The organism is Bartonella rattimassiliensis 15908 (assembly GCF_000278215.1).
GTDB lineage: Bacteria > Pseudomonadota > Alphaproteobacteria > Rhizobiales > Rhizobiaceae > Bartonella > Bartonella rattimassiliensis.
The window spans coordinates 137,712-182,711 of record NZ_JH725067.1; the positions used below are offsets into that span (position 1 = coordinate 137,712).

The 45,000-nt window shown below is 36.2% G+C and carries 27 protein-coding genes, 3 pseudogenes and 2 riboswitches (1 of these 32 cut by a window edge); of the genes and pseudogenes, 13 read left to right on the plus strand and 17 right to left on the minus strand.

Going from position 1 to position 45,000, the window contains the following annotated elements; genetic code table 11:
• Positions 1 to 948: 948 nt before the first annotated feature.
• The 4 genes from MCY_RS06335 to MCY_RS06350 form a co-directional block, all read right to left on the minus strand.
• Positions 949 to 1,920 carry a WD40 repeat domain-containing protein gene (locus MCY_RS06335; RefSeq protein WP_007347546.1) on the minus strand — a complete coding sequence of 324 codons (972 nt, stop codon included), beginning with the start codon at positions 1,918 to 1,920 and terminating at the stop codon, positions 949 to 951.
• Positions 1,921 to 1,931: 11 nt separating this feature from the next.
• Positions 1,932 to 2,981, minus strand: coding sequence for a CobW family GTP-binding protein (locus tag MCY_RS06340; protein WP_007347547.1), 1,050 nt, complete (start codon positions 2,979 to 2,981; stop codon positions 1,932 to 1,934).
• A 12-nt stretch (positions 2,982 to 2,993) separates the two neighbouring features.
• Positions 2,994 to 3,737, minus strand: coding sequence for a creatininase family protein (locus MCY_RS06345; RefSeq protein ID WP_007347548.1), 744 nt, complete (start codon positions 3,735 to 3,737; stop codon positions 2,994 to 2,996).
• Between the two features lie 1,019 nt (positions 3,738 to 4,756).
• The gene (locus tag MCY_RS06350; protein ID WP_007347549.1) at positions 4,757 to 6,088 is read right to left on the minus strand and encodes an NAD(P)H-dependent oxidoreductase; all 1,332 of its coding nucleotides are present in this window, start codon (positions 6,086 to 6,088) and stop codon (positions 4,757 to 4,759) included.
• A gap of 164 nt (positions 6,089 to 6,252) precedes the next feature.
• Here MCY_RS06350 and MCY_RS06355 point away from each other — a divergent pair, with 164 nt between their 5' ends.
• The 4 genes from MCY_RS06355 (at position 6,253) to MCY_RS06370 (ending at position 11,988) form a co-directional block, all read left to right on the plus strand.
• Complete coding sequence (locus MCY_RS06355) at positions 6,253 to 6,732, plus strand: MaoC family dehydratase (protein WP_007347550.1); 480 nt, start codon at positions 6,253 to 6,255, stop codon at positions 6,730 to 6,732.
• Between the two features lie 1,191 nt (positions 6,733 to 7,923).
• Positions 7,924 to 8,988: an NAD(P)H-dependent flavin oxidoreductase gene (locus MCY_RS06360; RefSeq protein WP_007347551.1), complete on the plus strand. Its 1,065-nt coding sequence runs from the start codon at positions 7,924 to 7,926 to the stop codon at positions 8,986 to 8,988.
• Between the two features lie 29 nt (positions 8,989 to 9,017).
• Positions 9,018 to 10,181 carry a YbfB/YjiJ family MFS transporter gene (locus tag MCY_RS06365; protein ID WP_244427365.1) on the plus strand — a complete coding sequence of 388 codons (1,164 nt, stop codon included), beginning with the start codon at positions 9,018 to 9,020 and terminating at the stop codon, positions 10,179 to 10,181.
• The gene (locus tag MCY_RS06370) at positions 10,153 to 11,988 is read left to right on the plus strand and encodes an FAD/NAD(P)-binding protein (protein WP_007347553.1); all 1,836 of its coding nucleotides are present in this window, start codon (positions 10,153 to 10,155) and stop codon (positions 11,986 to 11,988) included. The genes MCY_RS06365 and MCY_RS06370 overlap by 29 nt, the downstream gene beginning before the upstream one ends.
• 1,022 nt (positions 11,989 to 13,010) lie before the next feature.
• Here MCY_RS06370 and MCY_RS09155 read toward each other — a convergent pair.
• The 7 genes and pseudogenes from MCY_RS09155 to MCY_RS06410 form a co-directional block, all read right to left on the minus strand.
• Positions 13,011 to 13,440, minus strand: a pseudogene (locus tag MCY_RS09155) (restriction endonuclease); the annotation flags it as partial.
• Between the two features lie 710 nt (positions 13,441 to 14,150).
• The gene (locus MCY_RS06380) at positions 14,151 to 15,722 is read right to left on the minus strand and encodes a YfjI family protein (RefSeq protein WP_007347555.1); all 1,572 of its coding nucleotides are present in this window, start codon (positions 15,720 to 15,722) and stop codon (positions 14,151 to 14,153) included.
• A pseudogene (locus tag MCY_RS10075) lies at positions 15,719 to 16,434 on the minus strand (DUF7146 domain-containing protein); the annotation flags it as partial. The pseudogene MCY_RS10075 and the gene MCY_RS06380, both read right to left, overlap by 4 nt.
• A 273-nt stretch (positions 16,435 to 16,707) precedes the next feature.
• Positions 16,708 to 17,058: a hypothetical protein gene (locus tag MCY_RS06395; RefSeq protein WP_007347557.1), complete on the minus strand. Its 351-nt coding sequence runs from the start codon at positions 17,056 to 17,058 to the stop codon at positions 16,708 to 16,710.
• 2,410 nt (positions 17,059 to 19,468) lie between these two features.
• On the minus strand, positions 19,469 to 20,128 hold the full coding sequence (locus MCY_RS06400) for a methionine ABC transporter permease (protein ID WP_007347558.1): 660 nt from the start codon (positions 20,126 to 20,128) through the stop codon (positions 19,469 to 19,471).
• Positions 20,121 to 21,155: a methionine ABC transporter ATP-binding protein gene (locus MCY_RS06405; RefSeq protein WP_007347559.1), complete on the minus strand. Its 1,035-nt coding sequence runs from the start codon at positions 21,153 to 21,155 to the stop codon at positions 20,121 to 20,123. Before MCY_RS06405 ends, MCY_RS06400 begins: the two co-directional genes overlap by 8 nt.
• A gap of 48 nt (positions 21,156 to 21,203) precedes the next feature.
• Positions 21,204 to 22,022 carry a MetQ/NlpA family ABC transporter substrate-binding protein gene (locus tag MCY_RS06410; protein ID WP_007347560.1) on the minus strand — a complete coding sequence of 273 codons (819 nt, stop codon included), beginning with the start codon at positions 22,020 to 22,022 and terminating at the stop codon, positions 21,204 to 21,206.
• Between the two features lie 498 nt (positions 22,023 to 22,520).
• Between MCY_RS06410 and MCY_RS06415 the strand changes: the two genes are divergently transcribed.
• The gene (locus MCY_RS06415) at positions 22,521 to 23,159 is read left to right on the plus strand and encodes an SH3 domain-containing protein (protein WP_007347561.1); all 639 of its coding nucleotides are present in this window, start codon (positions 22,521 to 22,523) and stop codon (positions 23,157 to 23,159) included.
• Positions 23,160 to 23,199: 40 nt separating this feature from the next.
• Complete coding sequence (locus tag MCY_RS06420; RefSeq protein ID WP_007347562.1) at positions 23,200 to 23,409, plus strand: hypothetical protein; 210 nt, start codon at positions 23,200 to 23,202, stop codon at positions 23,407 to 23,409.
• Positions 23,410 to 23,490: 81 nt separating this feature from the next.
• Here the strand turns inward: MCY_RS06420 and MCY_RS06425 are convergent, their stop codons facing one another.
• The 3 genes from MCY_RS06425 to MCY_RS06440 all read right to left on the minus strand — a co-directional run bounded on the left by MCY_RS06425 (position 23,491) and on the right by MCY_RS06440 (position 27,295).
• Entirely contained in the window at positions 23,491 to 24,522 is a 1,032-nt protein-coding gene (locus MCY_RS06425; RefSeq protein WP_007347563.1) for an aspartate-semialdehyde dehydrogenase, read from the minus strand.
• A 1,905-nt stretch (positions 24,523 to 26,427) separates the two neighbouring features.
• Complete coding sequence (locus MCY_RS06435) at positions 26,428 to 26,619, minus strand: Trm112 family protein (RefSeq protein WP_007347564.1); 192 nt, start codon at positions 26,617 to 26,619, stop codon at positions 26,428 to 26,430.
• A gap of 13 nt (positions 26,620 to 26,632) precedes the next feature.
• Positions 26,633 to 27,295 carry an LON peptidase substrate-binding domain-containing protein gene (locus tag MCY_RS06440; protein WP_007347565.1) on the minus strand — a complete coding sequence of 221 codons (663 nt, stop codon included), beginning with the start codon at positions 27,293 to 27,295 and terminating at the stop codon, positions 26,633 to 26,635.
• 462 nt (positions 27,296 to 27,757) lie between these two features.
• Positions 27,758 to 27,855: riboswitch (glycine riboswitch) on the plus strand.
• Between the two features lies 1 nt (position 27,856).
• Positions 27,857 to 27,948, plus strand: a riboswitch (glycine riboswitch).
• 44 nt (positions 27,949 to 27,992) lie between these two features.
• Between MCY_RS06440 and gcvT the strand changes: the two genes are divergently transcribed.
• Genes gcvT through gcvP form a run of 3 tightly spaced genes read left to right on the plus strand, consistent with a single transcriptional unit; the run spans position 27,993 to position 32,282 of the window.
• Entirely contained in the window at positions 27,993 to 29,105 is a 1,113-nt protein-coding gene (gene gcvT, locus MCY_RS06445) for a glycine cleavage system aminomethyltransferase GcvT (protein ID WP_007347566.1), read from the plus strand.
• Between the two features lie 7 nt (positions 29,106 to 29,112).
• The gene (gene gcvH, locus MCY_RS06450; RefSeq protein ID WP_007347567.1) at positions 29,113 to 29,481 is read left to right on the plus strand and encodes a glycine cleavage system protein GcvH; all 369 of its coding nucleotides are present in this window, start codon (positions 29,113 to 29,115) and stop codon (positions 29,479 to 29,481) included.
• 5 nt (positions 29,482 to 29,486) lie between these two features.
• Entirely contained in the window at positions 29,487 to 32,282 is a 2,796-nt protein-coding gene (gene gcvP, locus MCY_RS06455) for an aminomethyl-transferring glycine dehydrogenase (RefSeq protein WP_007347568.1), read from the plus strand.
• A gap of 975 nt (positions 32,283 to 33,257) precedes the next feature.
• Here the strand turns inward: gcvP and alr are convergent.
• A complete protein-coding gene (gene alr / locus MCY_RS06460) occupies positions 33,258 to 34,373 on the minus strand; it encodes an alanine racemase (protein WP_007347569.1) in 1,116 nt (371 codons plus the stop codon).
• A gap of 1,074 nt (positions 34,374 to 35,447) precedes the next feature.
• Here alr and MCY_RS06465 point away from each other — a divergent pair.
• Complete coding sequence (locus MCY_RS06465) at positions 35,448 to 36,275, plus strand: ferredoxin--NADP reductase (protein WP_019224564.1); 828 nt, start codon at positions 35,448 to 35,450, stop codon at positions 36,273 to 36,275.
• A 267-nt stretch (positions 36,276 to 36,542) separates the two neighbouring features.
• On the opposite strand, the pseudogene MCY_RS10345 reads toward MCY_RS06465, so the two are convergent.
• Positions 36,543 to 37,011, minus strand: a pseudogene (locus MCY_RS10345) (beta/alpha barrel domain-containing protein); the annotation flags it as partial.
• A gap of 115 nt (positions 37,012 to 37,126) precedes the next feature.
• Here MCY_RS10345 and trhO point away from each other — a divergent pair.
• The 3 genes from trhO to MCY_RS06495 all read left to right on the plus strand — a co-directional run bounded on the left by trhO (position 37,127) and on the right by MCY_RS06495 (position 42,107).
• The gene (gene trhO / locus MCY_RS06480) at positions 37,127 to 38,044 is read left to right on the plus strand and encodes an oxygen-dependent tRNA uridine(34) hydroxylase TrhO (RefSeq protein ID WP_035008740.1); all 918 of its coding nucleotides are present in this window, start codon (positions 37,127 to 37,129) and stop codon (positions 38,042 to 38,044) included.
• Positions 38,045 to 40,314: 2,270 nt separating this feature from the next.
• Complete coding sequence (locus MCY_RS06490) at positions 40,315 to 41,448, plus strand: type III PLP-dependent enzyme (protein ID WP_007347575.1); 1,134 nt, start codon at positions 40,315 to 40,317, stop codon at positions 41,446 to 41,448.
• A gap of 74 nt (positions 41,449 to 41,522) precedes the next feature.
• Positions 41,523 to 42,107, plus strand: coding sequence for a GNAT family N-acetyltransferase (locus MCY_RS06495; RefSeq protein ID WP_007347576.1), 585 nt, complete (start codon positions 41,523 to 41,525; stop codon positions 42,105 to 42,107).
• 1,619 nt (positions 42,108 to 43,726) lie between these two features.
• Here MCY_RS06495 and MCY_RS06505 read toward each other — a convergent pair.
• Positions 43,727 to 45,000, minus strand: partial view of a DHA2 family efflux MFS transporter permease subunit gene (locus tag MCY_RS06505; RefSeq protein ID WP_007347577.1) — the 3' portion only. 298 nt of this gene lie beyond the right edge of the window; 1,274 of the gene's 1,572 nt are visible here — the last part of the coding sequence; its start codon lies off the right edge, out of view; it ends in the stop codon at positions 43,727 to 43,729.

Sequence of the window (45,000 nt, forward strand, 5' to 3'; positions counted from 1 at the left end):
TGCGCGTCTTTCTTCAAAACTTTTCCTTCATGGAGATGTTATTTATCAGCGTAGGTTGAAGAAAGCTGGTTTTTCTGGAACGAGTTTCTCTGCTGGATTGCGTCATCTTTTTTGAAATACACATAGTGTTTTTATATGAAAGGCAGAGGATTTTTCATCTTTTAATGTGTAAAATTTATTTTGCTTCATCAATATGGTTATTTTTTTGATCTAAAAGGTTATAATAAGTGATTTTCTAGATTTATGATTAAAGATGCTCATTCATATCCTTTCTTCCTTGTATGCGATGAGGAATTTTTCTTAAATTTTTGATGTTATGAGATGGAGAAGGATTTTATTGTGAATGGGAGAAGCTTGAATGTCTTGGGTTTCATCTTTCAAAAGAGGTGCTATTGATGGTTCTTGTTGGTCGTTTTTTTTCTTTATTAATTTTTGTAGATCACAAATTTTAAATCTTATGATCTTTATGCATTGTTTTGAATGTTTTTTTAGGATGTTGATTTGGGTATTTTGGTTAAATACTTTTCTTTTTAGAAAAGACAGGAGGTTACAGGTCAAATTATAATAAAAAGGCAAAGTATATTTTACTGTGTTTTTACAGTTGTTTTTTCTTTTTTGCAAATGATAGAAATGATAAGTGCCAAGAGCATTTTTGATAAAGTACAGCATATTATCTTTATTGCTATAATGAGTGGACATCTTTCTCCTCTTTTCCAGCTTTCCATACTGCGCAGAATTTAATATTCAAAAGGGCTCATAAGAAGCATTTTTACTTTTTCTAATAGTTCTTCTTGATATGCCAACTGCGTTTATAACGGCAAGGGTTTCATCATTTGATATAAATAGGTTTGAAATAAAAAAAATCGTAATATTCAGTTTGTTATTCAACATATAGAATGATTTGTGGGTATTTTTTATTGGGGAGGGTTATGCTTGTTGGTGTTTGGCTTAATCAGTGATATTAATTACACCGCATTCACCGTTTTCGCTGCCAAAGATGAGATTATGCCCCGTTTGATTCCAGTTGAGTGCTGAGATAGCACTTTTCCCGTAACCTTTCAGAAGAATTTCTTTCCCATCATGAAAATGTGCTGCTAAAATTATTCCATCATTAAAGCCGATTGCTACAATTTCTTTGCTTGGGTGGCATGAGACGGTGTTAACAAGCGCATTGGCTCGTGTTCCTAGTTCTAGTGGTGTTTTTCCTATGGGGCCGTCTTTTGTATGAAAGGGCCAAACAATTGCGGCAGAGGCACCTGATGTTGCTAGCCATTTTCCTTTTGCACTCCAAGACCAGCTTTTTACTTTGTTGGGATAGCCACTCATGCGTAAATGTTGATGATCGGTAAGGCGCCAGCCATGGAGGGCATTTTCTTGCATCGTGGAAATGATATAGCGGTTGTCTGGTGAGAAGGTGACACCACAATGGGCTCCTTTCCATACTAATGTAGTTGGGGGGATTTGCGTTGAGAGCCAATGAAGGGTAACCCCATTGTAATGGGCAACGGCAAGCCGCAAACCTTTGGGAGCAAAAGCAAGACCTTCTACACTGTGTTCATGAAGTAGCTCTTGCTGCTCTTTTTCGACATGTGCCCATGCGATACGTGAGGAAGAAAAGGCAAAAACTTTTTGTGGTCCAAAAGTAACGTTGTTGATCCACTTACGGTCTCTTTGTTCGAGTAATTCTGTACACCCATCTGCTGTTGTTTGACAAATTTTGCCATCTTCTCCACCAGTGATGATGGCTGTGTTATCAGGGGAAAAATGGCTTGAAATTATTCCTTGGTGTACATCAAGAATTTCGGCAGCGGGGGTTAAAATAACAATGAAGCCTTCTGCGGAAACAAAGGCTGGTTTGTTGCCTATAAAACCGCAGGAAAGGCAGTAGCTTTGGAGATCGTAATCGGTAATATTTGGCATTGTTACTCGCTTTATGCACAATTTTCAAAACCCGTTTTCAGTTTTTCACCATCAAGCGTGCGGCCGATAAAAACAAGTCGACTTTCACGTTTTTCATCTGCACGCCATGGACGTTGATGTTGTCCATCAAGAATCATATGGATGCCTTGGATGACATAACGATCATCATCTCCTTGAAAGGCGATAATACCCTTTAATCGCAAAATATCAGGACCTTGTTGTTGCGTAACATATTGAATCCATGGAAAAAACTTTTCTGGTTGAAGAACACCTGTTTTTAAACTCACAGAAGTAATGGTCAGGTCATGCATGGTGGATACAGGGTGATGTTCATGATCATGTGTGCAGTCAGGACTACAGACATGATCTGAATGGTGATGGTTGTTGTCTGAGTGCTGATGGTCGAGAAAATGAGGATCATTTTCTAAAATGCGTTGGAGATCAAAAGAACCACGATTGAGGAGCTTTTCAAGAGGGATATTGGCACGCTCTGTTTCATAAAGAATGGCATGAGGATTAATGGCAAGAATGAGTGATCGGACATGGGCGTGTTCCTGGGTATTGACAAGATCAATCTTATTTAAAAGAATGATATCAGAGAAAGCAATTTGCTCTTCAGCTTCATGGCTCTTTTTCAGTTGGGATGGCAAATGTTGTGCATCAACAACTGCTATAATGCTGTCGAGAGTCGTTTTTTCTTGAACAGTGTTATCCATGAAAAAAGTTTGTGCAACGGGAATGGGATCTGCAAGTCCTGTTGTTTCTATAATGATAGCATCAAATCGGTGAGAGCGTTGCATCAGGCTTTCCATAATACGAATAAGATCACCGCGCACAGTGCAGCAAACACAGCCATTATTCATTTCGTAAATTTCTTCATCTGATTCAATAATGAGGTCATTATCAATACCAATTTCGCCAAATTCATTGACGATGACGGCATAGCGCTTGCCATGGTTTTCGCTAAGAATGCGATTGAGAAGGGTGGTTTTTCCTGAACCAAGATAACCGGTAAGAACTGTAACAGGAAGTTTTGTGGGGTTATTTTGTGTCTTTTCCATAAGGGCTACCTTTTATTGTAATGCATTTATTTTAAATCGATTGATATCATCAAGTAAATCACGAAGCTGAGATAGAACATGAGCAAAAATTGCTTCACCGGCTTGTGATGTTGCTTGGCTTGCATTGCCTGCTGCCCCTTGTTTGTTCAAATCACGCATTTTCCATCCAAAGGCGTGAGGACCATAAGCGCGTAAATACCGATAATGAGCAATCATATCAGCTTGCTTATTATGAAAATTTTTAGCTTTTTCCATATGGACTTTTTCTGGTGCTAAATAGAGCATGAGGGAGGTTTCTATAAAGCCTCCATGAATATCAAGATGTTGTTGAGGTGGCTCTATAAAACCTTGTGGGAGACCAAAACGACTCCAGCTTGTTGCAACCGCAAGCATTGAAAAACGTTTCCGTAATTCGGTAATAACAATGCTCATTAAAGGTGAGTTTCCTCCATGAGCATTAAGAAGAAGAAAACGTTTTATCCCTTTATGATAGCAGTTTTCACCAATCTTTATCCATCGTTCGATAGCATCAGAAAAGTTGAGGGTTTTAGTGCCCGTAATATCCATATGTTCAACAGAATAACCAATCTTTTCAACTGGTAAAAGTGCGATAGAGAATTGTTCTTTCGTTTGTAAGGTGAGGGCTTTTGCAAAAGCTTCGGCAATAATCCAGTCGGTTTCAAAAGGAAGGTGCTCTCCGTGATATTCGTGTGCACCCAAAGGTAGAAGAGCGAGAAAAGGCGTGTTAGATACCATAAATTATTGCCCAAAAGAGAAGTTAATACAGACAAAGTGATTAAAGGTGCTGTCACTTTAATCTATCTATAAGAGAAACGCAAATAGGCGGATTTTTATAGCACAGAGAGATGTTATAAAAAATGAGAGCTTTCTTAAAAATAGTGAAGGTTTTATTGAGATAAGCTAATATAGTCTTTGATATAAGGTGTAGTGATCAATTCTAAAGATAGTTCTCTTTTGTAAGAATTTTTGATGCGTCTTTTTGTTTTTTATCAGTAAATATTTAGGAAGATTAAATAGTTTACATTATGACATCATCGAATGAAAAATAATTCTTTTTATTATATCTAAAAAAGTAAGTTTAGATGAAGTTTAATAGTCTTTTTTCTGTTATAAAGCTAGGATAATCAAAGAATTTCTGTTGTAGCGAAGGTTACGAGGGCACAGATTTGGATTTCAGTCAGGATTTTTGCATTCTTAATTCAAGTTCACGTAGACAGCTTATAAAAAAAATAGAAATGTTTGTAACAAAAGGATAAAAATATTTGTTCACTCATTTTACTTTGAACAGTGTCTTAACAGGTTTTAGTGTTCATGAAAGAAATGAATGTAATGAAAGGAATTTATATGAGATGAAATCGCGTAATGACAATATATTTTAGAGTATTTATTTTTTCATGTTGAACGAGGGTCTCGAATATCGTAATATTTCCTTATTCCAAATTTTCTTCATGTTGAGTCAATAAAAATCATGTCTTTTGCACATCATAAACGGATTAGCTGCGTGGAGTGGAGTTGTAAAAGAAAGACATGCTAAATTATCTCAAGTGCTAAGGTTGGTTTGCAACATTGAACTTTAGCGAAGTGTATAATGGTGCAGGATTGCTCTTTTATTAAGTTTAAAAATGGGAGCTTCTATAAATTTTATATTATTCATAAGGATAAAGTATCTTTGTATCTAGGGCTTTCACACAATAAGAAAAATGATAAATTATATATAAAAATCAACAAAATAAATTTAAAACAATAGAGGGGAGTTATGCATGAATGGGAAGAGTCTTAAGTAAAAGGTCTTGTTTAGCGCGAAGGCGTGCAATCCACTGATCTTCACGAATAGCAGTATTATGTATTGTAATGAGTTCATTTTTTTTAATTTTAGCTGTCACCGTTGCTTTTTCCAAAAGTCCACAAGGTATAGCTTGGTGTTCGCAAGCCTCTGTACGGCTCATTAACCAAGAACGATAAGTATAGAGACCGATAAAATCTAACTGATCGCCTGGTTGTAAATCTTTTTTCGCAACAGCACAGACTTCTGCTACGGGACGGTTAAGGGGAACCATATCTTTTTTGCCATAAAGCATAATGCGTGCGCAAGTGAGAGGCACTTCCATTGCTGTTAAATGATAGGGGCGATGAAAGGTGAAATAAGGTCCCTGACCAATTTTTAAATCTTCCATACGTTCGCGTAAACGTGGATGTGCTATTTCTGCAATGACAAAGACACCTGGGGACACACCTTTACCTATTGAATAATCCACAACACCATATTTCTGCAAAATTCCCCCATACTGTTTCGGGATAAGCACTTTGTTTAAATCTTGCAGCGTCGCTTGCGGTCCATGCATTCCTGGGCAATCAGGGAGAAGGCCAGTAGCATTGGCAATTGCTGCCATTTCAACCATCGTTTTGGAACCATCAATAAATTCAACCAACATACGCACATTCATATTACGACGGCGTGCTTCCTCTTCGTAAGCATCAGGTGTAGCATCAAAGAGTAGAGGATTATTTTTCCCTTTACCCGCTGCAACAATTTTATGTCCAAGAGCTGAAACAAATTCAATGAGCTCCATGCAAGAAGTGGGTTCATCACCGGCACCAAGAGTATAAATAAGCCCTCGTTTTTCTGCTTCATGTTTCAAATAAACACCAATCGTAACATCTGCTTCAACATTCATCATGACAAGATGTTTGTTATTCTCAAGCGCTTTTAAGCCAATTTCTGCTCCCACTTCAGGATAGCCTGTTGCATCAATAATGATATCAATTTGTTCATGGCGCAAAACAAGGTCAATATCATCTGTTGCTGCAATCAAACCTTTTTCAATACTTTGTGTGAGAGCATGAGTATTTTCAACTTCACAGACATGTCCATCTTCGCCATAAGCTAGCATAGCAGCATCAAAAATACGTGATGGCGTTCTAGTGGCTACTGCAGCGACCCTTATACCATTCATCTGTGCGGTACTTGATAATAAATCTGTACCCATCTCACCACAACCAATCAATCCAATACGGATGGGGGGATGGTTTTCTGCACGCTGCTTCAAATCATGCGCTAAACCTGTTAGGTTCACATTGCTTGCCATTCTTTTTTCCCATTTGAAAATTATTCTGCTAGAAAAGTTTTCTTATTCATAAAACGTATTTGTTTTTAAGACAATTAATCTTTTATTCTTGATGCTCTAATCAATGGCTTTTATAAAAGCAAGCGCAATGCTTTGCTTTTATAAAATAAAATGGGAATAGCGTTATGCAGCAGAAAATAGCAGTACAGGATGTCACCAGTTTTATTGGTAAAGAAGTGGGATTATCGGAATGGCGTCTTATTACACAAGATATGATTAATCAGTTTGCATGCGCTACAGATGATCATCAATGGATACATGTTGATGAGGAAAGGGCTAAAAAGACGCCTTTTGGTGGCACGATTGCGCATGGTTTTTTAACATTATCGCTTTTATCTACACTTGCTTATGAAGCTCTTCCAGAGTTGGAAGGGACAAAAATGAAAATTAATTATGGATTCAATAAAGTGCGTTTTATGAGTCCTGTGAAAACAGGAATACGGGTCCGTGCGCGTTTTGTGTTAGATGATGCAGAAATTCGCCCTTCTGGTCGCGTAGTTTTCCATTATGGAGCTACAATGGAAATTGAACAGTGTAAAAAACCTGCTCTTACTGCTCAATGGCTTATTGTTGCTATGGTGGAAGAGAAATCTCCCGATATCTAGCTTATTTGAGTGCTTTATTTTATAAAATTTTTGTACAATTTTTCAAGAGTTTCTTCGATGATAACATTGAGAATGATTAATGGGAGGATGGTTATGGTAGAGGTATTACAACGTTGATAATCGTAGCAGGTTTCTTTATCTTCTAAATCATTTTGATGGAGGCGAGGGCTGAAGAAAATCCTGATCAATATATTAATTGATCATTTCCATGTTGACACAGAACCTCGAATATTGCAAGCTTTCTATTTCATCCTTTTTATATTAAAGCAATTCAAACTATTGGTTTACCTGTTACAAACAGGGCTTATATGGGTAAAGCCATTTAAGAAAAGAAGAAAGATGCTTGGCACTATTTGTGGAATCTCTGAAATAGGAAAACAACCTAATTGGGAGAGAATGTAAAGTTGAAAACCAATCCCCAGTATTGCCATCATGCTTTAATGGTATCCATATCCCTCATGCAAAATAGAATGCTTCAAATGGAGTATACTTGTGTTGCTAATTTACGCGCTTGTTTTAAAGAAATATTTCTCAAGCTTCTCAAACAACCCATTTGGCCACAGTGTTTGTGAAGGGTATAACGATAAAGTCCACTAGTATTCCTATAACTTTCAGATTCTTGCTGCTGTACTCAAAAGCTTTCTGTATGCAATCAAGGTTGTCCTCAAACTCCAGCTTATCTCAATACCAATAATGGTGGAAAATGTTTAAACTTTATCGGTGTTAGCATACAGGTTGATTGGTGTTAATACTAGAAGGTTTTGCAGGTTAAGATGAGATACAAAATATCGTTGACAGAACTTAAGGGCGGAGTAGTCTTTACAGTGATTTGGTTCTCTTTGTTTCTCTTGAAATTATAATGCTTTCATCAAAAAAATTGCTCACAGTTTTTCACCTCCTGTGTTGAACAAATAAGATATATCACGACAAGCATAATGAAGTAGATTTAAGGTTATAGAAAAACTGTATATATCATAATTTATCAGGATAATGGATTGTTGCAATCGTACGTTTTTTTATATATATCGCCGCTGGATATGAAAATGAACGAAGCTTTAATTTTCTTGCTGCTAACTTGATGCTAAGTGGTGGGGAGCAAGAATAAGCGGTGTTATTATTCGTATTTCCCATCTATAGTTTCAAAAGCATTATAGATGATGAATTTCCAAACCACCAATTTTGAGGGCTACTGTGTTAGCTACATTACCTAAAGATATACGCTCTTTAATAATACAAGCGCCTATGGCTGGTGTATCGACGCCTGAGATGGCGGCTGCCGTATCTAATTCTGGTGCGGTTGGTTCGATAGCTATTGGCGGGTTGGGGCCGGATGAAGCAGTTTTGTTAATTCAAAAAACGAAAACACTAACTGATCGGCCATTTAATATTAATCTTTTTTGTCATGATCCTTTTTTGTCTGTGGATACAGCAAAGGATACTCATTGGCGAACTAAGCTAAACGATCATTTTTTAGGTGGGGAATCGATACTAAATACTCCTCTTAAAAATATATACGCTTCTATTAAAAATAATAAGGCTTTAGCTATGGCTGTCGCTGCACAAGCCCCTGATATTATTAGCTTTCATTTTGGTGTCCCTGATGATGATATCATTGACATCTTTCGACAGACCGGTGCTAAACTGATGGCTACTGCAACTTGTCTTGAGGAGGGGAAAGAAATTGCAGTCAGGGGTTTGGATGCGATAATTGCTCAAGGCTTTGAGGCAGGGGGACACCGAGGGCAATTTAATCTTTCACAATTCGACGAGAAGTTATCAACGCACGTCTTGACTCGGCTTTTGGCCCAGCACTTGTCACTTCCGATAATTGCTGCGGGTGGTATAATGACTGGGGCTGATATAGCGAGCGTTATGCTCATGGGTGCTCAGGGAGTACAATTAGGGAGTGCCTTTATAGGCTGTAGCGAAAGCGGTGCGAGTCATTGTCATAAAAATCTTTTGCAGTCTGATAAATCCATACCAACCGTTTTGACGCGAGCTATTTCCGGGCGGCCTGCGCGGTCAATAATGACGCCGTTTGTCCAATGGGCGATGAGTATTACTGATAAGGATATTCCGGAGTATCCTTACGGTTATGATGCCTTCAAGCAGCTGCAAAAAAGTATGCTCTTACGAGAAGATCTTGATATAGGCCCTTTTTGGGCGGGGCAAAGTGCTTTCTTGACGCGTTTTATTCCGGCAGGACAAATTATCGTAGAGTTAGAAAATGAGTATACTCGCTATATACAGGGCTAAGAAAAAATGAGTCTAAAGCTGATATGACAATGAGTAAAACGATTAAGTACGTATTGAGTGGATTTGCAGCATCCTTAGTTGGCATAGGTTTATCGCGCTTTGCTTATACGCCTGCAACACCTTATCTTATAAACCAAGGTTGGCTTGATGAAAATCATATTTTTTGGGTTGGTTCTGCAAATTTTTTAGGTTACTTCATCGGTGCTTTTTCATCCCCTTATATTTTACGCCTTACTTCTCCAAGATATGCATTGAGATTAGCGTTCTTCATGAGTGGGCTGTCTTTTTTATGCTGTTGTTATCCATATGGAAACTTGTGGTTCATGATATGGCGTTTTATTGTAGGTTTGTCGGGTGGAATCTTAACAGCTGTGGCTGCTCCGACTTTGTTATCGGCTATGGATCCAAAAGATCGTGCTCGTGCTGGTGGCATAATGTTTTCAGGAGTGGGATTAGGCTTGCTATTATCTGCTTTGTTTACTCCGATGATAGCTAGTATTAAAGTATATTATTATTGGGGGGCACTTTTTTTAATCACTCTTATATTTTTTATAATAACCTATCGGTTTATACCCAACACGAATTTTGAGCATATTAAAAAGTCGTATAAGTCTAAGCGAATAGATTATTTTATATATCTAACATATGGTATCAACGCTGCAGCGTTGATGCCATATATATTGTTTCTTGTGAATTTTGTTTTGCTTCGCACAATACCATCAACATATTTTGCTTCTATCATTTGGCTAGTTTATGCCTTTGGTGCGTTTTTAGGAGCTATAATATTGGGTATAGCAGCTAAGAAAACATCGTATTGCTCTGTGATCTTTTTGATGAATTTTGTGCAATTATTTGCTTCGTTTCTATTGCTATTGTTCCCTGATTTGAAGATCGCGTTGTTACTATCGGCCCTTATTATGGGTGCTGCTACCCCTGGCATTGTGCCTTTATATCTTGGTTTGATAGGAGAATTGTCTTCCTCTGATCCACAAATTCAGCAGATTATCTGGAGTAAAGCAGTGTCCGCATTCGCCTTATCACAAGCAATAGCTGCGTATATATTTACTTGGCTTTTCTATATAATAGAGAATTATATCCTGATATTTTCTATTTCGTCATTTCTTCTTTTTATTCTATGTGTGTGGTTTATACAGGAAGGACACTATGGCTACAAACAGAAAAAAAACCATTAATTGTGCTATCATCGGTTTTGGGGCGCGTGGCATTAGTTTTTATGAGAGGATAAATGCCTATGCTCGTCGTTATATAAGTCGTGTGCATATAAACCTGACAATATTTGATCCAAACGAACATGGTTGTGGATCTCATTCGCCAAGACAAGCAGATTATCTATTAGTCAATACAGTTGCATCGCAAATGACTATGTTCTTAGATAAAACTTGTGAAGTTTCCGGCCCATATACCAATGGACCATCATTTGCTCAATGGGCTAAAGATGCAGGTATCCGTAAAATAGGTTCTAATTTCTATCATATGGCTGAAGACTCAGATGTTGGAGCGCCTATAGATGATAATGACTATTTATCACGTGCTGAATTAGGGAATTATTTACAATTCGTTGTAGATTTATTGACAGCAAACAGACCGCGTAATGTAGATGTGTCCATTATCAGATCTCATGTGATTGATATTAAGCCATTATCAGAGTGTGAATTTATTGTTGTGGTAGATGGGGATTATAAGCAGTCCTTTGAATTTATATTTATGACTACTGGGCATGGTACTAATATACTCACAGAAAATGAGCAACAAAAAATAGATTTTGTTTCTTCAAATAAGCATAAAAATCCTAACTTAGGATTTATAAGATCTCCTTATCCTTTATCTATGATAGAAAGTGTTAGCCCTGACGCTCGAGTGCTGGTGCAGGGTATGGGACTAACGGCGCATGATGTTATAGCCGAGCTAACTGTTGGAAGAGGAGGCCGATATAAAGAGAACAGAGGCCGTTTGGAATATATACCATCAGGGCGAGAGCCTGTCATCAGTCTTTTCTCAAGACAAGGACTTCCATTTTCTTCTAGAGCTATAAATGAGAAAGGGGTCTCTGAGGCTTATACAGCTGAATTCTTTACATTAGATTACTTCAAATCTCTGCGACAGGAAAAAAAGAAATTTGATTTTTTTGAAGATGTTCTTCCAGTCTTGAAAAAGGAAATGTTGAGGGCATACTATCATGCTGTGGGTAAGACTGCGTGCATTGACTATGAAGATTTTAGGAAAATTGACGAAATATTATATCCTTTACAAGGTATTGTATTCAAAAACGCTGTTGATTACAAACGCTATATCTATGAATTTTTGGAAGATGATCTCAAAAATGCTTACGCAGGAAATGTTTCTGGTAGTGTCAAAGCAGCAGCTGATGTCTTAAGAGATGTGCGTGATACCATGCGCTATTGCGTTGAATGGGGTGGTTTGACACCAGAGTCGCATGCTCGTTTTGTCAGCGACTTTGTTCCTATTATGAATCGTATAGCTGTCGGTCCGCCTTTAGTGCGAAACAGGCAGTTACTTGCTTTAATTGATAGTGGTTTACTTCGCATAGATCTTGGTCCTTCACCTATTTTAGAAATTGACGAGAAAAATTCTGTTTTCCGTATTGTTGGTACTTTCTTAGAAGAAATAACGACTCAGGTTGCAGATGTTGTTATCCAAGCAAGGATAGATCCATTTGACATAAATCTCGAGCGCTCACCATTAATCAGAAACCTCTTTAGGAAGGGTTTTCTCACAGAATATGTAAATGGAGACTATCATACTGGTGGCTTGAATATTGATAGAAATTATAACATTATTGATCTCAATGGAGGTGTGAGAAAAAATGTGTGGTCTTTAGGTAATCCCGTTGAAGGTCCTTGTTTTTTTACCTTTGTTTTGCCACGACCAGGTGTGAACTCCCGCTTTCTATTGGATTCGGATAAATGTATCCAGCAGATGTTTAATGAAATAGACGTGAATTATGTCACATCTAGGTAAATTTAATCTCTTAAAAAGTGTTTGGGGGCCGCTAAGTAAATAGTTTAAGCGTGATAAGGGTATTTGGCAGCGTATTTTGGGTAATTCTCATGTTGATGATCGGTGAAAAGAAGTAAATTGTCGATAAATTTAAGAAACCGTTACAAGAACGGGTAACTGTTTGTGTATGGGGATATCCCGATTGAGGCGAAAAGGATAGAAGTTTCGCTCCTGTATTCAGGCTTATGGATATGGGAGCAATTCTTGAAGTAAAACTGCATGTGAGAGGTGCGCTGAACGTTGGTTAAACTAAGGGGAACTATGTGAGGCTAATATTCAGGTAATAAATTAATTTATAATGATAAGTCATCGCTGTACACCTTGAATCATAACTCCGAATATTGTAAAATACTCTTATTTAAAGTCTCTTGATGTTGAATTAATTTTATTCGCTTTTGTGTCCCACAAGGGGGTAGTGTATGGAAGGCTAGAGAAGAGAGGTGAAAAAATACCTCTCATAAATTGCCTTGGGATTGTCGCAACATTATAAGTCTCACTCTTAATTTGAATAGAATGCACGCCATTGCTAAGCATTTTTGGTTTATTCTGTTGCAGTAATGGGAAAATTTATTCAAAGAGTTTTCTGGATTTTCTCACAATCTCTCATCCACGCTTAAGAGGGCTTAAAACCTCAAAAAGAGTAAACTGAGTAAATTTAGCTTCATGGGATAAAATATCTCTATGTATCAGAAGATATCTCGCTAATTCAATTCCTCGTACAGTTTACCTCTCCGCTTTCACCATATCTTTGTTCATATCTAAATTTGCTGTTGTTTCTGTGATGTTTTTATTTTCAACAGGAGCCATGGAACATAATTTTCTGGTGGAATGGCAATAAAATGGACTTTATTTATTTACACGTGGGATATGGTGAAGAGACGTAGATGACAGAGTATATTTATCGGTGAGATATCGAGGCTATTGAAATAGACCATTCCCTTAATTCTATTCATAAAATGCTTTTTCAGCTCTTTTCAAAATCAAAAAAGGTTCATGCGTTGAATAGAAGCCTTTTGCCTCTCACAAGTTAGTTCAACATTGTCACTCTAATCCATTTCGGTGCTATTAATCAGAAGAGGAAGCAATAAAACTATCAATATCTTCTTTTTTAATTGAATGAAAAGTATTATATTCTTTACATTGAATAGCCACATAGCAACTTTCATCACGGATTGTAGCCACTAGATCAATCCCAATATCAGTTCCATTTTCCTTATGCTCTTGCGCTCATTCGCAATAGGTTTGAACCTTTTTGTATTCTTGCTTTTGTAGAGGGCCTTGTGTCAAATAAACCTTCATAAGGTTTTCAAATATGGTTCCTAATTCACGGGGTGATTTAGCTCGTTGACGATAATATTCTAAGAGCGAGCGTAAAGTGATGTGTTCATTATCAGACTTAATAGATTGCAGCATATTGTAATAAAAATTCCTTGTCTTATGAGATGATTAATAACCATTAAAAGAATCAAAACGAATTCAATTAAATGTATTTAAAGAAAATATCGATAAAAATGGGAAAAACTGCTAAAAAATCCGATAGTTTTTTCAAAAGAGGTCTTTAAAAGCTCTGCTTATCAACGATCCATGACACGGGGTAAGATCAGCAAAATAGTGAAATTTTCTATTCGTTTCACGGGTTAATCAAGATAAATGCACTATGTGCTTATAATATATCAGAATAAGTATTTTGATAAGTTTTATTACGAATTTTGCTTATAGGTTTTGAAGGTGTAAAAATCGTCAATCCCCTCTCAAAACGTATATTATTGATTGAATTTAGAGGTTGTATTATCAATATTAGTTGTTTTTCTAAGGTTTGTAAAATATTAATATATTGAAAAAATAATGTTTTTACTTTTTATCGTTTTTTTATCTAAAAGGGGCAACCGTCAAAACTCAAAACCCTTTCAAAGACTTATATAGGTTGTATTTTGGATATCTTTGACACAAGATTTAAAAGGACCACTGTATATCTCTTCTTTAAAAAATTATGAAACAAAAAACTCTCAAAGATACTTTGTAAACTCTCTGTTGGGAACAAGAAGATCTTTGAAGGTTTTTAAGGACAACAAAAAATTACAATGGCTTTATTGTTTTATGCTGTTGTTTTTGACGCAAGGATGTCATTCATACCGTCTATCGGGACACCGACCTAATTCATTCCTCTCTATGGGAAATTCACGAATATAATTACAACGGCATAAAAGCTCTAAAGCTTGCTTTACGGCTTGATTGTCTTTTAAAGAACGCCAACATCGTCTATAGATATCTCTTGCTGTAAAAACATCGGGTAAATGATCACAACGCTCGACAATCAATTTTGCACTTTCTACTGTTAATGTATCATGGGCCGCATAAAGACGTTTTGCATGACTTAACAGATAACTTGTCCAACGCAAGGCTGTTGTGATGGCATAGGGTCCGATTTCTAAACGACCACCGTCAAGAAGTTCAAAAATCAAGGCAAGGCTTGCTATGGTCTTAGGCATTTTTAAAAGATGCGCTTGTAAGCTTTCTGAGTGCGTACCTCCTTTTGCTTCTCTATGAAGATGCTCTAACCATTCATAAAATTGCATTTGTGCTTTAGCAGAAAAACGCATGATCAGCGGCTGTTCAGGAGACCCTAAGCGTTTATCACGAAAAGAGCGAAACACCCCTTCATACTTTTGCCATGCCTCTTTATTGGGCGGTCTATCAATCACTTGCCATTCTTTATTGTCATCGGGCCAGACAATCATTTGAAAGCGTTGCAATAAACCATCATCATTTATTCCACGGTTTATTGCTTGAATGAGGGGAATAATGCGTGAAGGTTGAATGCCTCCAATCATGGATAAAGTGACATGAGGGATAAAAATGGTTCCACGCTCTATACGGTCATAGGTAGATTGATCATCTCCATTAAAAGCTGTGAGATAAAAGGAACGATCTGTTTGATATTCCTTTCTTTCTAGATTGGCTAAAAAGCCAGCCAGTTCATCACGCACCATTAAGAGACCACGGGGGTTTTCTTTTAAGAGTTCCCCAAGCTTTTCAACGGTCACATCATTGACAATAAACCGAGAAACATCATTATTATGTGCCTTGTCTTTAGAGAGGGTTTCATACAACAGAGCACGAGCTGTTTCACACTCTCCTTTTCTTATCGCTTTATTTGCTTGTCTTTCCTTTTCTCGTTTGTCTAAAGTTTCAAGTTTCTCTTCAATTTCTTGTTTTTCTTTTTGCTTTAACCAGTTTTTATACCATTCCTTTTGAAGGCAAGAGATAGGAGCTAAAGCGGCTTTCATGGCTGGTGTTTTGAAAGTTGACGATTGCCCAATCAGAGCACCCCAGAGATTAGGCACGACAATCCAATCATCATGCTGTTTTGGGGCAATCCGCACGCCATTGCCAATGACAGCAGCCAAGGCACAGAGAGCAGAGACAGCAATAAAATCCATAGGAGCCTGTTGACGCTCTGAAACGTCATAGACATAATCCATGAATGGCATTGGGAGTTGTAATGGGTTAAAAGGCTCGACGGGTAAGAGAGCCGCCGTGATAAGCTTTAATTCCCCCCAACCATTTTGTTGCAATGCTTGTTTATAAGGAATGGCTTCTAAACAAGTCTTATCATTTAAAGAGATTTTATCGTTATTATTAACGAGTGTATTTTGATTGTTGCTTTCTACAATATTGTTTTTATTTTTTATCATTGATGACCTTTTAGTATCAGAAAATCATTGAAATCTAGATCGTAGGGGGCTTGTATCATAAAAACCTCAAAGCCTTGGCTATAAGCGCGCGCAGCGAGGTTAAAACCTGCTTTACACTCTACGCATCATCGCCATCCATTGCGATTGTCAAACGCCATTTTGTAAGAGGTAAATTCACATGTATCATGCCATGGGTTGAAAGGGATGCCCATAAATCAACGGGCTCTGTTAATAACCCAGACAGCAGGGCTAGACCGGTTTCAATGCCTTCACAAATGACCAGATGTTTTGGATTGCCTTGGCTTAAATACACCGCGCCATTCGTTACAGATCCCAACATGGCTTTTTCTGGTTTTTAATTTGTTTTGCAGTCATTGTCTTTTAAAAAGGTTCTATGCATGGCAAATGAGCCAGCCCTCTTCACAAGAGCCACCAACGTGGGCAGTGTCATTCCTGAGGGATGTGGACATTTGTCGTGAAAGCGTAAATCAGCAGGCAATTCACATGTGATCTCCCGCGTGCGTAAATAGGTTTCTGCTAAAGTATTTTTGATTGATTTGCTTTGTTGCCAAATTGCTTTTGTTCTCTCTGCTTTCTGTTTTGCTCGTGTGAGATCAGCACAAAACTGTTTGGATAAAGAAAGCGTATGATCATAAATTTTATCAAAAAAGGCTTGTTTTCTAAGCAAGCCAATTCTTATAAGCGCTTTTATAAAGAAGGTAGACAATATTAAAAGAAGAGGGTGGAGTGGCTAGCATTATGCCTAGAAAATAACCATAAACTGTAAAAAATTAGATTATATCACTTTCAAAAAGAAAAACATCAACTACAATATTTTAAACTTTAATAATGTTAATAAAGGATACATTTAGTAACTTTAAATAGTTATTTTTATATCTAATAAAGAATAAATAATCCCAAACATTGATTTTTTAAAATAATGAAGTGAACGAAAAACTCATAGACAAAGTCTATGAGTTTTCTATTAAAGTGTACAGAGTATTCCTAAAATAGATACAACAGTTCCAAATATATCTCCAACACATAAAGAAGCAAGAAGCGAAAAAATACCTATCCCACCCCAAAAAGCTGACCCCGAATATGCAGAAACTTTTTCAGCTTTCTCAAAAGAAAATCTATTTTGTCCTTCAAGATCATAGATAACAGCCCTATCTTCTGCTTTAATAACAACACTTTTTTCTAATGTAGAAATAATTTCCTCTCCTTGAAATTTATTTTTTACAAAACTTGCATTTCCTTCCACAGTTTGTACAAAAAAAATAATAAATAATGTAAAAATAAATGAACATATACGATTTTTAAATAGTTTAAACATAGCTTTATTTGCTCCTCTTTTTCTTTACTGAAAAAGTAAAAGAATATACATATATATAACACAATATGTTATATATATGTATATATAATAATACATTATGTATTACATGTAAATACATAAAATAATATAAATTTTAATTTTTAAAATAATAGCTGATTAATTTAAAATAACAACAACAATATTAAAAAATTTCTGAAAGGAATAATTAATAAAATTTATTTGAAAATCAAATGATTATAAAATAATGCGAATACGATTGAGCATATCCTCGTATTACAAAAAATATTATAAAAGTAAGCTGTATCGATAGTTTGTATTCTATTATCATTACCTAAAATTTAGAAAAAATTATCAGATTTTACATAAAAATAATAATTTAGTTTGAAAAATTATATAATAGAATTTTTATAAATGCTTTGAGATAAAATAAACTTTAAAATAGTATAATATTAAAAGGTGTTAATATAATAATACTTATATATTATCGAGATAAAAGAAATATGAAATAGTACTTCGAAGATCTTTTATCGTATCACTTATCAATACAGTAGAGATTCTCTATCGTTAATATCGAGAAATGAAATTGATCGTAAGTAAAAACAGCAACCTAAAACAAATATATCTTCATAAATAGGCTCTGAAATAGTGTACTATTTTTTGAGAAAAACAGTTATAAGTTTTAAAAGAGCCGTCAGAATCTCCATTTTCAAACATAAAAGACGTTAACGAAATGATTTTCAACTTTATTAATATATAAAAACATCTCATAGATTCTTGAAAAAGGTTATTCAGGTTCCCTATCTTATATAGTATAGAGCATTGAAAATTTTGGTTTTTAAAGTTAATAAAACCTGCTTATAATAAAATAAGTCAACCTATCAAATTTACAAAGACATTATAAGCAACACTAGCGCGCTAAAAAACTACCTAAAACCAAATAAAAAGAGAGTCATGAAAAATGAGATGATCCCCTAAAATACTGAAAAACAACTTCCTTGCTTAATTTTCATAAAAGGGAGCTGATTTTTTTCTTCAATAGTGTAAATCACAGTCATATCTATATTTTGAGTAAATATATTTTCATCTTTATTAGTAAAAAATAGTTCTTTTTGAAATAAATATTCAGAAATATTTACATAAAACTCTGAAGTTTATGCAAAAAAATAATGAATGTTATAAAAACAAGGTAATAAAATTTATTTTTAAATATTTTAATCATAAATTAATGTTAATATATTTTATTTAAATATAAATCTTAAAATAATAAATTAAAAGTTGTAAAAATAAAAATTACTGTTTAATAATTTTCTCTTTTATATTAAATAATATATTTAATGCAAGCATAATTAAAATTTTAATGAAAAATTTGATCAAATATTTGAAAGAAAAGCGATAGAGTAATCTATTAGAAAATCGTGTTTTTGCAAAATCAGCTTAAGATAAGAACATTGAAAAAATAGCCCGTAAAAAACGATATTAAATAATAAATTTATCAATCACTCATCTTAAAAGCAACATACTGATTTATAATCATAGTCTATTATCCTATATGTTGAATGAAAAATCTCACGATTATAAATTTCTCTTAATTGTAACTGGGTTTATTTCCCTTGAATCAATCAAGTTTATTTGATTGAAAGTTACAAATGAGAGTGGTACGTAGATAAAAAAAACTTAAAGAAAAATCATTTATGAGGTATTTCAAGGGTTAAGTGCTGTTGTAAAGTTGGGCGTTAAAAAAATATATGATGATGCCACTTTTTTACTTCAACGAATCTGTAGATTTATGATTATACCATTCATGAACAGCATTGCAAAATAGGCTTGGATATTTAATGTTTCTTTAAAACAAGTGATGGGTTAACACAATGGAGGGTATCATGTATTCAAATGCATTTCTTTTTTATCATCTTAGCTCATCAAACTTTTTGCAATTTCGAAATGTCGCCTTGTGAGTGGCAATAAGCTGATTTATAAAGATAATCTATCGATTTTTAACTTAAATTCGAGTCTTGAATATCATAGAACTCTCTTATTGTACTTCCTCTCAAATTGAATCAATTGAAACCATTTGCCTCCACGCCAGTACTGCTTGTGATGTATGAGGAAATGGTTTCAATTGATTCAAGATAAAAGAGGTTTAGAACGAAAGAATTTGACAATCTTCAGCTCTTTTACGCAATATGAAAAATAATGAATTATCCTTATAAATCAAGTTATTATATTTTATTGATGTTCGATAGCCAAAGGGTGGCTACGCTTTACAAATGATTGTTCTATTTTGCCAAGGATTTTGTTTTACTTTGCCAAAGGTGTCGTATTGCGTCAAAGTCTGTCGTGCTACCCCAAAGAGGGCACTTGGAAAGTAGCAAATAGGATGATGATATTGGTATGTGAAATTCTAAGTTTTTTAACGTTTTGTTTTATCAAGTTTTTGTACGATTTTATCGGAAGTCCACTGGGTTATAATATTGAGCATGATCAAAAGGATAATGACGATGGTCATGATGAAGGTATTGTAGCGTTGATAGCCATAGCGGATTGCCATATCTCCTAAACCACCTCCACCGAGATAACCAGCCAGTGAGGTGGCTCCTATGAGAGAAATGATCATGACTGTAAAACCTGTAATCAGGCTAGGGAGGGCTTCAGGAATAAGAACATATCTGATAATCTGAAGGCGAGTTGCACCCATAGAGCGTATAGCTTCAATAAGACTTATTTCAATTGTTTTAAAAGAGAGTTCCGCCATGCGTGCATAAAAAGGAATAGCTGAAATGGTGAGAACAAAAATTACAGAGGGTATTCCCACACCTCTTCCGACAACAATACGTGTAATGGGAAGAAGATAAAATGCAAGAATAATAAAGGGAATAGCACGAATACTATCAATGATGATGCTTAAAGGGCGATGGATAAAAGATGAAGCAAAAATTCCTCCACGCGCTGTTGTATGAAGAAGAAGACCAAGTGGAAGCCCTATAATTAGAGCCATAACAGAAGCACTTATCGTCATCAATATTGTATCAAAAACGGCATTGGGGAGTTCATGAGATAAAACATTAGACATAACCTAAAACCTCGCAATATCGCCCCTTTTCGGTTAACCATTGAACGGCTTTTTTTAAAGCTTCTTTATCTTGAGCAGGAAGAGCAAGGAAGAGGCGTCCAATGGTTTCGCTCTGGACTGTATCAATACCACCATGGAGAATACGTGCTCTTAAACCGCTTGCATCTTCCAGAAGATGAAGAAAAGGTTGTTGGGCAATTTCTCCAGCAATGTTAATTTCAATAACAGCTTCTTGACCGATGGAGTTAAGATTTTTTGCATATTTTTCAGGAAGTTGTGGCGTAATAAGTTTGAGCATGGCAATCGTTGTTTCTTCTTGTGGTGATGTGAAAATATCTTTTACACATCCTTCTTCCACAATGCACCCTTGATTAAGGACAACAACGCGATGTGCAATAGTGCGTACTACTTCCATTTCGTGGGTAATAAGAACAATAGTAAGATTAAGGCGATTATTAATATCGGCTAGAAGTTCCAGGATAGATTGTGTTGTTTCAGGATCAAGAGCAGAGGTTGCTTCATCTGATAATAATATTTTAGGATTAGCGGCTAGAGAACGGGCAATACCAACACGTTGTTTTTGTCCTCCTGATAATTCTGCAGGATAACAATATTCTTTACCACATAATCCTACTAATTCAATAAGCTCAAGGGCACGTTTGTTCCGTTGCTTTTTGTTTACTCCTGTTAATTTGAGTGGTAAGGTAATGTTATCAATAACCTTTTGCGATGATAAAAGATTGAAATGTTGAAAAATCGTTCCAATACGTTGACGATAAGGCGCCCATTCTGTCTCTGATAGATTTGAAATATTTACACCTTCAAAAAAAAGAGACCCTTTATCAATTTTCTCTAGTCCATTTAAACAGCGAATAAGTGTTGATTTTCCTGCTCCACTACGACCGATAATACCAAGGATTTCACCGACATGGATATCGAGCGATAAGTTATCGATTGCCGGAATACCAGCCGTTTTGTTAAAACAACGGCTGACATTTTTTAAAGAAATGAGGGTATTTTTTTCCATTTAAAATTACCAGAATGTTTGGCATAGCTTCTAAGATATTTAGCAGAATTACCAAGATGTTTGTGCTGTTGGCCCAAAAATTTCTTTGATTTTTGCACGGACAGGTTCACTATTATAGGCAGTAACTAATTTTTTGACCCATGGTTCATCTTTGTTGTTGGTACGCACAACAATGATATTGTTATAGGAATTATTTTCTGCTTTTTCCCAAGCAATAACATCTTTTTGTAAGTCTAATCCAGAAACTAATGCCCAATTTGTATTGATAATGGTAATATCAAAATCATCAATAGCGCGCCCCAATATGCCAGCATCGAGTTCCTGAATTTGCAAGTTTTTGGGATTTTCAATAATATCCAGTGGAGACGCAAGAATATCGTGAGGGTCTTTTAATTTAATAAGTTCTAGAGAATTCAGAAGAAGTAAGGCTCTTCCACCATTGGATGGATCATTAGGAATACCGATATGTGCTCCATCGCGCAGTTCTTTTATGTCTTTAATTTTATGAGAATAGACACCTATTGGAGCAATAAACGTGTACCCTACGATTGAAAGTCTATAATCACGCTGCTCTATTTGATTGTTAAAATAAGGTGTGTGCTGAAAAGCATTTGCATCAATCTCTCCTGCGTTAACAGCATCGTTGGGCAAAGTATAATCAGAAAAATAAATAAGCTCGATTTCTAAACCAGCTTTTTTAGCTTGTTCAGCAGCAACTTTCCAAATGGCTGCTTCGTATCCTTCCATGACACCAAGTTTGATTTTTGATTGGTCTGTGGCCATGACAAAAGCTGTAGACAAAAAAAGTGCAAAGAGAGAAAGGAATAATCCTATAATCTGACTGCGAGAAAAAAAAATTGATGCCATATGCTTTTAACTTTCTTTTTCAAGAGATTTTTTGAGGGAAGTTTCAATATACCCTATACTCTTTTAGGGCAGTCTAAAATTATACAAGCTTTAGAGAATATTCAATCACTTTTATTTTAAGAAGAGTATTATTTTTCCTCTATTTTTCAGCATTTTTCGCGAAATATCATCATGAGTGAGTAGAAATTCAGACAATCAATTCTTCTATTGTACGTATTTGTTTAGGGAACTAATGACACTTTAAAAACTTCTTTAAGGGATGATTGGTTGAAGAGCCAAATTAATCAGATGATACTTTAGCAGTCAATTAATGATGAACATGTTGCGCAATCAAGGTCAAAAGGCTGTGTTGTGAGGGGATAAAGAGAGATTTGGTTGCACAATGTTATGAGACCTTTTAGGGGAGGAATAACGGTTGATGATCACTGCATTTAAACGCGGAAAATTTCTGCAAAGGTGAATATTGTGCTCTTCACATGTTAGAGAGGAAGAAAAATAATGTTAAGAAAAAATTTTTTATCAACGACAATGATTTTATGGGCTTTGGGAGCGTCAGGAGTCGCAATGACTACTTTTCACACGGAAGCTGGAACTATCGCAGGAACAGTTGCCCGTGTTGTATCAGGTCAGGTGTCTTTACGGACAGGTCCTGCAACAGCTTATAAAGTTATCGTAATGGTTCCAATGGGAGAAAAAGTGCAAATTTATGGCTGTTTATCCAATAAAACTTGGTGTTCTCTTGGTTATAATGGAAAAGTTGGTTGGGCATCTGCACGTTATGTAAATGTCAACAATGTTCCTACTATTGCTTTTACAAAGATGCCTGAAAAAGAAAAGTCCATGATAAAATCGCCAAAAGAAAAAATAAAGCAAGTGGTTTCTGATTTTAAAACTATTCCGGCAATTCAAAAAACACGGAAAAACATGCAAAAACTATATAGAACAGATGTGATTATCGATGCAACAGGTGTAAAAAAAAGGGATGAACGTACAATATTAAATCCGTCACCAAAAGCACAAAAAGTTTCTGTGAAGCATGTGAATGCTTATAATCCCTTCTTTCCTAATGATGTAAATTACAAAAATTTCGAGCGCAATGAAACGCGTTATCGTGTTGTGACTTATCCTGCTCCATAAGGATTAATGTCATAAAAGGAATGATAAAAAGTGTGGCAGTATGAAGCAAAAAATGCTTTATGCTGCTGATTCTGTTCGTGCTGTAAAGCGGCATCAAGGTGATGATTGGGGCACGCGACTTAAAAAGCGTGTTTATGTACGAGATCAATGTAGATTAGAAATTTTTGTTTTTTTAAAGGCAGAGAGAATTAAGAATATTCAGAGAAGAAGTTGTCAATGCTCCGATGTGCTGTCTTTTAGAACGATGTGAGATATAGAAGATTCTTAAAGAAGCCGGGCTTTTTATAGATCGGCTTTGTGGGGATTTTCGACCTTTCGGATAGGGAGATGGTTAATTAGCCGACTTAGGCTGTATCAAATTACGAGAAATGAGCAATTCAGCAATTTGAACTGCATTCAATGCTGCTCCTTTTCTTAAATTATCGGCGACAATCCAGAAAGCCAAACCATTTTCAACAGTGATATCTTCACGAACACGGCTAATAAAGGTATCATCTTCTCCTGTACATTCATAAGGTGTGGTATAGCCACCATCTTCGTGCTTATCGATAAGCTGACAACCGGGAGCGTCCCGTAGAATCGCTTGTGCTTCAGAGGCGCTTAATGGTTTTTCAAATTCAACATGAACGGCTTCCGCATGACTGATAAAAACAGGAACCCGAACAGCTGTGGCAGTTAATTTAATTTTCGGATCGAGAATTTTCTTCGTTTCCACGGTCATTTTCCATTCTTCTTTCGTGTAGCCATCTTCCATGAAAACATCGATGTGAGGAATAACATTAAATGCAATGCGTTTGGTAAATTTTTTTGATGTAATTGGATCTGCAACAAAAATTGCGCGTGATTGTTCGAAAAGTTCGTCCATTCCTTCTTTACCAGCTCCAGAAACCGATTGATATGTAGAGACAACAACACGTTTAATAATTGCAGCATCATGGAGAGGTTTTAAAGCTAAGACCAATTGAATTGTTGAACAATTTGGATTAGCTATAATATTACGTTTAGAAAAAGCATCTATAGCTGGGGCATTCACTTCAGGGACAATTAATGGAATATTGGCATCATAGCGCCACGTGGAAGAATTGTCGATAACGATACAACCGGATGCAGCGATTTTAGGAGCATACTCTTTGGAAATGCTCCCCCCCGCAGACATAAGACAAAAATCTGTGTCAGAAAAATCGTAAGTGTCCAGTGCTTTTACTTTTAAAGTTTTATCTCCATAAGAAACTTCTTGCCCTAAAGAACGTCGTGACGCTAGAGGGACAATTTTATGCGCGGGAAAACCACGCTCTTCTAAAATTGTGAGCATTTCACGACCAACATTTCCGGTTGCGCCAACAATTGCAACTTTAAAACTCATCTTCTACACTCCTCATGTCGCTCTACGTTTATTCCCGATGCTATACTCAGGAGAGAGCGAGTTGGTCAAGGAACAGCATTAAATTATGTTTTCAACAATCCCAACTTTATGCACCCCCATCATAATCGTTAGTGCAATAAATTGTTTTATTTCAAATGATATTGTCTTGTGAATCTTTCAGAATTAGAAAAAATTGAATATTATATGCTAAGTTAGTATCTCTTTTAAAATACCTTGATTAAGCGAATTGTTTATCTTTTGTCAATTGTTTACCTTCACTATTTTGATTTTTTTAAGATATTATTACGCATCACGTTGGTGAAAGGTTTGTTAAGTTTTTAATTATTTAACCTTTTCTCTATGTCTTTAAAGACGAAGATTCCTTTCCGGTTTGTAAACAGTAAGGTTCTAGTAGCTTTCTTTTGGCTTCTCACTCTTCGTTTAAAACTAAAGGTTCAATAAGAAAGCCTAAAAATATTTAATATGCATTCTAATAAATATCTCAAGGAGGTATGCATGTTTGATATCCTTATCCCCTAAATAACAGAATTTACAGCATAACAAGATAAACTCAAGTGTCTATGAGATAAAAAAGTCTTATGAAAGCTACATATGTAGTTTTTCGTATCCGTTTGGCATTTTATAGTTCTTATTTTTACTTTATTCTTTTATGCTATGATGCCATAAAACACCTTCATTTGAGGTAGGGGGGTAAAATTCCTTGATATATAAGTATTTTAGTACGTGGTGAAGATTTTTTAAGTTTGTTTGTTGAGAGTTTTCAGTTTAAGTGAAACATTTAAGTAAAGCAGAGTGGAAGCTAGATGCAACTCGGTAGAATCTGGACTGTTGACAGATAAGATGCGGTTAAAAATCTTTGTCCTTTGAGGTGGTGGTGGGGGGGAGAGACAGGCAAAATTCTCTTCAATGTTATTAAGGACGTTAATGATTTTCTTAATTAATTTATGCAACTAAAGGGATATTTTTTATCAGAAATTAATTGCACAATTGTCCTTTGTTTTTTTCGGGCAGGGAGTTGAATTTTTTCAAAAGTAAATATTTCTCTTTACGCGATATACTGTTATCCACTGATATAGCATGTAAAAGATGATACAGTTTGTGGTTTTTATTAATCTCCATAATAGTGGGTATCTTAAACATGTGGCTTTTTGGATGGGATCCATGGTTCTTCATATAAAATAGCATCCTATTGTGTTGCGTATTCGCATGTTTTAAAGGTATGCCTTAAAGCTTGTCGCACCTATTTTAAACGTCGTCTGTGTTGGGTATAATGATAAAGACCTCATAAATAATATAAAATTTATAGTATCCTCTATCTTGAGGCTTAATAAAAGAGCAAGCTAACATCATCACACTCTTTGTTAGTTCTTAGGTCTTTTTTTATAGTCTTTGGCACTTGAGAGTCTTTATAAGAGGCCATATGTTTATTTTAAATGTTATAAAATAAAGCCCATGGAATATAACCATCTTTATATTTAATAAACTTCGTTCCCTTGAGTTGGCTAAAAATGTTATTATAACTTTTGCGTTTAAAGGGATCATAAGAGGCATTTTTAGTCCTTTTTTCAAGCAAAGTTTTATCTCCATAAGAAACTTCATGCTAAATAAGCCATTTCATGCGCAAGAAAACCACTATTTTTATCAGGTATTTGTGTTTTGCAAGAAAATGGTTTTGATTGCTCTAATATGAACAGGCTAGAATGAAAGAAACTCATAGCAGTTAGGGTTTTTATTGTAAGAGGTAAAGCGATATAAATATCTTTATAAATCAATGTATTGCTATATCATAAAATGTTTTTTTCAAAACGCGCGAGTATTGAGATATCATATTGATAGAGGCTTGATAACAGTGGGCTTGAAATTACATAAAGATTTTTTTATGCGTTACGTTTCATTATCTTGCAAAGGGCGCGCTTCTGAAGCAAGCATAATGGGAACACCATCACGAATAGGGTAGGCAAGTTTGGCTTTAAGAGAAATGAGCTCTTGTGTTTCTTTGTTGAAAGAGAGTGTGCCTCTTGTTATTGGGCAGACAAGTAATTCGAGCATTTTGGGATCTGTGGTCATTTTTTTCATGTTTTGATGTTTATTAGTTTAAACGATAATCTGTGCCTGTTTGTTTCATGAGTGAACGTTCTGTTAATGCAAGAAGAGTTTGGGCACGGCTTCCTATATCTGGAGCTTCAAGGAGAGCTTGTTTTTCTGCTGGTGTAAAGGGGATAAGAGCTGAAAAAGCATTAACCAATATAGGGGTAGGGGCTTCTATGATACTGCTCCAATTATATTCCATTTCATGGATAGTCAGATATTTTTCAACAACGTCGAGTAAGTTTTCTCGATTAATGCTTTCTTCAATGTCAAGTTCTTGTAGGTCTTTTATGTTTGATTGGATGAGAGCTGTTCGATAGGATTTTGTATTTTTTAATTCTTGTTCTAAAGTGAAGCGGCAAACACCCTGTAATATAATGAACAGTTGTCCATTCCCTGTTTCACTGTAGTTTGTAATGCGCCCTATACAGCCTGTTTTATAAAGTTGTGTAGAAAAGCGGTTTGTATCTGATGAAAGGGGTTGAATAATGCCCAACAGACGATTGGACACCATAACGTTTTCAATCATTTCAAGTGATTCTGGTTCAAAAATATTGAGTGATAAAAAACCACCAGGCAGTAAGAGTGCACCTTCTAGAGGAAAAAGGGCAATTTGCTTTGGAAGATCATTTTCACAATTATAAGAGATATTACCAGCTTTCATGAGTATTTTTTGACCTTTGTTCGGTATTTTTGCTCTGTAAATAGTTGCAATTTATGACACTATTGAGAAAGCAAAAAATCCATTTCTTTTGCATTAAAACCATACTTATAAAATACTTGAAACCCTCATTCTTATAAGAATATAAAACCCTATCTTTAAGGTTAAATTGTGCAAGAAATAATATTGCTTTGCGATCTTTTTAGTGTGTGATATTTTGCATGATTTTCAAGGGGCTTTTTCGTTTATAGCTTTTGATTTTTGTCTTAAATTTCCTAAAATGTGTTCCTTACAATTTTTGTAAAGTTCAAAAGGATAACATTATAAATCTTTTGAAGCAGTTTATGCAAGTTTTAAAATGAGAGCATTTTCGTCGCTTTATTTTTTTATCACTTTTACTAATGACAGTGCGGTAAAGATAGGTTATAGATTAAAATATGCTGGAAAGAGCGTTCTCGTTTCTTTCATTCTTTTGCGGGAGAGTGCAGATTGCAAATTTTCGCATTGCCGCCGAAGGGGAAATAGCCCAGAATCTCTCAGGCATTAAGGACCGTAAAAGAAGGAAGGCAGATCTGGAAAGTCGGGAAAATCCGCACCGAAGGTGTAAGCGAAAGATCTTTTCGTGAATCTCTCAGGTTTATGACAGAGGGGTGTAGAAACGGCCATGTTGTGTGGGCGTTAGTGTGGCTTTGGAGTTATTATGGGCACAGCACAAGAAACATCTTTTTTAAAAACACTTCCTTTATATGATCTGCATGAAAAAGCAGAAGCAAAATTTGGCGTTTTTGCGGGTTGGAATATGCCTTTAACTTATCCTCTTGGTGTTTTGAAAGAGCACCTTCATACGCGTGAACATGCAGGACTTTTTGATATTTCGCATATGAAATTGATTGGTGTTGAAGGGGCACAAGCAGTGGAATTCTTATCTTATGCTTGCCCCATTGATGCAGCAGCTTTAAAGATTGGGCAATCACGGTATAATTATTTGCTTAATGAGCAGGCAGGTATTCTTGATGATCTTATCATCACTCGTTTGGCAGAAAATCGTTTTATCTTGGTTGCAAATGCTGGGAATGCACAGGCTGATTTTATAGAATTAGAAAAGCGCGCTGTTGATTTTGAATGTCAAGTGCTGGTCCTTGAAAGGGTATTGCTTGCTCTTCAAGGTCCTAAAGCAGCAGCTGTTCTTGCTGATGCAGATTTACCAGGGAATGAATTGTTCTTTATGCAAGGATTCGAACCACAACAAGATTGGTTTATAACGCGTTCTGGTTATACGGGAGAGGATGGTTTTGAAATTGCTGTACCCATAGGGCATGCACATGCGTTGGCTGAAAAATTGCTCAGTGATTCTCGTGTCGAGTGGATTGGACTTGCAGCACGCGATAGCTTGCGGTTGGAAGCAGGGTTGTGTTTGCATGGAAATGATATTACCCCCGATATAACGCCTATTGATGCTGCTCTGGCGTGGGCCGTCCATAAAAATGTTCGAGAAAAAGCGCAATTTTATGGTGCGAAGGCTTTTCTTGAAGTGATGCAAAAAGGACCTGTTCGTTGTCGTGTTGGATTAAAACCGCAAACACGCCAACCTATTCGTGCTGGTGCAGTGCTTCTCGATGATCAAGAAAATGAGATTGGTGTTGTAACATCAGGGGGATTTGGTCCTTCTTTTGATGGCCCTGTCGCTATGGGTTATGTTCCTGTTGATTATAAAGCTGAAGGGACACAAGTCTTTACCCAATTGCGCGGCAAAAAGATTGCTTTGGCAGTTCATTCACTTCCCTTTGTTGAACAACGTTATTTTAAAGGATGATTTTTCTATGTCTAAAACTTATTTTACAGAAGACCACGAATGGCTTAGCGTTGAAGGGCAAATGGTGACTGTTGGAGTAACGCGTTATGCGCAAGAGCAATTAGGCGATTTGGTTTTTGTTGATTTACCACAAAGTGGAACAAAAATCTCTAAAGGAGAGTCCGTTGCTGTTGTAGAATCTGTGAAGGCGGCATCAGATGTTTATGCTCCTCTTGATGGTGAAGTGATTGAAATTAATAAAGCATTAGCTGATCATCCTGAACTGGTCAATCAGAAAGCTGAAACAGAAGGCTGGTTATGGAAAATGACAATGTGGGATGAAACACAACTGGAAGGGTTGTTGGATGAAGACGCTTATAAAGCCTTGATTGGATGAGTATTATGAGCGAGCATTCCTTTTCTTCTCGACATATTGGGCTGCGTCCTGATGAAACACAAAAAATGCTTGATGTTCTAGAGCTTGATTGTGTTGATACACTTATTTCTCAAGCGGTTCCAAACTCTATTCATTTGAGACGTTCACTTAATCTTCCAAAGGCTGCGAGTGAAGGACAAGCCTTGGAAGAACTTGCCAAGATGATGGAGCGTAATTGTGTACACAAAAGTTTTATTGGGCAAGGGTATCATGGAACGCAGGTGCCTCCGGTTATTTTACGAAATTTGTTCGAAAATCCAGCTTGGTATACGGCTTATACGCCTTATCAAGCAGAAATTAGCCAAGGTCGTTTAGAGCTTTTATTTTATTTTCAGACATTGATTAGTGAATTGACAGGTTTGCCTGTTGCCGCTGCTTCCCTTCTTGATGAAGCAACGGCTTTCGCTGAAGCAAATGCTCTTGCTTTTCGTTTCACACGGGAGAAAAAAACAAAAATTTCCCTTCAGAGTCTTTTACATCCTCAGACTTTGAGTGTTGCGCAAACGCGTGCTGAAACACAAGGCATGTGTATTAGCCAAGAAAAGGAGATTTGTGCTGATACAGCAGCAATTGTTTTATCTTGGCCAGATACAAAAGGTTCTTTCCATGATTACAGTAAGATCATAAAAGAGGCAAAGGAAAAAGGAGCGCTGGTTATCGTTGTGGCTGATCCTTTAGCGCTTACCCTTATGGAACCTCCCGCTCAATGGGGCGCTGATATTGTTGTGGGTTCTATGCAGCGTTATGGGATCCCAATGGGGTTTGGTGGTCCACATGCTGGTTACCTTGCGGTTAGTGATGCATTAACGCGCCTTATTCCAGGGCGTATTGTGGGGCAATCTGTGGATACCAAAGGCCGGGTTGGTTTTCGTTTAGCTTTGCAAACACGTGAACAACATATTCGGCGCGATAAAGCGACGTCAAATATTTGTACAGCGCAAGCTTTATTGGCTAATATGGCAACAGCTTATGCTGTTTGGCATGGGCCAAAAGGCTTACAAGAAATTGCGCAGCGGATTCACCATTTAACATGCCGTTTTGTTGCTGGTTTAGAGAATTCAGGGATTCATGTGGAAGGTGAAAGCTTTTTTGATTGTGTGAGTATTTCTGTTAAGGGAAGAGCTCAAGAAATTGCTCATCAAGCAAAAATGGCGGGGCGCCTTGTTCGTGTTTTTGATGATGACACTATTGCCATCAATTTTGATGAATTATCGACCGAAGAAGATGCTTGTGCTTTAGCTCAGCTTTTGGGAGCTCGATTAGTTGATCAGGCTTCTCCACGGCTCTTTGGTCAAGAACGGGATGTGGCTTTTCTTTCTCAGCCTTTTTTTCATGCGGTTCATTCAGAGACAGATATGATGCGCTTTTTGCGTCGCTTGGCGGATAAAGATTTGGCACTGGATCGTGCTATGATCCCTCTTGGTTCTTGTACAATGAAGCTTAATGCAGCGGCTGAATTGATGCCTGTAAGTTGGACGAGCATGGCCAATATACACCCCTTTGTTTCACAAGAGGATGCTGCGGGTTATTTGGAGATGGTCAATCAGTTAAATGTATGGTTGTGTGAAATTACAGGATTTGCGCAAGTCTCTTTTCAGCCAAACTCTGGTGCTCAAGGGGAGTATGCAGGACTTTTGGCGATCCGACGATATTACCAATCACGGAGTGAACATCAACGTACAATTTGTCTTATTCCGGCATCTGCGCATGGTACTAATCCGGCTTCGGCGCATATGGCAGGGATGGAAGTCGTTGTGGTAAAGTGTTTAAGCGATGGCGATGTTGATGTGGATGATCTCAAAATAAAAGCGCAATTGCATAAGGATAAATTGGCAGCTCTCATGATTACTTATCCTTCAACCCATGGTGTCTATGAGGAAAGTATTAAGGAAATTTGTGCTATTATTCATGAAAATGGTGGACAAGTTTATTTTGATGGCGCTAATCTCAATGCGCTTGTGGGGATTGCTCGTCCGGCAGATATTGGTGCCGATGTTTGTCATATGAATCTTCATAAAACATTTGCTATTCCCCATGGAGGGGGTGGGCCTGGTATGGGGCCAATTGGGGTTGCAGCGCATCTCAAGCCATTTTTACCAGGGCATGAACAGGATGGGACAACTCATGCAGTTTCGGCTGCTCCTTATGGAAGTGCATCTATTCTTGCGATTACATGGATGTATATTCGAATGATGGGAGCTGATGGCTTAAAATATGCAACTCAAATAGCTATTTTAAATGCTAATTATATTGCTGCTCGTCTTTCATCAGCTTATTCCATTCTCTATCGGGGAAAGTATGGGCGGGTTGCTCATGAATGTATTGTGGATACGCGTGTGTTGAAAGAGCAGTATGGGGTGAGTGTTGAGGATATTGCAAAACGTCTCATTGATTATGGATTCCATGCCCCTACGATGTCATTTCCTGTTCCGGGAACTTTGATGATTGAGCCAACGGAGTCAGAATCAAAAGAAGAGATTGATCGTTTCTGTGATGCTTTACTCTCTATTGCTGAAGAGGCTAGAAAAGTTGGTAGCGGGATTTGGCCAAAAGATAATAATCCATTGGTAAATGCACCTCATACAGTGACAGATATTTTGGATGATGTTTGGACGCGACCTTATTCGCGACAAGAAGCTGCTTTTCCTAATAGTTCTTTGGATCCAGCTAATAAATATTGGCCTCCTGTATCCCGTATTGACAACGTTGCTGGAGATAGAATGCTCATTTGTTCGTGTCCACCAATGAGAAATACCTATTAAACGAAAAATATTTATTCGATTTATTTATTTGTTTGAATGAAAAAAGCCCACACATTTTGTGTGGGTTTTGTGCGTATTGATTGTATTGCTATGGTGTATTGATATGTTCTCTAAAATTTTATGTTGTTTTTTTATAACGTGAGCAAAATCAAAAAAGTGGAAAAAAGTGTTATGTGTTGTAAGAAATATATGAATGCGTAGTCATAATCTATAAATTCATCTCTATCGGATAAGAGATACAAATAGGCAAAGAGTATGTGTTGTTTTTTATTTTAAATTTATTCATAATGGAGCAATAGCATTTTTTGCGCGTTATAAGGGGGAGAGATGCGGAGATAAAAACCTTCTTATAAATCGTTCTCAATGTAAGAGCTGCTCTATGACATTAAATGGGGTTATATCTTTTCATTTAAACAGAATACACTTAATATCATCCATTAATGCTTGTTTTAAAGAAATATTTCTTACATCTATTTTACAACAATATCCATAAAAGGTATAAGATAAACGATGATATAGAGTCTATCGTGCATTATTCTCTTTTATTGCAGCAAAGTGTGAATCAGATCCCTTAATTACTTATTGTCTAATTTCCAATGATATAACAGTATCTTAAATGGTTCATAAGAGGTGTTTATTGTCTTATTAAATGATTTTTATCAACATACAGTCTAAGTTGTGTACGCAAGCAAAACACTTTGATTGCTTCATTATGAAAAAGGATGAAGTAAGAGGTACTTACGATATTGGGTGCTGTCATTCAATATGTAAATTACAAATTAATACTTTGATTTAATTCGGCAATTAATTTTAAAAATTTGGTAATAGATTCTTTTCATCAATCGATCTATTTTGATGTCCCTTTGAATGGGTGGTGTCTGTGCTTTCTAGGTAATTGATTTTATAAAATACTTTATAAAAGTTTCCTAATTTTCTAAAATGATGATTTTTATTAGTTTATCTCGTTAAAGAGTCTTATGTGTAAATATATTTATAGCGTGATCCAAGAGACGTTAGAATTTCATTGGGAAGAGTGTTAGCATCTATAGATACTTTTTCAAGTGTTTGATTGGGGCCAATGAGTTCTACCCAGTCACCCGTTTGAGGTTTTTGATCAAGATCGGTTGTATCTACAATAATGGCGTCCATAGAAATGCGTCCAACTATGGGAAGTTTGTGCCCATGGAAATAAACTGTTCCTTTATTTGAAAGAGTACGAAGCCAACCGTCTGCATAGCCAATAGAAATGGTTGCAAGAGTGCTTGGCCTGTTGGTTATAAAGCTTTCTCCATAACCAACAGGTAATCCTGTACCAACAACGCGGCTTTGAATGATTTGGGCTTCAAGTTTTAAAACAGGTTTCAGAAGGGATGGGTGTTTTCCTGAGGGGTCGATGCCGTAAAGAGCAATACCGGGGCGAACAAGGTCAAAATAAAAATCTGATCCCAGAAAAATACCTCCAGAATTTGCAAGGGAAGCTCTACATGTTGGTAGTTGTGTAAGGGTATTTTTGAAAGAAGTTAATTGGGTGTAATTTGATGGGTGGGTATTATCTTCTCCATTAGCAAGGTGACTGAGAATATATTTTATGTCTGCAGTTTCAAAAATTGTAGGGCGTTTGATGAGTTTTTGTAATTCTTTTTGATCAAGTCCTAATCGGTTCATATGGGTATCGACTTGAATAATTGCTGGTAATTTTTTATCTTTTTTTTGACAAATTTTTTGCCAATTTTCAATGGCATTCCAAGAGTTCAGTACAGGAACAAGACCAGATTGTGCTACAAATTCTTCTGTTAAGTGTGGAAGTCCATTCAGAAAGGCAATTGTGACATTTGATGGTAAAATGCTTTTTAATTGCAATGCTTCTCTAATTTGGGCGACAAAAAAAGTGCGACAACCAACTTGATAAAGGGCAGGAGCAATTTTGTGAGCTCCTAGCCCATAGGCATTTGCCTTTACAACTGCTGAACATTCCGTTGGCGCTACGCGTTTGGCTAAAGCGATATAATTGGCAACAATGGCACTAACATCAATGGTTGCTACAGCTGCATAGAGGGATGTATTTATTTCATCATTAACGGCTTTGTTCATTTTAAAATCTTATCTATATTCGTGAAGTAGGCAGTTTTCTTTGGTGTTGTTTCATAGAAGTTCCTTGTGATATATGGCAAGATATTGATTGCTATGGTCAAAACCATAAGGAGACTATACTGAATTATGTACTAGGAAAGCAGTTTTTTAGGTAAAATAATATTTGCGACATAAGAAATATTTTAGTTTCATTTATGTTGTTATCCACATGGTATCTTTTGATAATTTGTGAAACATAACTTTCTATTGTATACTTAATTTTTCCTAGTGTGAGCTTAAAAAAAGAAAGCATAATTCATTGTAGTATATTCTTGTGAAGAGTGCAATGTTATGCTTTTATTTCTGGGGGAGCTCTTTCTATTAAATATGTACGGTTTGCTTATTTATAGCATGAAAAACGATATATTATTCATCCTAAATTCATGAATTACAAATTTTCTACCCTGAGGGTGGTGCAAATCAGTCATCTGCGCAATTTTGAATATTATTTTATTCATTTAAAGTTACTTTTGTTAAATGAGAAAGAGAGTGTAAACGCTTTCTGAGCCATTAAAAGTTGTTGATTTGGATATTATTTTTTTAAGACGAATTGAATATACGATATCGTTTGGTTGGTTTTAAGTGGAAGAATTTTTATCAACCATTAGAGTGCGTAAGACTTAATTTATGGATGAAAAGAGCAGTCGTAAAAAAGGTTATTCAGGAAAATAATGAATATAATAGCGAAATTTTGTTGAGGAGTTGTACGGTTATCGTTCAATCCATAAAAGTTTTATCTCTTTTAATCTTAAGGTTTTCGATCATAAATTTTGTAAAGCGAAAGAGTATTATAGCGTTATAATGTGCATTATATATTAAAATAGAAAAGAGGGCAGTGATTGTTTAATGCTCAGTATTTTTCTTTTTCTTTTGGGCATGAGGTGTATTCATATTTTCCTCGTGCGATTAACTTTGACATAAAGATGTTAATCTCAAGCTTTTTGTTTTAAGAAAATTGTTGGCAGATGATTATACAAGTACTATACCACGTCAAGGATTCGAAATTTAACGTTCAATAAATATATGGGTAAGAGTATGAATACCTCTGCTACTAATGTTCCGTCAAACATCAGCAGCGTTGCGAATTTTCCAATTTCTGAGAATGTGTTCGCACTTACCGTCCAAGAGGTTTATCACTATACAGATCGGTTATTTAAATTTCGCTTGAATCGTCCGGAAAGTTTTCGTTTTCGTTCGGGTGAGTTTGTTATGATTGGTTTGCCAAATGCAGCAAAGCCGGTTTATCGTGCTTATTCGATTGCCAGTCCTTTTTGGGATGAACAGCTTGAGTTTTTTTCGATAAAAGTTCCAGGGGGGCCATTAACTGAGCATCTCCAAAAGATTAAAATTGGTGATACAGTTCTTATGCGTAAAAAACCTACAGGAACATTGGTTCTTGATGCTCTTATTCCTGGAAAACGCCTTTATCTTCTTTCAACCGGTACGGGGGTTGCTCCTTTTGCAAGCCTTATTCGTGATCCTGAGACATATGAAAAATTTTCAGAAGTTATTCTTATTCAAACAACGCGCGAAAAGAATGAGTTGATTTATGCAAAGGATCTTGTTTTCTCTTTGCAACAAGATCCACTCATTGGAGTGTATGCACAACAGTTAAAATTTTATCCTATGACTACTCGTGAACCTTCTGAATATATGGGACGTATTACGACTGTTATGGAGAGTGGATGCTTTTTTGAAACTACTGGTCTTCCCAAAATTCATCCTGATGAAGATCGGGTGATGATTTGTGGCTCTATGGCTATGATAAAAGATTGTGCGAGGATATGTGAAAGCTTTGGCCTTGTTGAAGGGGCTAATAATGCGCCTGCATCTTATGTTTTAGAGCGCGCTTTTGTGGGTTGAGTGGAAAAAGCTGTTGCTTTTTTTCAACAACCGTTTTTAAAATAGTCGATTTCCTCAAAATTCATCCGGATAAAATTGGATGATGATTTGTGGTTCCATAGCCGTGATAAAAGATTGTGCAAGGATATGTGAAAGCTTTGGCTTTGTTGAAGGGGCTAATAGTGCTCTTGCACCTTATGTTGTAGAGCACGCTTTTTTGAAAGAGAGGAGAGTTGTGCTGCAGTGTATCGCACTTTTTTGTGTGATACCAGTTGTAGGGAAAAACTAGATATCAGAGAAGGGAGCGGATAAAGCTTGGATGAAGGCAATACTTCCAGCGGCTTTAGCAAGGAAAAATTTAAGATATGAATAGTCTTTGTCTAATGCTTGTATGAGTTTATTTGGGGTGTTTGCACTGGGAGAAGGGAAATTTCACTATTTTTCGCATCATTGATTAATTCATTGGATAATCCAGGGGTTGCAATAAATTTTGCTCTTACTTGTTTGGTTTGTTCGTAGTGTATCGTGTTGAGAATTGTTTTGGCTCCAACAATTGCTTCAGGGATTTTTTTTATGTAATTATTTGAATTGTTTGAAGAGCGTTTGGTGTGCGCAATGTGATCTCAATTGTTTTTAAGCCACCTTTGACAAGAGCACGTGTTAAGGGTAAAGCACTTTGTAGATTATCGATGAGTAAAACAAGTATAACCATTTGTCTTTGGAGATAGAATAAAAGCTTTTCTCTTTTTTGGCACATGATATTCTTTCTTTTTGGAGATGATATTATTTATACCGTTTGATTAAGCACAATATGCTAAAGAGTACATGAATAAACCTTGAAATTGAATGAAACTCGCATTATGGCAAAATATATGGAAAAGAATTTTAAAGTTGCTGCACTTTATTGCTTTGCAGATTTGAAGCATTATCGTCAATTACAAAAACCTTTGCAGAATTTATGTCAAGCAAAGGATATCAAAGGAACTTTGCTTTTAGCACAAGAGGGAATTAATGGAACTGTTGCTGGTTCTTGTGCTGCGATTGAGGCGTTGGTGGAGTTTATTATGGGTGAACCAGCATTTCAAATGCCGGAAATTAAGTATTCATGGGCATCAAAAATGCCTTTTCATCGCCTGAAAGTGCGGTTGAAAAAAGAGATTGTAACAATGGGGATTGAAGGAATTGATCCGCTAAAAGTTGTTGGAACTTATGTGGATCCTGAAGATTGGAATGCTCTTATTCAAGATGAAGAAACCATTTTAATCGATACGCGGAATGATTATGAATATGCCATAGGGAGTTTTCAAGGAGCGATTGATCCGCGGATTAAAACATTTCGCGAATTTCCTGAATGGGTACGTCGACATGAGGCTGATTTAAAAGAGAAAAAGAAAATTGCCATGTTTTGTACAGGTGGCATTCGTTGTGAAAAATCAACAGCGTATGTTCGTGAACTTGGTTATGACCAAGTGTATCATTTAAAAGGAGGGATTCTAAAATATTTAGAAAAAATTCCAAAAGAGGAAAGTTTATGGTGGGGTGAGTGCTTTGTTTTTGATGAACGGGTTTCTGTTCAACATGGCCTTGAAGAATGTGGGCGCGAATTATGTCGCGCGTGTCGTTCTCCTCTGAATGCTGAAAGCAAATTATCGCCTCATTATGAAGAAGGGGTTTCTTGTGATGCTTGTTATAATACGCGCAGTGAAGCAGATAGAGAGCGCTTTCGTGAGCGCCATAGGCAATTCCAATTGTTGAAGTTGCGTGCTATTGATTCTCATCAAGGTACATAAGGATATCTTTGTGTAAGGATTTAAATTTTAGCTTTTTTCTCTTAAATTTTAAGTGGAAAGAGATTTTTGATCTTCTAGAAAAAGTTTTATAAGATCGGATGTTGTTTGGTCTTTTGGTCTGCATTAAGCTATTCGGTTTATAAATACTCATTATAGATCGTTTTGCTCTCTTGGATTTTATAGGACTGAGTATTGCAAATACTTTTCATTTTAAAACGGAAAAGCCATTTACTAACAGTTTAACACATTGATTTATAATATTTATTGTTTACATGTTGAATAAGAGATCTGAACATCGTAGGGTTTTCTTATGCCAAGTCTGTTCTATGTTAAGCAATTCAAACTATATTTCTTATGAATGTCTTAAATGTTAAAGGTTGTCACACAATATTGGGGGAAGTATGTGATAAGGCGTGGCTTGCCTTTTTATGAAGCATAAAGATGGGGGGCTCAATAGATTTTATATATTTCATAGAGGCTTTACTGTTATATCATTTATGGGCGCTGGTGCGAAATGAGCTCAAGCACTTTAAGAAATGTTTCTTTAAAGAAAGCACGTGAAGATGTAACTAAAGGATATTTTGCTTGTGATATTCCATTTTATATGAGGGGCGTGATCCCATTAAATTAAAGAAACGATAAACAAGAGCGTGAGGCAGTGCGTCATTTTGATGATTTAAAAGACAGTGCTTTAGATGTTTTTGAAAATCGTAAAGCTGAATGAAAAAATAATGGTAAAAATGGTTACTGGTTTTGAAATTTTATACTCTTCCAAAATTAAGCTGTCTCTCCGTTTTATTACAGGGGAGGGTGAGCTATAGTTTTAAGAGAAAAGTGTGCGAATGAATAAAATGTAACTCATTAAGAGAAGATGAAAAAGCAGCTGTAAAGTTAAGAGAAATAGAATGTTAACAGGACCTTATAACGTCATAATTTAATAGGGGAAATTAATGTATAATGATCATTTAGTTCAATTTGAATAAAAGAGTTGAATAGCATGCGATTTACTTTTTTAGATTTGATAATGAAGTATTATTCAGTCTTATTCACTTGTATGTTAGCAATAGGAGCAATGTATAAGCAAAAACTATTTAAGATAATATGATACATCTCAATGTGGGAGCTTCTGTAATATTGGGCATTAGTAGATAGTAATGAGGGCGTTGGTTTGGCATTTTATATGCATAAAGATAGCGGTGATACGTAGTTGAATGATACTATATGAGCTATATTATACAAAAGATTTTTCGTGATATTTTGCTTCAGCAGTATTGTGAAATGGATGTGAAAGCAGGGATATTTTTTTATAATGAAAATGAGAAAGATAATGGTGTTTTTGGGGGAAGGGATTTAAAAAGGATGATGCTGTACTCTCCTCCAGTTCCCAATGTTGGTGTTTTTGCATTTGAGAGGGTATATAAGAGATATTTTATTGTTTTTTCAGTTGTTTTTTTATTTCATATATTATTTTTCTACTTGTAATACGCACGAGAATTATTTTGGCTGATTCATTTAAGAGTGGAATGAAATGAGGGAATTTCATGAGGGGTGGTAAAAAGGGTAAAATAATAAATTATCACTATAAATTAATATGTTGAGTAATTTTTGAGGTATATCCTGTGGAGAGATATTAGGAGATAAAATGAAAAAGCTAAGAAACGAGATGCTTTAAAAGTAAGACAGAGATTTGTGTCGTACAGATAAGAGAAAGCCCATGAAAATAGATGTATGGCTTTGTCTGTCGGGGAATGGTGTTGTTTTTTTGCATCATTTTATCTTTAAAAATTAAAAAATGTTTAAAATTAAAAAAATTATTGAAATGAGAAAGGATTCGTTTTATAGCATCCCTTGCCCAAAGTCGCACGTGCCTGTGGGTGTCCGCTGGTTCTCAAATGGTGAGATTAACCGGTACGGTACCTGGAACTAACCGCTCCAGTCATTCTTACAGCCAATTGCAAGAATGAGGGCATCTTGAAGCAACGACGGTGCGGGCCTTTCTGGTGTCTTCCAGTTTTAAAATGCTGGGATAACTATAGAGGCACACCTCATTGCCTTCAGTGCGGAAGTGGTTTTCTCAACTCCAATCAAAAAGGCAGATAAAATGGGATAACGCGGTTTTTGCGTTATTCTTTCGCTGCATGCAATGCTAATTTCTGTTTTTTATAATCAGAATGGGGATGGTTGTTGTGTGTTTTTTGTCCTTTGGCTTTTGGCAGCTTAGGTTGTCTTAAGCATAGAGTGAGGGAGTGTTCCCTCAAGGAGAATTGCAGATGGCAACACAACGTATTCGCGATTTTCTTGCAACACATCGTTCTGAAGGTCCATGCTTAATTGTTGATCTTGATGTTGTTCGTGATAACTATTTAAATTTTGAAAAAGCTCTGCCACAGTCTCGCATTTTTTATGCAATAAAAGCGAATCCAGCACCGGAAATTTTATGCTTGCTGAGTTCTTTAGGATCTTCTTTTGATGCGGCTTCTGTTGCAGAAATTGAAATGGCTTTAAAAGCAGGGGCAACGTCAGAGCGTATTTCTTTTGGAAATACTATTAAAAAAGAGCGTGATATTGCGCGAGCCTATGCATTAGGTGTTTCGCTTTATGCGGTTGATTGTGTTGAGGAAGTGGAAAAAATTGCGCGCGTTGCTCCAGGAGTACGTGTTTTTTGCCGCGTTCTTACCGATGGAAAAGGTGCAGAGTGGCCATTGTCACGCAAATTCGGTTGTGTCCCTGCTATGGCAGTTGATGTGCTAAAACAAGCACACCAACTAGGTTTGCAAGCTTATGGTGTTTCTTTTCATGTTGGGTCTCAGCAAGTTGATTTGAGTGCATGGGATCGTGCTTTATCAGATGCCGCTACAGTTTTTAAGTGTTTGGAACAAGAAGGTATTTCGTTGAAACTGGTAAATATGGGTGGTGGTTTTCCAACGCGTTATTTGAAAGATGTTCCTACAGAACAAGCTTATGGTACGGCAGTTTTTGATTCATTGAAAAAGCATTTTGGGAATCGTATCCCTGAAACGATTATTGAGCCAGGGCGTGCAATGGTTGGTAATGCTGGTGTTATTCGTACAGAAGTTGTGCTGATCTCTAAAAAAGCTGACAATGATAATGTCCGATGGGTTTATCTTGATATTGGGAAATTTAATGGCCTTGCTGAGACTATGGATGAAGCTATTCGTTATCCCATTGAAACACCTCATGATGATAAGGTTATGGAACCTTGTATTTTAGCGGGGCCAACATGTGATTCGGCCGATGTTCTCTACGAAAAAATACCTTATCCACTGCCTCTATCTCTCACAATAGGAGATGAGATATTGATTCATGGAACTGGCGCTTACACAACAACTTATGCATCCGTCGCCTTTAATGGTTTTGAACCTTTGCGATCGTATGTGATCTGACATTTCCTTTTGACTATAGTTTTTTAGATTTTTTGCTATGCTAGTCATTGTGCTATAAGAGGGCGGATATAAAGATGAACATGATTAATTTTCAAACAAAAAATGGGGCATGTTTTACACTTTTATTGGAGCAAGAAGCAGATAAGCCTTATAGAGAAATGTTGCTTGATTCAATGATGGGCTATGGACGTAAACGTAAGTCATCAGAGTCTTTACGGCGTGGTCGGTTGGCGGCTCAAGGGCTTTCCTTTGTGGTTAAAAATGCACTTGGAGAGCTTGTGGGAAGTGTACGTCTTTGGCATGTTTCTTTTTTTAAAGAAAAAAATGAAATACAACATGCTTTACTTTTGGGGCCTTTAGCTGTTGCAACTGAATGTGCTGGTATGGGAATAGGATCAATGTTAGTTCGTCATGCAATTGAAAAAGCAAAAAAATTAGGTTATGGCGCTATTTTATTGGTAGGGGATTTTGAATTTTATCAACGTTTTGGCTTTTCAAATCGCTTAACAGAAAATTTGGCAATGCCTGGTCCTTATGAAAAGCATCGTTTTCAAGCGTTGGAACTGATACCGAACTATCTTTCTGGGTGTTATGGTACTTTGATTCCTAGTGGAGAACGAGAAGTTTCGAGTCGTGTTCAGCATCATAAAGTGGCTTGAAGATTGTATTTATTTTGTTGTTCAACAATGCTGTATTGAGAGTATGGCATGCTGTTTTGACTGCTGCAAAAGCGTTTTATAGTATCGATTCTTGGGGGGGGGGGACGGTGATTGTATTATATGGCTGGTTTCTTACTTTTGATAATTTCAGTAAAGTTAGTAGCAATATATTAAAAGCTCATTTTTTTAAATAGTTTTATCTTTCATGAGATTAAAGAAAATAGATTTTTGAGTGTTTTTGTGTTCTTTTAAAACTGATATCATCATATAATTTTCCAACTCTCGATATCATTGGTAGATTTTGCATTGAAGCGGTTCGGTATTTTACTCTTTTCTAAACAGTTTTTATCTCTTTTCTTTTGATGCGTCAGGGAATGGTTTTGATTGATTCATTGTGAACAGATTTTAAGTAGGAAAATCTCTCGGTATTCGGATTGCGTGTTATAATATGTAATGAACTGATTTATAATGATATTTTATTGTTTCACATGTTGAATGAAAGACTCGAGTATTGTGAGATTCTCTCAATCCAAATTTAGTTCATGTTGAATCAATTAAAATCATTTTCTTGCACGTCAAAAGCAGGGTTGGCGTAGAGGTGAAAACACTATAAAAAGGAGTAAAATATCTCTTATGCATGCTTTCAGATGCAAGGATTTTAGCAACGATCCAAGAGCTGATCAATATAATGATGGTGCCAACTCGCTGCTTTATAATGCAACATGATGAACTATGTTTATGAATTAATGTATTATTACAAGCGGCAGTAGAATCAAAACTGTAAATATTAGTTTTTTTTAAGAGCGTGAAAAATAAAACTACATGGTTAAAAGATGCTTTTTGAAAAAAACACTCCATTACTTTTTTGCTATAAAGATAAAGCATTTTGCAATTGGTATGAGGGTGTCGAGTAAAGATGTTTTTCTTATTTTAAATTTTTTCGTTCAGAATTAAAAAACATTGTCCTGTACATTATAAGGGAAATGGGCACGTAAATAAAAATCATACGAATCTCTTTTATGAATCAATTTAAAAAGGAGATTACTATGGGGGAAGTAGGAAAAGGGAATGATAATATGAATATTCTTATAAGCATCAAAATTAAAAGAGTGAAGCACAGAAATTTTATCGGATAGTTTTCATGAAGTGAGTCGCGTAAAATGAAGTTGGCAGATATATGGAAAATTTAATGACAGGTATAAATTTTTGTTAGTGTTTTTTCTCTCTATGATGAAAAATCAAAGATCTTAAAACAATAGCTGCTTTATCTATGGAGTACAGCGCTTTAGAAGTGCTTTATTTTATATTATCTAAAACAATTTCGTATATAGAAAATTATTTTTTAATGTGTACAAAGTATTGATTTATAATTATAATTTAGTGTTATTCATATTTAATTAAAAATCCGAATATCGTAAGATTCTCTCATTTCAAATCTGTCTATCTTGAATCAATAAAAACCATTCGCTTGCACGTTACAAGCGGGATTAGCGTATGGATCAAATTTGTATAAGAAAGGACTAAAAATGGCTTTTATGAACCATTTTAATACAAGGGTTGTCGTAACATTGGAAGCTTGCAAATATAATAGTGGCGCTGGTTTGCTTTTTTAATAAATCTTAGTGACTTGGTGGTGAATCCATGAGGGGTGGTATTTTTTTGAGAAAAATAGTCATAAATGCCAAAATACCAAAGAGGATGGTTATGATAAAGAAAATATCACTAAAAGCCATAGTCATTGCTTGTATGCGTGCCATACCAGATAATTGAGAAAGAGCAAGAGTATACGAATCAAAGGTTTCTGTCTTGAAAAATAAAGTAAACTTCGAAAGCATTTCAGTTGCTTGTCTGTTTGAGTGGTTTATTGTTTCGGCTATTCGTTCATAATGGAAGTCTGTGCGTTTTGTCATGAGAGTACTGATAATAGCAAGCCCTACAGCGCCCCCTAGATTCCGTGTGAGATTAAAGAGTCCGGAGGCATTTTGCAGGCGTCCTGGCGGAAGTGTTCCTAAGGCAATGTTATTAACAGGAACCATACACAACATTATAGAAGAACCACGGAAAACTTGTGGCCAAAAGAGTTGCCAAAAATCCCAGTTGTCTGTGATAGAATTCGCCATCCAAGTTCCTATTGCAAAGCTTAAAAGTCCTATCGCCATCATCAAACGTGCATCCATTCGTGCGGAAAGATATCCGGCAAGAGGCGCCGTTAATAACATGACAAACCCTGAAAGAAACAATGTTTCTCCAATCGTGAGAGCATCATAATGGCGGATTTGGCTCAAATAGACAGGATAAAGATATGTGAGTCCATAAAGACCTATTCCCAAAGAAAAGGAAAAAATGGATGCAGCAGAAAAATTAAAATTAGAAAAAGTCGTAAGATCAACAATAGGCTCTTTTGCCGTAAATGCGCGCCAGAAGAAAAGAGCGGCAGACAAGATCATGATAATGAATAGGTTCCGAATCAGCCGATCATTTAGCCAATCATGACGTGCTCCCTCTTCTAGAACATACTCTAAAGTTCCTAGAAAAACAGCCATAGAAATGAGTCCCAACCAGTCAAATTTAGCCATGAGAGATGGATTTGCTTGATCAAAATCAATCAATTTCCAAGCGAGAATTGAAATAATAATCCCAAAAGGCACGTTAATGAGAAAAAGCCAGTGCCATGATAAGATATGACAGAGATAACCTCCGACTGTTGGACCAATAGTGGGGGCTAACGTTGCGACTAGTCCAACGATAGGGACAACAATTGGGCGCTTGGAAGGAGGAAAAAGTATATAAGAGGCGGAAAAAACATTAGGGATAATCCCTCCACCAATAAAACCTTGCAATGCACGGTAGATAATCATCTCTCCAATAGATGTTGCTGTTGCACAAAGAACAG

Excerpts from the sequence above, each read along its gene's own strand:
- MCY_RS06335 (WP_007347546.1), bottom strand. The coding sequence starts at position 1,920 with ATGCCAAATATTACCGATTACGATCTCCAAAGCTACTGCCTTTCCTGC.
- MCY_RS06340 (WP_007347547.1), bottom strand. The coding sequence starts at position 2,981 with ATGGAAAAGACACAAAATAACCCCACAAAACTTCCTGTTACAGTTCTT.
- MCY_RS06345 (WP_007347548.1), bottom strand. The coding sequence starts at position 3,737 with ATGGTATCTAACACGCCTTTTCTCGCTCTTCTACCTTTGGGTGCACAC.
- MCY_RS06350 (WP_007347549.1), bottom strand. The coding sequence starts at position 6,088 with ATGGCAAGCAATGTGAACCTAACAGGTTTAGCGCATGATTTGAAGCAG.
- MCY_RS06355 (WP_007347550.1), top strand. The coding sequence starts at position 6,253 with ATGCAGCAGAAAATAGCAGTACAGGATGTCACCAGTTTTATTGGTAAA.
- MCY_RS06365 (WP_244427365.1), top strand. The coding sequence starts at position 9,018 with ATGAGTAAAACGATTAAGTACGTATTGAGTGGATTTGCAGCATCCTTA.
- MCY_RS06370 (WP_007347553.1), top strand. The coding sequence starts at position 10,153 with ATGGCTACAAACAGAAAAAAAACCATTAATTGTGCTATCATCGGTTTT.
- MCY_RS06380 (WP_007347555.1), bottom strand. The coding sequence starts at position 15,722 with ATGATAAAAAATAAAAACAATATTGTAGAAAGCAACAATCAAAATACA.
- MCY_RS06395 (WP_007347557.1), bottom strand. The coding sequence starts at position 17,058 with ATGTTTAAACTATTTAAAAATCGTATATGTTCATTTATTTTTACATTA.
- MCY_RS06400 (WP_007347558.1), bottom strand. The coding sequence starts at position 20,128 with ATGTCTAATGTTTTATCTCATGAACTCCCCAATGCCGTTTTTGATACA.
- MCY_RS06405 (WP_007347559.1), bottom strand. The coding sequence starts at position 21,155 with ATGGAAAAAAATACCCTCATTTCTTTAAAAAATGTCAGCCGTTGTTTT.
- MCY_RS06410 (WP_007347560.1), bottom strand. The coding sequence starts at position 22,022 with ATGGCATCAATTTTTTTTTCTCGCAGTCAGATTATAGGATTATTCCTT.
- MCY_RS06415 (WP_007347561.1), top strand. The coding sequence starts at position 22,521 with ATGTTAAGAAAAAATTTTTTATCAACGACAATGATTTTATGGGCTTTG.
- MCY_RS06420 (WP_007347562.1), top strand. The coding sequence starts at position 23,200 with ATGAAGCAAAAAATGCTTTATGCTGCTGATTCTGTTCGTGCTGTAAAG.
- MCY_RS06425 (WP_007347563.1), bottom strand. The coding sequence starts at position 24,522 with ATGAGTTTTAAAGTTGCAATTGTTGGCGCAACCGGAAATGTTGGTCGT.
- MCY_RS06435 (WP_007347564.1), bottom strand. The coding sequence starts at position 26,619 with ATGAAAAAAATGACCACAGATCCCAAAATGCTCGAATTACTTGTCTGC.
- MCY_RS06440 (WP_007347565.1), bottom strand. The coding sequence starts at position 27,295 with ATGAAAGCTGGTAATATCTCTTATAATTGTGAAAATGATCTTCCAAAG.
- gcvT (WP_007347566.1), top strand. The coding sequence starts at position 27,993 with ATGGGCACAGCACAAGAAACATCTTTTTTAAAAACACTTCCTTTATAT.
- gcvH (WP_007347567.1), top strand. The coding sequence starts at position 29,113 with ATGTCTAAAACTTATTTTACAGAAGACCACGAATGGCTTAGCGTTGAA.
- gcvP (WP_007347568.1), top strand. The coding sequence starts at position 29,487 with ATGAGCGAGCATTCCTTTTCTTCTCGACATATTGGGCTGCGTCCTGAT.
- alr (WP_007347569.1), bottom strand. The coding sequence starts at position 34,373 with ATGAACAAAGCCGTTAATGATGAAATAAATACATCCCTCTATGCAGCT.
- MCY_RS06465 (WP_019224564.1), top strand. The coding sequence starts at position 35,448 with ATGAATACCTCTGCTACTAATGTTCCGTCAAACATCAGCAGCGTTGCG.
- trhO (WP_035008740.1), top strand. The coding sequence starts at position 37,127 with ATGGAAAAGAATTTTAAAGTTGCTGCACTTTATTGCTTTGCAGATTTG.
- MCY_RS06490 (WP_007347575.1), top strand. The coding sequence starts at position 40,315 with ATGGCAACACAACGTATTCGCGATTTTCTTGCAACACATCGTTCTGAA.
- MCY_RS06495 (WP_007347576.1), top strand. The coding sequence starts at position 41,523 with ATGAACATGATTAATTTTCAAACAAAAAATGGGGCATGTTTTACACTT.